A 57,192-nucleotide genomic window follows, 5' to 3' on the forward strand; every position below is an offset into this window, starting at 1 on the left:
CGCGAAGTGCGATCTCGCTTCGGTCAGGTGGTTCGCGTCGAAATCGCCGGCGCCGATGTACAGCATGTCCGGATCGTTCCAGCTGCCCGGATGGCCGTACAGTTCGCGCCGTGCGGCGCTGTCGTAGTTACTGAGCAGGCGCGGCCAGTTCGGGCGGATGTCGTCGCTCGTGCGCGAGAGGTTGCCGAAGTTCTTGCCCCAGGCGCGTACGTCGGCCGAGCCCCACACGCACAGCGACAGCAGGTAGTCGCCGTCCGGATTGCTGCGCTTCAGTGCCTCGTTGATCTGCGTGAATTCCGCCTGCACGGCCGGGATGTCCGAGCGGGCGACCGATTCCAGGTCCAGCACGGGTTTCAGCGCGCGGTAGTTGCCCGTCTTGACTTTCGGGCTGTCCGCGCCGTACGCGCGCAGGCCGCAGCCGTCGACCTTGATGAAGTCGAAGCCCCAGTCGCGGAAGAACAGGCCGATGTCCTGGTCGATGTGGCCGTACAGGCCCACTTCGCGTTCGAGCACGCTGCCCTTCGGCAGGTTCGGGTCGTCGCCGCCATACGCCTGCGAGCACGTATTGCGGCCCAGGTCCGAGTAAATACCGGCCTTCAGGCCCATCGCGTGGATCTTGTCGGTGAACGGACGGAACCCGCCGTTGACGGTGGACGGGAACCGGTCCGGGCGTACGATCAGGCGGCCGTCCGGCTGGTTGCGGCGCAGCGCCCAGCCGTCGTCGATGTTGACGTAGCGGTAGCCCTTGGCGGCCAGGCCGCTGTCCACGAGGCGCTGGGCCGCGCCCAGGACCTTCGCCTCGTCGATGTCGGTGCCGAACGCATTCCAGCTGCTCCAGCCCATCGGCGGCGTGGCCGCGTGGCCCGCGGTGTAGGCGCTCCAGCGCGCGGTCGGTGCGAGGGGATCGGTGGCAGCGTGAGACAGGGTCGCCGCGAACAACAGAGGAATCAGGGCCAGGCGAGGCTTTTGCATCGGGATTTCCAGTATGAGGTGTGGACGTGATAGCAGATTATGCGAAGCACGGGGGCTTTCGACAATTACTAAATGTGTCATCCGGTATATCAAATTGAGCTGACTGGCGCCTATGTTAAAGTGACATCATTATTCCGGGTGCTCCATGAATCTGTTCGAACATCTGGCCTTGCTGGCCGTCCTCGTGCTGGCCGCCGGCTTCCTGTCCCTGAGCGAAATCGCGCTGGCGGGCGCACGCAAGATCAAGCTGAAACTGCTGGCCCAGGCGGGCGACGCGCGCGCGCACAAGGTGATCGCGCTGCAGGCGCAGTCGGCCGACTTCTTCGCCGCGTCGCAGATCGGCCTGAACGCGATCGCCATCCTGGGCGGTATCCTCGGGGAGGGCGCGCTGCGGCCGTTTTTCCTGGAATGGCTGACGCTCTTCTACGATGGACCGGGCCGCGACAATATCGCGTTCGCGCTGTCGTTCGTGTTCGTCACGACGCTGTTCGTGCTCTTCGCCGACCTGATGCCCAAGCGCCTCGCGATGATCGCGCCGGAGAGCACGGCGATGGCCGTCGTGCGGCCGGTCATGGTCGTCATCCGCGTGTTCAGGCCCCTGTCCTGGGCACTGAACAAGGTGGCGAACATGCTGTTTCGCGTGTTCGGCGTCGACACGACGCGCGAGGACCGCATCACCTTCGACGAGATCTCGGCCGTCGTGGAAGCGGGCGCGCAGGCCGGCGTGCTGCAGAAGCAGGAGCAGCACTTCATCGAGAACGTGTTCGAGCTGGAGTCGCGCGCCGTCACGTCGACGATGACGACGCGGGAGAACGTCGTGTTCTTCACGCTGACCGAATCCGAGGACAGCATCCGCCAGAAGATCGCCACGCACGCGCTGTCGAAATTCCCCGTGTGCGACGGCGTGATCGACCGCGTGATCGGCTATGTGGACACGCGCGACATCCTCGTGCAGCTGCTGAACCGCCAGTCCCGGTTCCAGCTGAACGAATCGAGCATCCGCACGGTCCTGATCATTCCCGATTCGCTGACGCTGTCCGAACTGCTCGACCGCTTCCGCGCCACCAAGGAGACGTTCGCCGTCGTGATCAACGAGTACGCGTTCATCGTCGGCGTCGTCACGCTGAGCGACATCATGGTGACCGTGATGGGCAAATGGGGCACGCCGCTGGAGGCGGACCAGCAGGCCTTGCAACGCGAGGACGGTTCCTGGCTGATCGACGGCAGCACGCCGGTGGCGGACATGAAGCGCGTGCTCGAACTGGACGGGCTGCCCGAGGAGGAGCACTACGAGACGGCGGCCGGCTTCATGATGTACATGCTGCGCAAGGTGCCCAAGCCGACCGACAGCGTCGAATACGAAGGGATGCGGTTCGAAGTGCTCGACGTGGACCACTACCGCATCGACCAGCTGCTCGTGAAGCGGATCGGCGCGCGCGGCGCATCGTCCGCCACGCCGGCCGAACCGCTGGAAGATTAGTCGAGCGCCAGGATGCCCTGCAGCGACGAGATCCGCTCGGGGGCCGACCACGTGCCGGCCAGCCGGCGCTGCGCGTCGAACTCCAGCAACTGCCTTCCCTTGTGCCCGTTGTCCGGACCGTGTCCCTGCCAGTTCGCGACGAGCAGGTGGCCGTCGTCCAGCTGCTGGAAGCTCGCATAGAAGAACGGCGCCACCTCGGCGGGCAGGTCGGCCGCGGCGCCGAAGCGCTGCCGCACGTTCCCGGCCGCGTCGAACAACACCATCACCGCGCCATAGCCGCCCGACACGAGAGTGGTGCCGTCCGCGTTCCGTTCGGCCTTCCACGCATGCTCGAATTCGGACACGCCAAAGCGGCGGCGTTCCGTCAGGTCCGGCGCCGTTTCGAGGATGTGGTCGTTGGTGCAGAGCAGGTACGTGCCGTCCCGCGTCGGGCGCATCAGGCGCACGTAGTCGCCGTCGCGGCGCGCGCTGGCGACGACGTTCCATTCGCGGTCCAGCGTCAGCACGTTGACGCCACCCGTGCCGTCCAGGTTCCAGCCCGTCACGAGCGTGTGGCCGTCGGGCCGGCGGTGCACGGCCGTGACGTCGGTCCAGCGCGCGCAGGCGTCCAGGACGCGGCCCGATTCGATGTCCAGCTCGAAGAAACCGCGGTCGAAGCCGACCAGCGCGCGGGCCGCGTCGAGCCGCTGCAGGTCGCGCGCGAGCGGGTAGGGGGACAGGTCCAGCGTCCAGTGGAAGGTGTCGGTGGCGGTGTCGACGAGCGACAGTTGTTGGCGGCCTTCGTCGATGGCGAGCAGGCGGCGGGAGATTGTCTCGGTCATGTGGGTGAATTAGTTATCGATAACTTTTCGGAGTGTATGCGATTTCCGCGTTATCGGCAATGGCGCCGGCGTTCGACGTTCTCCCGCTCCGCGCGGCACACGACCGGGTTGTCCGGATCCCGGCTCCATTCGCACCAGCCGCCGTCGTACACGCCGATGCGCTCCCAGCCCATCAGCCAGGCGTAGAAGAACGCCAGCGACGCGCGCCAGCCGGTGCCGCAATAAAATACCGTCGGCCGGCCCGCGTGGATGCCGTTCGATCCCCACATGCGCAGGATGTCCGCCGCGGGTTTCATGCGCCCGTCGGCGTGATGGAACGCGGCCATGCTGTTCACGTCGCCCTCGTCGCCGGCGCGGCCCCATACGGCGCCCGGAATGTCGCCCCGTGCCTCGATGTAGTTGTAGCCCGACGTCCGGCCGACGTATTCGTTCCACGTGCGGATGCTGGCGAGCGTGCCCTGGCCATGCCGCAGCAGGCCGCGCACCTGGTCCATGTCGAACAGGTAGTCGGGCCGCGCGGGGAAGGGCGCGCCGAAATCGTCCGCCGCGGGACCGGGACGCGGCGGCCCGGATTCGAGCGGCAGGCCCGCCCGCTGCCACGCCGCGATCCCGCCGTCGAGCAGGCGGACGTCGGCGACGCCCGCGTACAGCAGCAGGTGCGCGACGCGCGCCGCCGCGAGGATGTTGCGGCCATACAGGACGACGGTGGTGTCGTGGCGTATGCCGTGGGCGAGCAGCACCCGCCGGAGTTCGGCGTCGGGGACCTTGTTCCACAACGGTCCGTGTTCGAACCACGTCGTGTCGAGGTAGCCGGCCCCGGGGAGATGGCCGGCCGTGTAGGTATCCTGCGCGTCGCATCCCGCTTCGAACACCCGCGAGCCACTGCCGGCGAGCGACATCACCCACGCGGGCGTGACGAGATGACGCCAGCGGGGCAGGTCGCGGCGCAAGCCGAAAAGAGGGATGCTGTTCAAGGGCGGAGGCAGAGGGAAGTGGCCGGAGGCCGTATGGTACAGGACCCGACGTCAAGTTTGATTGGTGATGAGGAACCGCGCGGCGAAGCTGGCCGCGCTGACGGGCGGCGACACGACGAAGCCCTGGATCTCGTGGCAGCCCTCGACGCGCAGGAACTCGAGCTGCTCTTCCGACTCGACGCCTTCGGCGATGACTTGCAGGTTCAGGTTCGCGGCCATCGCCAGGATCGCGCGCACGATCGCGCGGTCGCCCGCGTTGCGCGGCAGGTCGCGCACGAAGCTCTGGTCGACCTTGAGGCGGTCGACGGGCAGCTGCTTCAGGTAGGACAGCGACGAGTAGCCCGTGCCGAAATCGTCGACCGCCAGTTCCACGCCCATGCTCTTGATCAGGTGCAGCTTGCCGATCGCGTCGAGGGTGTCGGCGACGAACGCGCCTTCCGTGATCTCCAGTTCGAGCCGGTGCGGCGGCAGGCCGGACAGGACCAGCGCAGACCGCACCTGGTCGACGAAATCGGCCTGGCGCAGCTGGACGACGGACACGTTGACGGCGATGCGCAGCGGCACGGCGGTCCGGCCCCAGTCGGCCGCCTGGCAGCAGGCGGCGCGCAGCACCCAGTTGCCGAGCGCGACGATGAAGCCGCTTTCCTCGGCGACGTGGATGAACTCCTGCGTGGGCACCATGCCCCGGCCGGGGCGGTCCCAGCGCACGAGGGCCTCGGCACCGACGATACGGCCGTCCGCCAGCGAGCGCTGCGGCTGGTAGAACAGCTGGAACTCGCCGCCGTCGATCGCGTGGCGCAGGCCCGTTTCCAGGTCCATCCGGTGCTCGACCTGGCGCGCCATCGAGCTGTCGAAGAATTGCCAGCCGTTGCGGCCGGAGGCCTTGGCCCGGTACAGCGCGGTGTCGGCGCTGCGCACGAGGGCCTGGTAGTCCAGGCCGTCCTGCGGATACAGCGCGATGCCCATGCTGAGGGTGACGTACAGCTCGTGGCCGTCGAGCGCGATCTTGTCGGCGCAGGCCGCGTGGATGCGTTCGGCCAGGTGTTCGGCCTTGAGGGCGAGCCGGTGGCCGCCCTCGACGGCGATCGCGAATTCATCGCCGCCCATCCGCGCCAGCATGTCGGTTGGGCCGATGCAGTCGCGCAGGCGCTCGCCGATCCGCACGAGCACCTGGTCGCCGTGTTCGTGGCCGAGCGTGTCGTTGAGCGTGTTGAAGTTGTCGAGGTCGATCAGGACGAGCGCGACCATCGTCTTGTTGCGTTCCGCGAGCGCCAGTGCATGGTTGACGTGGTCGACGAAGGCGCGCCGGTTCGGCAGCCGGGTCAGCGGATCGACGTGGACCGCCTGGAATAGTTGCAGCTCCGACTGTTTCTGGCGCGTGACGTCGACCGTGACGCCGCGCACCTGCAGGTGTCCCGTCCCCGACCCGGCCAGCATGACGTTGCTGAGCAGCCAGATCTCCCTGCCGTCCGGCGTCATGAGGTGATGCTCGACCGGCTTGAGCAGGCCCGGTCCGTCCATGTCCAGCACGGGCTCGACGGTCTTGCCGTCCGGCGTCGTGCAGAGGCGGTCGCGCCAGAACGCGGGGTCCCGGATCCACTCGCCGGCCTTGTAGCCCGAGATGGCTTCGGCGTTGCCGCTGACGTAGGTGAAGTGGAACGCCGGCAGTTCCGCCTCCCAGACGACGCCGTCGATGCCGTCGACCAGCTCCTGGAACCGGCGGTGCGCCGTGTCCAGCTGGGCGTTGCGGCGGGTGAGGTTGTGTTGTGTTTCCTCGAGGTCGGCCAGGCGCAGCCACAGGAAGCGCAGCAATCCCAGCAGCAGCAAGGTGGACACGGCGCCGATGGCGGCCACTTCCCAGCTGCGCACGGCCCATGGGCGCAGCACCTCGGCGCGGGCGACGCTCGCCACCGCGACGACGTCCGATTCGGGCAGGCTCGCATAGCCGATCAGGCGCGGCCGGCCGTCGACCATGCTGCGTTCCGTTTCGTACACGCCGGACGGTGCCTCGGCCAGTTTGCGGAACAGGCCCGTCGTCGCCACGTTGCGGTCCATGACGTCGGCCCCGAGCGGTGTTTCCATGATCACCCAGCCGTCGCGCCGCAGCAGCATGAGGCGGCTGCTGTCGCCCAGCCGCAGGGTGCGGTAAAAGCGGTCGAAATAGGCCATGTCGACGCCGAAGCCGCCGATCATCTTCAGCGAGCCGTCCGGATGGTCGACCCGGCGCGCGACGGGGATCGTCCATTTGCCGCTGGTGCGGGAGCGGATCGAGCGGGCGACATGCATGCCGCGGCCGGGGTGGGAGGAGAGGTAGATGTAGTATTCGCGGTCGCGGCTGTCGATGGGCTGCAGCGGATACGTGGTGCTGCTGGCGCGCAGCCAGCCGTCGGGACCGATCAGGTTCAGGCTGGCGGCCTGCGGCGCCCCGTCCATCGCGGCGGCCAGGATGTCGTGGAGGTCGCGCTCGTCGGCGGGGGAGAGCAAGAGGCCGCGCCGGTCGATCTCGTCGAGCGCCCAGCGCAGGCGGGTGTCCGCTTCGCCGAAGGTGCGCAGGGCATGTTCGTCGAGCGTGGCGGCGATGTTGCGCATGTCCGATCCGGCCTGCGCGAGCGTGGAGCGGCGGTCCATGACGATCGCGGTCCCGGCCGACAGGATGTAGAGCAATGGCAGGATCAGCGCGAACAGCACCAGGCCGCGCCGCAGCTTGCGGATCGAGTTCAAGGCCATCGTCGTCCCTCCCCGTGGGATAGCACAGCCTGTAAATATCATACACGCCGCCCATGAAAAAAGGCTCCCGTCGGGAGCCTTTCTTTTGTGTCAACCCGCGCCTCAGACGGCGACGGTATCCGCCACGTCGCGGAACTCGCTGATCTGGTCGAAGTTCATGTAGCGGTAGATCTGGTCGGCGTTCTCGTTGATCACGCCGATATGCGCCATGTACTCTTCGCGGGTCGGGATCTTGCCCAGCGTGGAGCAGACCGCGGCCAGTTCGGCCGAACCCAGGTACACGCGGGTGTCGATGCCGAGGCGGTTCGGGAAGTTGCGCGTCGACGTCGACATCACGGTCGCACCCTTGCGGATCTGCGCCTGGTTACCCATGCACAGCGAGCAGCCCGGCATTTCCATGCGCGCGCCGGTGCGGCCCAAGGTGCCGTAGTGGCCTTCGGCCGTCAGCACCTGCTGGTCCATCTTGGTCGGCGGGGCGACCCACAGGCGGACCGGGATGTCGGTCTTGCCTTCCAGGAGTTTCGAGGCGGCGCGGAAGTGGCCGATGTTGGTCATGCACGAGCCGACGAACACGTCGTCGATCTTGTCGCCGGCGACGTCGGACAGCGTCTTGACGTCGTCCGGATCGTTCGGGCAGGCGACGATCGGTTCATGGATGTCGGCCAGGTCGATCTCGATGACGGCGGCGTACTCGGCATCCGCGTCCGGTGCCAGCAGGTCCGGCTTGGCCAGCCAGGCTTCCATGGCCTTGATGCGGCGCTCCAGCGTGCGGCGGTCCAGGTAGCCGTTCGCGATCATCCACTTCATCAGCGTGATGTTCGAGGTCATGTACTCGATGATCGGTGCCTTGTCCAGGTGGACCGTGCAGCCGGCGGCCGAGCGCTCTGCCGACGCGTCGGACAGTTCGAACGCCTGTTCGACCTTCAGGTTCGGCAGGCCTTCGATTTCCAGGATGCGGCCGGAGAAGATGTTCTTCTTGCCCTTCTTGTCGACGGTCAGCAGGCCTTGCTGGATCGCGTACAGCGGGATCGCGTTGACCAGGTCACGCAGCGTGACGCCCGGCTTCATCTCGCCCTTGAAGCGGACCAGCACCGATTCCGGCATGTCCAGCGGCATGACGCCGGTGGCGGCCGCGAAGGCGACCAGGCCCGAGCCGGCCGGGAACGAGATACCGATCGGGAAGCGGGTGTGCGAGTCGCCGCCGGTGCCGACGGTGTCCGGCAGCAGCAGGCGGTTCAGCCACGAGTGGATCACACCGTCGCCCGGACGCAGCGCCACGCCGCCGCGGTTCTCGATGAACGTCGGCAGTTCCTTGTGCATCTTGACGTCGACCAGCTTCGGATACGCGGCCGTGTGGCAGAACGATTGCATCACGAGGTCGGCCGAGAAGCCCAGGCAGGCCAGGTCCTTCAGCTCGTCGCGGGTCATCGGACCGGTGGTGTCCTGGGAGCCGACGGTGGTCATCTTCGGTTCGCAGTACGTGCCCGGGCGGATGCCCTGGCCTTCCGGCAGGCCGCACGCGCGGCCGACCATCTTCTGCGCCAGCGAGAAGCCGCGACCGGAATCGATCGGGTTCTGCGGCAGGCGGAACAGCGTCGACGGCGCGAGGCCCAGCGCTTCGCGCGCCTTGGCGGTCAGGCCGCGGCCGATGATCAGCGGGATGCGGCCGCCGGCGCGCACTTCGTCGAACAGCACGTCGGACTTGACCTTGAACTCGGCGATCGTTGCGCCGTTCTTCAGGGCCTTGCCGTCGTACGGACGCAGTTCGATGACGTCGCCCATTTCCATGTTCGACACGTCGACTTCGATCGGCAGGGCGCCGGCGTCTTCCATCGTGTTGTAGAAGATCGGGGCGATCTTGGTGCCGAGGCACACGCCGCCGAAGCGCTTGTTCGGGATGAACGGGATGTCTTCGCCCGTGAACCACAGCACCGAGTTGGTGGCGGACTTACGCGAGGAGCCCGTGCCGACCACGTCGCCGACGTAGGCGACCAGGTGGCCCTTGGCCTTCAGTGCCTCGATCTGCTTGATCGGGCCGATCTTGCCCGGCTCTTCCGGGTTGATGCCCGGACGCGGGTTCTTCAGCATCGCCAGCGCGTGCAGCGGGATGTCCGGGCGGGTGGTCGCGTCCGGAGCGGGCGACAGGTCGTCGGTGTTGGTCTCGCCGGACACCTTGAAGACGGTGAGGGTCATGCTTTCCGGGACGGCCGGACGCGACGTGAACCATTCGGCGTCGGCCCACGACTGGATCACTTCCTTGGCGTTGGCGCTGCCCTTGTCGGCCAGTTCCTTGACGTCGTGGAAGTAGTCGAACATCAGCAGGGTCTTTTTCAGGCCCTCGGCGGCGACCTTGCCGACGACGGCGTCGTCCAGCAGGTCGATCATCGGCTTGATGTTGAAGCCGCCGAGCATCGTGCCCAGCAGGCGCGTCGCCAGTTCGCGCGAGATCAGCGGGCTGGTTTCCTCGCCGCGGGCGATCTTGTTCAGGAACGCGGCCTTGACCTTGGCCGCGTCGTCCACGCCCGCCGGGACGCGGTTCGTGATCAGGTCGACCAGGAAGTCTTCTTCGCCCGCCGGCGGATTCTTCAGGAGTTCGACCAGGTCCGTGGTCTGGGCTGCGGACAGGGGCAGCGGGGGCACGCCGAGGGCGGCGCGTTCGGCGACATGGGTGCGGTATGCGGCTAACATGGGAAGCTCTTTCAGTCGTTTTGAAAATCAGGACAGCGGTTGCTGGCCCGGTACTGCCGATATTGTATCTCAAGTCTTCTATAAGACATAAGACGCAACTCGGTTAGCCGTGAAAGCTGCCCGGAAGTGTGGCGCCGGACCGTCAGGTGAGGGGCGTATCGACCTTCTTCAGCGTGCGCAGCACGAAGCTGGACTTGCTATGGCGGATGCCCGGGATGTTGTAAATGCGCTCGCGCAGCAGCCGTTCGTAGTCGCGCGTGTCCTTCACGGCGATGCGGATGAAGTAATCGTAGTCGCCCGAGATCAGCGCGGCTTCCAGCACTTCCGGGATCGATTCGAGCGCCTGGCCGAATTTGTACAGCGTCTCCTCGCTGTGACTGTCCAGCGTCACCTGGACGATCACCGTGTCGTTGTAGCCGAGGCTCGCCAGGTCGACTTTCACCGTGTACGCCTCCAGCAGGCCGCTGTCCGTCATGCGCTTGATGCGGTTCCAGCACGACGTCGTCGACAGGTTCACGGCGCTGCTGATCTCCTGCAGCGGCGTGCGCGAGTCCTTCAGCAGGATGGCCAGGATCCGCAGATCGACTGAATCGTAGATTTTTCTCTGATCTTCCATGATGGGTGAAAATTTTTCAGGATACGGTGAGATTATAGCGAAAATCATGAAGCACTTTCGGCGATAAGGTCGATAAAATTCAGGGATGAAAACACTTCCTCCCCTGACCGCCGCCCGCGTGCTGGTCGACACGCTGGTGGACTGCGGCGTCGACACCGTGTTCGGCTATCCCGGCGGCGCCGTGCTGCCGCTGTACGACGCACTCGCCCTCGACCGGCGCATCCGCCACATCCTCGTCCGCCATGAACAGGCGGCCGTCCATGCTGCCCAGGGGTATGCGCGTTCGACCGGGCGGCTCGGCGTCGTCTTCGTGACGTCCGGCCCCGGTGTCGCGAATACGACGTCCGGCCTGCTCGATGCGCTCAGCGATTCGGTTCCCGTGCTGTGCGTCAGCGGCCAGGTCGCGACCGGTGCGATCGGCACCAACGCGTTCCAGGAATGCGACGCGCTCGGCATCACGCGCACGGTCACGAAGTGGAATACGCAGGTGCGCGACGCCGGTGCCGTCGCGGCCACGATCCGGACCGCGGTCGCGACGGCGCTGGGCGGCCGGCCGGGGCCCGTGCTGGTCGACGTGCCGAAGGATATCCAGGCGGCCGAGGTGGCGGCCGCGCCCTCCGGTTCGTCCGCCGACGCTGTCCGGTCAAGCGTGCCGCGCGCCGCGCTCGAACAGGCCGCGCACCTGATCCGGCACGCGCGCCGGCCCGTGTTCTACGGCGGCGGAGGTCTCATCAACGCGGGCGACGCCGCCTGCGCCGCATTCGCCCGTCTCGTGCGCTGGAAGGATGCGCCGTGCACCCTGACGCTGATGGGGCTGGGCGCGTTTCCCGCGTCGGACCCGCGCTGGCTCGGCATGCTGGGCATGCACGGCACGCTGGAAGCGAACCTCGCGATGCACGAGGCGGATCTCGTCGTGTGCGTGGGCGCGCGCTTCGACGACCGCGTCACGGGCCACCTCGCGCATTTCTGTCCGGAGGCGCGCATCGTCCACGTCGACGTCGATCCCGCGTCGATCGGCAAGGTCGTGCGCACGGACGTGGGCCTGGTGGGCGAATGCGCCGCCATTCTCGACGGCCTGCTCCGGATGCTGGACGGTGCCGACCCCGCGCCCACCGCGGCGTGGTGGGACAGGATCGCGTCATGGCGCGCGGCGCGCTGCCTCGACGTGCCGGCAGCCGCCGCGGGCATCCTGCCGCAACGGCTGATGCGCGCGCTGGCGGATCACGTGGCGCGGCGCGGCGCGATCGTGTCGACCGACGTGGGCCAGCACCAGATGTGGGCCGCGCAGTATCTCGGTTTCGAGCGTCCGCGGCGCTGGCTCACGTCGGGCGGTGCGGGCACGATGGGTTATGGCCTGCCGGCGGCGATCGGCGCCCAGGTCGCGCATCCGGACGATCTCGTCGTGTGCATCTCGGGCGACGCGTCCGTGCTGATGAACATCCAGGAACTGGCGACGGCGGTGCAGCACCGGTGTCCCGTGAAACTGGTCCTGTCGAACAACGGCTGCATGGGCATGGTGCGGCAGTGGCAGGAGCTGCATTACGAAGGGCGCTACAGCCACAGTTATTCGGAAGCGCTGCCGGACTTCGTGGCGCTGGCGCGCGCCTTCGGCTGGCAGGCGCGCCGCGTCGAGGACCCGGCCGAACTCGATGCCGCCGTGGCGGAGTGCATGGATTCGGAGGGCCCGTACCTGCTCGACGTGCGGGTCGAGCAGGCCGAGAACTGCTTTCCGATGATCCCCGCGGGGCGGGGGCATCACGAGATCCTGCTGGCGAAGGACCGCTGGTACGAGGCTTAGAGAGGGCGCAGCCACAGCGCCTGGCCGCCGGAAGCGGGCAGGTCCAGCTGCAGCACGGTGGCCGCGTCCACCGTGCGCGTGCGGATGCCGACTTTCGTGCGCGTCGGCGCGGCCGGGTCGTCCGCATAGATCGTCGCTTCGTAGCGCTTGCCCTTCGGGAGGAAGTCGAAGCGCAGCGGGATGCGGCGCGCGTCGTTGTTCGTGATGCTGCCGACGAACCACTCGTCGCCCTTGCGCCGCGCGATCGTCACGTCGCGGCCCGGCGCGCCGTCCAGCACGCGCGTCTCGTCCCACGTGGTCGGGATGCGGTCCCAGAACGCCAGTTCCGGCTCGTCGTGCGAGCGGTCCGGCGTGTCGTACCAGTACAGCGTCTGCAGCGGGCTGTAATAGACGACGGCCAGCGCCAGCTGGTGCGCATGCGTCGTCCGGATGCGCGGGTCGTAGTAGCAGATCGTGTAGTCGGCCGCGCCGGCGAGGTAGCGCACGAACGGCAGCACCGTGTTGTGCGTGGCGTCCGGCATTTCCTCGTTGCCGCGGATGCCTTCCGCCGTCAGGAGGTTGGGCCAGGTGCGCTGCTCGCCGGTGGGGCGCCAGTCGTCGTGGATGTTGACCATGATGTTGGCGGCGGCCGCCTGCTGGATCGTCTTCTCGAGCCACGTCGTCCAGCGGTGCGAACCGACCTGCACGAAGCCGAATTTCACACCTGCGACGCCCCAGTCGCGGTAGGTCTGGAACAGCGTGTCGCCCTGCGCCATCAGGCCCTGCTGGTTCACGTACAGCCACACGCCGATGCCCTTGCTTTTCGCGTAGGCGATGATGCCCGGGAGGTCGAAGTCGGGAATCGCCACCTTCGTCGCGTCCGCGTCGAACGAGAACGCATTGCCGTACCACTTGAAGTCGAACAGGACGTATTGCAGCTTGTGGCGCGCGGCGAAGTCGATGTTGGCCTTCGCGTCCTTCGTCGTCAGCGACATCACGCGCATGATCTTGCCCGGCTTGATCCACGAGGTGTCGGCGATGCGCGACGGCGCGTTCAGGTTCAGGATAAAGTCGTTGTTTTCGATCAGCTGGCCGGGACGGCGCGCGATCATGATGCCGCGCCAGGGCGTGGCGAACGGCGAGACCAGGTCGGCCGGGTCGTGCATGGCTGTCACGATGGTGTCCGGCTTGTCGGGGCTCAGCTTGAACTTGGTGCGCGCGTAATCGACCATCTGGCCTTCGAGCAGGGCGACGGACAGGCCGTTCGGCAGTTGCAGCGTGAGCGGGCGCTCGGCCTGGTCCGGCCAGTCGCGCAGCGGCATCAGCTGGTACGGACCCTGGGCCCAGCCGTGGAACCAAGCGCGCGTGCCGGCGGGCAGCGCGAATTCCGTGTCCTCGCCGATGATGCGGTAGTACGTGCCTTTTTCGTTCTCGGGGAACGCGAAGCGCAGCGCCACGCCCGCGTCGTAAGCACGCACTTCGACGGACAGTTTATAGGTCGGATTGTCGTCCTTGACCAGGTCGACGGTGAGGGCTTCGTAATGGTCGCGGATGTGCGTGCGCTCGCCCGTGACGGGCGTCCACGTGCTGTCGTGGCGCGCGCGGTGCACGCCCGTCACGCGCAGGTTCTCGAACCAGCGCGCGTGATGGTCGACGGGCAGGGCCATCGCGTTCTCGGACAGGTGGTTGTCGAGGCGCAGTTCCAGCAACGAGTCGCGGATGACGGTCTCGCCGTCGTAGCGCACGTTGTAGGACAGGGCGCGCTTGCCGGCCGCGTCCAGCTTCTGTGCCAGTTCGAGCACGATGTGGCCGTCCGGCGAGGCGACGCGTTCGATCATGTCCGCGGCGCTGGCGTGCACGGCGGCGGCGCACAGCCACACGGCGGCGAAAAATTGACGCATGAGGTCTCCCATATTTGTTATCGATCACATGGTAGCAGATATCCGCTGCCGGATGCAATCGGTGCCTAATCGCTCTGCAGGCTGGGGAAGGCGTCGCTGACATCGCCGCGGGCGCGCGCGGCACGTTCGTCGGCCAGGTCGCGTTCGAGGGTAGCGACGCAGGACGCCAGGTCCGCCTCCTTGCCGGCGACGGCGACTGTCCGCGCGGCGGCGCCGTCGATGCGCATCCACAGCGTGCGCTGGCGCAGGAACGTCCGCAACACGTCCATCATGGCCGGGGCGGGGATCTGCGCGGACGCACGGTCAGCCTTGTCCGGGTGTAGCGCGACGCTGAGTGCCGTCTGCGCGCCCGCGCCGATTTCCAGCAGGTGGGGGCGGGCCGGCGGGGCGTCCTCGCGCAGCCTGACCTTGCCGACCAGTTCGAGCTTTTTTGGGTCGACGCCCACGCCGAGGGTCAGGCGCAGGAATTGGCGGATGTCGCCCCCGACCGGCATCGTCGCGAACGTGCACTGTACGATACCGTGGTCGCCGGCGTCCATCCAGAAACCGAGCTGCTCTTGCGCCGGTGCCGGCTGGGCGTAGCAGGACGTCGCACTGAATACGGCAAGCAGGGCCGGCACCGGTCTCATTGTCTTCCTTTTATCGATCGCGACGGCCAGTGTAATGAAAAGTTCGCGACAAAAGGCGGAGATATCGATAACATTGCACGTCCACTCACGGAGACGAACGTATGAAGCACAAGATGAAGTTTTTCCTGGCGGCGGCAGCGCTGCTGGGCGCGGCGACGGCGGCACAGGCGGACGGCGTGTTCCGGCCCGGCGCGCTGTGGCCGGATGACAAGGGCGTGCACATCAACGCGCACGGCGGCGGGATCCTGGAACACGACGGCGTGTATTACTGGTTCGGCGAGCACAAGGTGTCGGGCACGGCGGGCAACGTCGCCCAGGTCGGCGTGCACGTGTACAGCTCGCGCAACCTGACCGACTGGAAGGACGAGGGCATCGCGCTCGCGGTCAGCGACGACCCGGCCAGCGACATCGTCAAGGGCGCGATCATCGAGCGGCCCAAGGTGATCCTCAATTCGAAGACGGGCAAGTTCGTGATGTGGTTCCACCTGGAGCTGAAGGGCAAGCGCTACGACGCGGCGCGTTCGGGCGTGGCCGTCGCGGACAAGGTGACGGGGCCGTACGTTTACCAGGGCTCGTTCCGGCCGGACGCGGGTGCATGGCCGGTCGACGTCAAGCCCGACGACAAGGACCCCGCCACATCCTTCCTCGCGCGCGACCACGCGGGCGGGCAGATGGCGCGCGACATGACCCTGTTCGTGGACGACGACGGCAAGGCCTGGCAGTTCTACGCGTCGGAGGAAAACCACACGATGCACGTGTCGCGCCTGACGGACGACTACCTGCGTTCGGCGGGGCAGTATGCGCGCGTGAAGCAGAACGGCGACGACGAGGCGCCGGCCGTCTTCAAGCACGGCGGCAAGTATTACCTCGTGACGTCGGGCCTGACGGGCTGGGCGCCGAACGCGGCCAAGTCTTACGTGGCGGACGCGATATCGGGCCCGTGGCGGGCGCTGGGCAACCCGGTGCGCGGCACGCCGGAGCAGCAGAAGATCACGTTCGGCGGCCAGTCGACCTATGCGCTGACACTGCAGCGCAACGGCTGCACGCGGCATATCCTGATGCTGGACGTCTGGCGCAAGGAGGATGCGATCGACGGGCGCTACGTGTGGCTGCCCATCGAATGGGAGGGCGGCAAGCCGATCGTGCGGTGGCGCGACCAGTGGACGCTGGCGGACATGGACAAGCTGCCCTGCGACGGGCCGGGGGACTAACTACGTCTACCACAAACCTGACTTGCCGGGAGAGCAATACTGGCCGTACACTGAGCCTTACGAACGGCCGGGTTCGGCCAGAAGCTGCCGTTAGCTCGTTAGTTAAGGAGGAAAGATGCTCAAGGTTGCAATTTTCAACGTGTTGAAGAAGAACTGGTTGCTCGTGGTGGCTATTCTCACAGTAAGCGCGGTCTTCCAGTACTGGCGTGAGCATTCGGTTTCTCCGCTAATGCTTTTCCTCGTCCTGCTTTCATCAATCGCAGCCGGACTTCTCGTCACGCTCCCGGTCGAACTTCACAAACTACGTAATGCCCGCTAGCGAACTGAGGACACGATGGGACTTTTGACCTTCAGTATCAACCTGACCCTGGACGGCTGCATCGACCACCGGGAAGGCATCGCCGACGACGAGACGCATGCCTTCTTCACCGACCTCATGGACGAGGCCGGGGCGATGCTGTGGGGCCGGGTCACTTACGAGATGATGGAGGCCTACTGGCCGGCGGTCGCGCGCGGCGCCGTCGACGCGCCGCCGGCGCTGCGCGCGTGGGCGGACAAACTGGAGGCCAAGCCGAAGTACGTGGTGTCCTCGACACGGTCGGATTTTCCATGGACGAACAGCCACCACGTCGCGGGCGACCTGCGCGCGGGCGTACAGCGGCTCAAGGACGCAACGCCGAACGGCGTGCTCCTCGGCAGCGGCAAGCTCGCGGCCGCACTGGAACGGCTGGACCTGATCGATGCGTACCGCTTCCTCGTCCATCCCAGGATCGCCGGGCACGGTCCGACGCTGTACGACAGCGGACTGCCGGCCACGCGCCGGCTCGAACTGCTTTCCGCGACCCCGCTGCGCAACGGCGCGATCGCCATGCACTACCGGCGCGCGGACTGACCCGGCGTCATTCGATGCTCCACTTGTACTGCACGACAGACACCTTTTCCACCGGCGCGCCGGCCGACGTACCCGGCGTGAAGCTGCAGCGGGAGAGGGCCGCCAGCGCGGCCTGGTCCAGTGCGGGGTAACCCGACGACGTTCCGATCTCCGCCTTCCGGATGGCCCCGTCGGCGCCGATCAGGAAGTTCAGCTTGACCAGGCCCGTGTGCTTCGCCCGCACCTCGTCCGGCGGATAGGCTGGCCTCGGGCAGGTCTTGAAATCGATCATGGCGGGCAGCTCGGCCGGATTCAGCGATGCCGACGGCAGCGCGCTGCCTGCCTGGCCGGGATCGTAGCCAACCGGACGCAAGCGCAAGGTCACGTCCCGCTCGCGGTCGTCGTGCGCCCTGGTGACCGCAAACTGCCGTGACTGCTTGACCTGCGCCACGAAGTCGCGCTCGGTCATCGGCTTGCCATGCTCATCCACGTAGTTGAAGTTGTCCACGGGGCCGACGCCCTTGTGGGCAAGCGCGTCAGCCAGGGCAGGGGGAACGGCCGCCGGTTGCGTTGCGCAGCCGGCAAGCGCGGCAAATCCGAGAACGGCAAGTCGCTTCTTGAAGTCGGTTTTCATGATCGGGCGGAAAGTTGTCGGACAACTAGTGTATTTGCAAAGTTGCTGAGATTGCAAGCAGCGATCCTTACCGCATGACGCAACAATCCGCCCGAAAAAAGTCAGCTGAAATTTACGATTCAATGGGATTGTCGTCCGACTCGCTGGACCAGCGCGAGTCGGCAGTAATGTCGCCCCAGGCTGGCCAAGCCGTTCCTACCGCTCGTTCCGCCCCTCCGCCTTCGCCGCATCCTCCGCCGCCTTCAGCGACGCATGCGCGACGGGCAGGTGCCAGTCCAGCTTGATGGCGGCGAGGCGCAGGCCGAAGCACAGCGCGGCGCCGGCGCAGGCGCTCGCGGTGCCCGGCACGCCCAGCGCGTCGCCCGTCACCATCACGGCCGCGCCGGCCAGGGCGGCGACGGCGTAGATGTCGGAGCGCAGCACGGCCGGAATCTCCGACAGCAGCACGTCGCGCGCGACGCCGCCGCCGACGCCCGTCAGCATGCCGAGCAGCGCGGCCATCACGGGGTCCAGGCCGAACACGAGGGCTTTCTGGGCGCCGGCCACGCAGAACAGGGCGAGGCCGGCCGCGTCGAAGATCAGCACGGGGCTCTGCAGGCGCTTGATGCGCGGATACCAGAAAAAGATCAGCACGCCCGCGAGCAGCGACACGGCCAGGTAGCGCCAGTCGCGGATCGCGGACGGGGGCGTCGCGCCGATGAGGACGTCGCGCACGATGCCGCCCGAGTTGGCGGCGACGAACGACAGCACCAGCACGCCGAACAGGTCGAGCCGGCGGCGCACGCCGGCCACGGCGCCGCTCAGGGCGAACACGAACGTGCCCAGCAGGTCGAGCGTGAGCACGAGGGTCTTGATGGCGGCGCTGACGTCGAGCGATACGGGAGGAAACACGAAAACCTCGTCAAGGACGGCGAAAACCCGCCATTATGCCGCTGAAAGGTAATTGAAGGGTTGCGTCGATATAGTGGGCTCCATTCACCAGGCTGATCGGCCGTATCAACGGTTCCGATATCTGGCCTGGACAAGAAAGAGGAGCACACATGAACACGACAACCTACACTCCGGCGAACGCAGAACAGCAGGCGGCCGGCACCTCCATTCCCCGGATCGTCCGCACCATCGCGCGCACCCGCATCGGCATCGTGCCGCTGCCGGTCTACGTGCTGCTGCTGGCGCTGATCGGCGGCTTCGTCGCGACCGGCAAGGTGCCGAACGACATCTGCGTGTCGATCGCCATCCTTACCGTCGGCGGCTTTTCCTGCGCCGAGCTGGGCAAGCGCCTGCCGTATTTCCGCAACATCGGCGCCGCCGCCATCTTCGCGACGTTCATCCCGTCGTATCTCGCCTTCAGCAAGCTGCTGCCGGCGCCCGTGCTGAAGAACGTCGTCGACTTCACCAAGTCCACCAACTTCCTGTACCTGTTCATCTCGTCGATCATCGTCGGCAGCATCCTGAGCATGGACCGCAACGTCCTGATCAAGGGCTTCCTGAAGATCTTCGTGCCGCTGGCCATCGGGTCCGTCGTGGCGGGCGCGGTCGGCACCGCGGTCGGCACGCTGCTGGGCCTGGGCCCGTACCACACGTTCTTCTACCTCGTCGCGCCGATCATGGCGGGCGGCGTGGGCGAGGGCGCGATCCCGCTGTCGATCGGCTATGCGGGCATCCTGGGCCAGGAGCAGGGCCATATCTTCGCCGAAGTCCTGCCGCCCGTGATGCTGGGCAGCCTGACGGCGATCCTGCTGTCCGGCATGCTGAATTCGCTGGGCAAGAAGCGTCCGCACCTGTCCGGCCAGGGCCGCCTGCAGCCGGGCGAGGAAGCCATCGCGCCGCAGGCGGCGAGCCTGCCGGGCCAGTTCGACATCGCCAACATCGCCGCCGCGGGCATCACCTCGATCTCGCTGTACATGGTCGGCATGATGTGCTTCCGCCTGTTCGATTTCCCGGCCCCGGTCGCGATGCTGTTCGTGGCCGTGATGTTCAAGCTGTCGCGCCTCGTGTCGCCGCAGCTGCAGCAGAGTTCCTACATCGTCTACAAATTCTTTTCGACGGCCGTGACGTACCCGCTGCTGTTCGCGATCGGCGCGTCGATGACGCCGTGGGACAAGCTCGTCTCCGCGTTCAACGTGGTCAACCTGACGGTCATCGTCTCGACCGTCGCCAGCCTGATCGCCACCGGCTTCTTCGTCGGCCGCCGCATGAACATGTACCCGATCGAGACCGCGATCATCAACGCCTGCCACAGCGGCCAGGGCGGCACGGGCGACGTCGCGATCCTGACGGCGGCCGAGCGCATGCAGCTGATGCCGTTCGCCCAGATCGCCACCCGCATCGGCGGCGCGATCACGGTCACGCTGACCTTGTTGGCAATGTCGCAACTCCACTGAAGCGGACGCCAACGCGAGTATCATGAGCGCCATGAAGTCCCTGCGCACGATCCTGTTGTCCTTGCCGCTGCTGGCCGCGTTGCCGGCTGTCGGTCGACCCGCGGCCGCCGAATGCCTCGTCCCGTCCAAGCCGGGCGGGGCGATGGACCTGACCTGCAAGCTCGCCCAGAAGGCGCTGCAAGCCAAGCCCGGCGCGCCGCGCCTGAAGCTGAGCTACCTGCCGGGCGGAATCGGCGCCGTGGCGTGGCACACGATGGTGTCGCAGCGGCGCGCCGAGCCGGACACGCTCGTCGCGTTTTCCGGCGGGTCGCTGCTGAACCTCGCGCAGGGCAAGTTCGGCAAGGCCAGTCCGGACGACGTGCGCTGGGTGGCGGCGCTCGGCGTCGACTATGGCGTCATCGCCGTGCCGGCCGATACGCCGTACCGTTCGCTGCGCGACCTGGTGGACGCCCTGCGGCGCGACCCCGAGAAGATCGTGATCGGCATGTCGGGCACGATCGGCAGCCAGGACTGGATGAAGATGGCGCTGCTGGCCCGCCAGGCCGGCCTCGACCCGCGCCAGCTGCGCTTCGTCGCGCTGGAAGGGGGCGGCGAGGAGTTCGTCGCGATGCAGGCGGGCTATGTGCAGGTCGTGTCGAGCGACGTGTCGGAGACGGCGTTGTACACGGCGTCCGGCAAGGTGCGCGTGCTGGCCGTGCTGTCCGATAAACGCCTCACGGGCGCGATGGCGGGCGTGCCCACGGCGCGCGAGCAGGGCTACGATATCGTGTGGCCGCTGATCCGCGGCATCCTGATGGGGCCGGACGTGTCCGATGCGGATTACCGCCGTTGGGTGCAGGCGTTCGACCGCATCGAGTCGGCGCCCGAGTTCGCGCAGATGCGCGCGCAAATCGGCCTGTATCCGCTCGCGCTGACGGGTGATGCACTGACCCGCTACATCCACCAGGCCGTGGCCGACTACAAGCGCCAGGCCCGGCAGTTCAATCTCGTGCGCGAGCACTAGCGTCTTCCGCGGGCGCGTCCGCGGAGGCGGTCTTTTGCCGTGCGCGCTGCGCGGCCACGACGCCCACGCCCAGCAGCGCCAGGCTGAGCATCGTCCCGAACGACGGCGCCGCGAGCCAGCGGAGCGACTGGTTCGGCTGTTCCAGCGGCTTGTCCTGCGCCGGGTCCGATCGCGCCTCGGCCGCGTTGGCCTGCGTCGCCGGTTCGCCCGCGAAGAAGGGCGTCAACGCCTGTACGAACGCGGCCAGGTCTTGCGTGCCGCGGCACGACAGCACGTGCGCGTCGCGCACCACGTCCTGGTTGAGCCAGGTCGCGCCCGCGTTGACGACGTCGTCGCGGATGCCCGGCCACGACGTCAGCGTGCGCCGCGGCGCGAGCCCGGCCGACACGAGGATCAAGGGCGCCTGGGACAGCAGGGCGATGGGCTTTCCTGCCGCGTCGAACTGCCGCACGAACGCTCGCACCTGGGCGGACTGGCGCAGGCTGTCGGGGCTGATGTAGCCGCCGGGGACGAGCAGGCCGTCGTAGTCGGCGGCCTGCGCGTCGTCGATGGCCTTGCCGACGCGCACGAGATCGCCGGGCTGGTGCATGTGCACGCCGCGGATCCGCCCGCGCCGCAGCGAGATCAATGTCACATCGGCGCCGCCGTCGGCGAGGGCTGCCAGCGGCGTCTTGAGTTCCGCCTGTTCGAATCCGTCGGCGGCCAGGACTGCGATGCGTTTTCCGGTAAGTGGCTTGGAGGTGTTCATGATGGCGTTTCCGCGCCAGGATCATGAATTACAGAGCGGATCGCGACGTGTTTAGTTCCATCCGGCGTCCACGGTTTTTGAAGTGGATCGATGCATCGTCCGCCCGAGCGCGCTATCGATCACGCCATGGCACAGCGCCACCTGCGCCGCATCCTGTTGCAGCAGCCGCAGCCGGCGCCGCAGCGGCGCCCAGCCGGTCCAGGCCGCCATCCGGTCGGTGCTGCCGGGCAGCGGCGCCGGTTCCGCCTGCGCGGCCCCGAGCGTGCCGCGCAGGCGGGCGAACGCGTGCCCGAGCGTGGCCTCGACTTCCGCGCGCGGCAGGTTGTCCGCGTAGCGCTGCAGCAGCAGGCGCAGCGCGGCCATGTGCGCCATCAGCAGGTAGTTCTGCACCGTGAAGCGGTTCAGCTCGGCGGGCGCGCGCTGCTGGGAGGCCGGTTCGTCGAGCATGCGGCCCAGCGCCGCGCTGAGGTTCGCGAGGGCGTCCATGAAGCGCTTGCGCTGGATCCGGTAGCGGGCATCGTCGACCGCGCGTTCCAGCAGCAGGTCTTCGGCGGCGTCGATGTAGCCGCGGTTCGCGTCGGTCACGGCGTCCACCAGCTCCGGCAGGTGCTGGTGTTCCCAGTTCGGCAGCACGTAGCTGAAGAACGAGGCGATCAGCGCGCCGAGCAGCGTGTCGAGCAGGCGTTGTTCGATGGCGCCGGCGAAATGCGGCACGGTCAGGCCGATCAGCAGCAGGGCCTGCACGCTGGCGGCGATCGCCGTGTAGCGGTACTTGATCGACAGGAAGGTCGGCCCGGCCGCGGTCGCGACGAACAGGAAGCCGATCAGCACGGCCGGCGAATGGACGAAGCGGAGGATCAGCGCCGTGAGCACGCAGCCGATCAGCGTGCCGACCAGGCGGTCGGTGCGGCGCTGGCGCGTCATGCTGAACGTCGGCTTCAGGATCACGGCGATCGTCAGCGCCGTCCAGTAGCCGTGCGACGTGTACGGCAGCCATTCGGACGACAGCAGGCCCACCGAGATCGCCATCGCCACGCGCAGCGCGAACCGGAACGTGGGCGACGTCCAGCGCAGGTTGGCGACGAGCGTGCCCAGGTTGTAGCGCTGCTGGGTGAGGAAGGGCGTCAGGTCGCTGCCCGGCGCCATCGGGAGTGTCCCGCCCTCCGTCCCGCTGGCGGCGTGCAGGCGCGCGATCATCGCGATCATGTCGCGGATCTTGTTGGACGTGGCGCGCAGCACGGCCTGCGGATTCACCTCGTCGCTGTCGGCCGGGGGCAGGGCGCGCAGGGCCGTTTCCAGCGCGGCCAGCTCGGGGCGGTAATCGGTATCGGCATGCGACGGCCGGTCGCGCGTCATGGCGTATGCCGCCGATTCGATGTCGCGCGCCGCCTTGCCGATCAGGTCGCCCAGCAGCGGCAGCACGGGGCCGCCCGCGAAATGCTGGCGCAGCAGGGCGTAATCGGTGTGCGTCGAGAGCACCAGTTCGTACAGGTCGAACATGGCGTAGTGCACGCGCACGAGGACGGCCTCGTCGTCCCTGGGCTTGCCGCGCAGGACCAGGTCGCGCGACGCCTGCTGGCGCTCGGCCAGCACGCTTTGCTGGCGCACGAGCTTTTCCATCTGCGCCGGCAGCGGTTTGGCCATGTCGTAGCAGCCGGCCTTGATGCCCGTGTAGGCCGCCAGTTCGTACAGCGCTTCGGCCAGCACCTGCTGCTTCAGCCGGCGCCGCAGCCGCCAGACGACGACCATCGCATACGTCATGTAGCCGGCACCGCCCGCGAAGAACAGGGCGCCCTGGCGCAGCGCCTGCAGCGGCGTGGCGGCGGCGTCGCTCGACAGCATCATCACGAACAGCGCGACGAACTGCAGCGGCATCGCCTTGCGGCCGTACACGGTCATCATGCTGGCGAGGAAGGAGACGAGCACGATGACGGTGCGCAGCAGCCATTGCACGGGCGAACACAGGCTGACGAGCAGCGCCACCAGCGAACACGTCAGCACGCCGGCCAGCATCTCGTTGAACTTGTGCCGCAGCGGGCTGGGCAGGTCCATCAGGCTCGTGCACAGCGCGCCCATCGCCACCGCCATCGCGGTCGGCAGGTCGGCGACGGCATACGTCAGGAACGTCAGGCCGACGACGCCCGTGGCGATGCGCAGGCCGGTATAAAAGTAATGACTGAAGAAGAGCGTGCGCGGCGCGAGGGCGTAATGCATGTGGGGACGCGTCAGCAATGGACGAGTCATTATAGCGTCGCCGGCGTCCCTATGCCGCCATCAGGAAATCGTACGCGGCATCGTTGGCGCACGCCTGGGCGCGCACGGCCATCGGCTGCGTCTCGGTGAGCAGGGTGATCATCGCCGGCACGTCGAGCCCGTCGAGCGCGGCATGGAAGCGGCGGATGAGCTCGCGGCACAGCTTTTCGTCCGGCGGCGTGTCGCCCTCGGTTGCGCGCAGGCGGCGCCGCGCGCGCGACAGGTGCTGGCGCGCGTTCGCCGGTGTCGTACCGAGCGCGGCCGCGATGTCGGCATGGCCGCATTCGAACACGTCGAACAGGACCAGTGCCAGCCGCTCGGACGGCGACAGCCGGGCGAGGAGCCGGGCCAGCGCGTCGCCCACGTCCGCACGCCGCAGCAGCGCCTCGTCCGGCGGGACGGGCGGCGCGGCGGGCACGAGTTCCATGGCGGCGTGCGCGGCCTGCGTCTCGCGCGCGCGCCGGCGCAGGCGGTCGATCGACTGGTGCCGCACGACGGTCGTCAGCCACGCCGCGGGCGTCGCCAGCGCGGCCCGGTCCGCGGCCTGCCATTTCAGGAAGCAGTCCTGCACGACGTCCTCGGCGTCCGCCGCGCTGCCGACGATGCGCAGGCTGAGCGCGATCAGGCGCGGACGCAATTGTTCGAACTCGTCGGTGGCGCTGGTGCATGGCATCGTGCATCTCCTCGCTGGTGGTGGTCCCGCTTGACGCCCGGCGCGGCCCGGATGTGACACGCCGCCGGCATATTTTTTACGCCGTCACACGGCGCCCGGCGGCAAGCGTCATGAGGCACCTTCCACCACCGAAAGGACCATCATGAATTTCGTCCCCACCGTCATCGAGCAGACCGGCCGCGGCGAACGCGCCTTCGACATCTATTCCTGCCTGCTGAAGGAGCGCGTCGTCTTCCTCGTCGGCGAAGTGACGGAACAGTCGGCCAACCTGATCGTCGCGCAACTGCTGTTCCTCGAATCGGACAATCCGGACAAGGACATCTCACTGTACATCAACTCGCCCGGCGGGTCCGTATATGCGGGAATGGCCGTGTACGACACGATGCAGTTCATCCGCCCCGCCGTGTCCACGCTGTGCACGGGCTTCGCCGCCAGCATGGGCTCGTTCCTGCTGGCGGCCGGCGCGCCCGGCAAGCGGTACGCATTGCCGAACGCCCGCATCATGATCCACCAGCCGCACGGCGGATCGCAGGGCGTCGCGGCCGACATCGACATCCAGGCGCGCGAGATGCTGTACCAGCGCCACCGCCTGAACACGATCCTCGCGGAACGCACGGGGCAGACGCTGGCGCGGATCGAGAAGGACACGGACCGCGACCGCTACATGTCCGCCGCCGAGGGCGTCGAGTATGGCCTCATCGACCGGGTGCTGGAGGCCCGCGGCGGCGCCACGCCGTTATAAAAATCACCAAGTGCCTGAACAATTTATCGCAGGCACGGTTACATCACGGTGTGCACGCAAATCCCTGAGATATGTTTCGAGGATTCTTGCGGTTCGGCCTGGAGGAGACAGGCCGACGCGGGAATCGACGCCTGCCCAGAAACAGGCGTTGTTTTACTTCAGATGCATAACAAATCTTAGGAGGCATTACATGAAGTTGATCAATGCAACACTGCTCGCGGCGGCTGCGTTGGCCGTCCAGCAGCCGGCGATGGCGTATTCGTGGGGGAATGTCGGCATCGGCGGCGGCGGATTCGTGTCCGCCGTCATTCCCAGCAAGACGGAAGCGAATGTCGTGTACGCACGCACGGACGTCGGCGGCGCGTACCGGTGGGACAATGCCAGCGGCCGCTGGGTGTCGCTGCTGGACTGGGTGGCGGAAGACCAGGTCGGCTTCCTCGGCGTCGAAGCGCTCGCGGTCGACCCGAAGAACGCCGCCAACGTCTACATGACCGTCGGGATCAATTATTTCAACAACGGCAAGACCGCGGTGCTGCGCTCGTCCGATTACGGCAGGACGTTTGCCGTCGCCGACGTGACGAGCCAGTTCAAGGCGCATGGCAACGGCATGGGCCGCCAGAACGGCGAGCGGCTCGTCGTCGACCCGGGCTCGAGCAATGTGCTGTATGCCGGCACGCGCCAGAGCGGGCTGTTCAAGAGCACGAACTATGGCGCGAGCTGGGCCAGGGTGACGGCGCTGAACGTGACGACGACGCCCAACGACAACGGCATCAGCCTCGTCCTGGCCGATCCGTCCAGCGTGTCGGGCGGCGTGGCGCAGCGGCTGCTGGTCGGCGTTTCGCGCTACGGCTCGGCGGGGGCGAACCTGTACCGCAGCGATAACGCGGGCGCGTCGTTCAGCGCCATCTCCGGCAGCCCGTCCGGCCTGATGCCGCAGCGCGCCGCGTTCGATGGCGCCGGCAACGTGTACATCACGTATGCCAACGGTGCCGGCCCGAACGGCAACAGCTCAGGCTCGGAACCCATGAACAGCGGCCAGATCTGGCGCTACACGATCTCGAACGGCGCGTGGACCAACGTGACCCCGTCCGGCGTCAACGCGGCGTTCAGCGGCATCAGCGTGGACCCGTCCAATTCGCAGCGCCTGGTCGCGTCGACGATCAACCAGTACATGCAGCAGGGCGACAGCTGGGGCGACCATGTCTACATCTCGACCAACGGCGGCGCCAGCTGGACCGACGTGATCAACCGCGGCTTCGTCCGCGACAATGGCGGCGTGCCCTGGATCAACGGCAAGGCGATCCACTGGGCCGGCGTGGCCGTGTTCGATCCGTTCAACAACAAGGCCGTGTGGGTGACCTCGGGCAACGGCATCTTCAAGACGGCGAATATCGACGCGGTGCCGACCACCTGGACGTTCACGGTCAAGGGTCTGGAAGAAACGGTGCCGCTGAATATCAACAGCATCCCGGGCGGCCCGGTGCTGTCCGCCATCGGCGACTACGACGGCTTCCTGCACTACAACATCGACGCGTACACGAACCCGCAGTTCTCGCCGACGATGGGCACGACCACGGGCCTGGCCGTCGCCGACGCCAACAAGAACCTCGCGGTGCGGGTCGGGAACAAGATGTACACGTCGGCCAATGGCGGCGTGAACTGGAACCAGACCAATATGAACGGCAGCTACGGCCAGGTGGCCTTGTCGGCCAGCGGCACGGTCCTGCTGCACAACCCGTCCAATTCGTCGACCATGTACCGTTCCACCAACATGGGCGGGACCTGGTCGACGGTGGGCGGCCTCAGCGTCAACAATGCGCGTCCGGTCGCGGATCCGGCCAATGCCAGCAAGTTCTACGTGTACAACCCGGCCGACGGCAGCTTCATGATCAGCACGGACAGCGGCGCGTCGTTCTGGAAGTTCAACACGCTGGCCACGTGGGGCAGCGACGTGATCCGCGCCGCGCCGGGCCGCGAAGGCGATATCTGGGTGCCGCTGAACTGGGGCGGCCTCGCCCGGACCACGAGCTCGGGCTGGCAATTCAGCAATATCGCCAACGTCACGTATTGCGGCGCGGTCGGCTTCGGCAAGGCCGCGGCGGGCGCGTCGTACCCGACCGTGTTCATCTGGGGCACCATCGGCGGCGTGACCGGCGTGTACCGGTCCACCGACGCGGGGCAGAGCTGGACCCGCATCAACGACAACGCGCACCAGTACGGCGGTCCGGGCAACGGCCATTTCGTCGTCGGTGACATGAACACGTTCGGCGTGGTCTACATGAGCACGGCGGGACGGGGGATCGTGGTCGGCAAGCCGTAAGCCGTTGCGTTGTGAACACGCCTCTTGTCAGAACAGATTGTTTCCGCACGGAACTGTGCTAATCTGGCCGGAAGCGTGTTCCCACCGATTCCTTCGAGCCGTGCAACCTTCTCATGCCCCCCATCGACCGGTTGCCGGCCTCGACCTGACAGACGCGCTGCTCGTCGGCGCGGTCGTCTTCATCTGTTCCATCTTCGGCATCTACACGGCGCCCCCGGGCGTGCTGGCCGCGTTCTGGCCCACGAACGCCGTCCTCGTCGGGCTGCTGCTGCGGCGCGCCCATCCGCCGACAGCGGCGCACTGGCTGGCCGCCATCGCCGGCTACATCGTCGCCGACCTGATCATGCAGCACGGCTGGCCCAAGACCCTCATGCTCACGACGACCAACCTGATGGGCGTGTCGGTGTGTTATGCGCTGCTGAAACGGATGAGCGACGACATGCGCGGCCTGCGCCATCCGCGCTCGATGCTGCGTTTCGTGCTGGTGGCGCTGTGCGGCGCCGCGGCGGCCGGCGTGGGCGGCACCGTGATCCACCCGGCGCTGTTCGGCGGCACGCGCGCGTACGGCTTCCTGTTCTGGTTTTCGACGGAGCTCGTGAACACCATCGCGATCCTGCCCGTGCTGCTGACGATGCCGGACCTGGCGCGCCGGCTGGCGCGACGCGGGCGCCGCGGCGACGCACCCGCCTGGCGCATCGGCCATCTCGCGCCGCTGGCCGCGTTCGCGGGCAGCCTGTGGCTGGAGACGCAGCTGGGCGGGCCCGGCGTGATCTCCTTTCCGATTCCCGCCATGCTGTGGTGCGCGCTGACGTACAGCCTGTTCGCCACGGCGGGCATCACCTTGCTGTTCTCGATGTGGACCCTGCTCGCGATCGCCAGCGGCATGCTCGCGATCGGCGCCGCCGTCGATACCCCGCAGGCCGTCATGTCGCTGCGCGTTGGCGTGACGCTGACGGCGCTGGCCCCGCTGGCCGTCGCGAGCGTGATGGTGGCGCGCAACGAACTACTGGCGCGGCTGCGGCACGCGGCGTCGCACGATCCGCTCACGCAGGTGCTCAACCGCGGCGGCTTCATGGCGCGTGCGGACACTGTGCAGGCGGCCGCCGTGCTGATGATGGATATCGATTTTTTCAAGAAGGTCAACGACACCCACGGCCACGCGGCCGGTGACGAAGTGCTGACCCATTTCGCGCGCGTGGCGGCGGGGTGCCTGCGCGCGGGCGACGTGCTGGGACGCCTGGGCGGCGAGGAATTCGCCGTGCTGCTGCCCGGCTGCGCGCCCGAGGACGCGCGCGCGATCGCGCAGCGCATCTGCGACGCGTTCGCGGCGCAGCCGGCCGTGCTGGAGGGCGGCGTGCGCCTGCACGCCACCGTCAGCATCGGCCTGGGCTGCCGGGATGCCCCGGACACGCCCGTCGGCACGTTGCTGTCGCAGGCCGACGCGGCGCTCTACAGCGCCAAGCACGCCGGCCGCAACCGCGTCGTCGTCGCCTAGACGCCCACCATCGAGATGGCCTTCGTGTTGAGGTAGGCTTCCAGCGCTTCCGGACCGCCTTCGGAACCGTAGCCCGAATCCTTGACGCCGCCGAACGGCAGCTCGGCGCTCGGCGTGGCCGGCTGGTTAATCCACAGCATGCCCACTTCCACGCGGTTCATCAGCAGGTGCGCGTTCTTGATCGAGCGCGTGAACGCGTAGCCGGCCAGGCCGTACGGCAGGCGGTTCGCTTCCGCGATCGCATCTTCGAGGCTGTCGAAGCCGCGGATGCCGGCGACGGGGCCGAACGGCTCGTCGTTGAAGATCGATGCTTCCAGTGGCACGTCGGCGAGGATCGTCGGCGCGAAGAAGTTGCCCGCATCGCCCACGCGCTTGCCGCCCGTCGCGACGATCGCGCCCTTGGCCTGCGCATCCTCGACCATCTTCGCCATCGCCGTCACACGGCGCGAATTGGCGAGGGGACCGAGGGTCGTGCCCTCAAGCAGGCCGTCGCCCAGTTTCAGGCCTTCCGCATGCGCGACGAAGGCGCGCGTAAACTCGTCCTTGATCGCGTTGTGCACGAGGAAGCGGGTCGGCGAGATGCAGACCTGGCCCGCGTTGCGGAACTTGGCGGCGCCGGCGGCCTTGACGGCCAGGGTCACGTCCGCGTCTTCGGCGACGATCACCGGCGCATGGCCGCCCAGTTCCATCGTCACGCGCTTCATGTGCGCGCCCGCGAGTGCGGCGAGCTGCTTGCCGACCGGCGTGGAACCCGTGAACGTGACCTTGCGGATGACCGGGTGCGGGATCAAATAGCCCGAGATCTCGGCCGGATCGCCGAACACGAGGCCCACGACGCCGGCCGGTACGCCCGCGTCGACGAAGCACTGGAACAGCGCGGCGGGGGAGGCCGGGGTCTCTTCCGGCGCCTTGCACAGGAACGAGCAGCCGGTGGCCAGCGCGGCGGCCAGCTTGCGGACGACCTGGTTGATCGGGAAGTTCCACGGCGTGAAGGCGGCGACGGGGCCGACCGGTTCCTTCAGCACGAGTTGCTGCGCCTGCGGGTTACGGGCCGGCACGATACGCCCGTACACGCGCATGCCCTCGGCCGCGAACCAGTCGATGATCTCGGCGCCGGCCAGCGCTTCCATTTTTGCTTCCGCAAGCGGCTTGCCCTGTTCCTGGGTCAGCAGGCGGGCGATGTCGCCGGCGCGTTCGCGCAGCAGGCTGGCGGCGCGGCGCATGATGGCGGCGCGCTCGGCGGCGGGCACGAAGCGCCATTTCTCGAAGCCCTGCTGGGCGGCGGCGAGGGCGCGGTCCAGGTCGGCGATGGCCGCGTGCGCGACGGTGCCGATCGCCTGGCCCGTGGCCGGGTTCACGACCGGGATCGTCTTGCCGCCGGTGGCGTCGACCCATTCGTTGGCGATCAGGAGGCGGGTATCGGGATAGCTGGAGGTGGTCATGGGTCCTCTATGAGTTGTCGGATGCAGAGAACGCAATGATCGCACCGCTGCGGATTGTTTGCTTAACACCGTGTGAAATCGGTGTGAGTGTTTGCGCTTTTAACAAAAGTGATTTGCCTGGCGAAACTTCGCGTACAACTGGCGCGGGCAGTTCCTGTCGACCGTGGCGGAGAACAACCGCGCCAATCCGGGCTACGTGGAGCCGTACGGGCAGGTCGACCTGTCGATCGGGTACAACGTCAACCAGAACCTGAGTCTGTCGCTGGAAGCGATCAACCTGTCCGACGAGCACCAGCGCCAGCACGGCCGTACCGACATGCAGATCCTGTCGGTCACGACGGGCGGTCCGCGCTACATGCTGGGTGCCCGCGACAGGTTCTGACGGCGTCAGCCCGCCAGCACGGCCGTGGCCGGGGAGGGCGCAGCATCGCCCTCCATGATCAGGATCTTCCCGGCGGCCTGGCCGGCGGGCGCCGCGTCCGGCCGGGTGAAGGATCGCACCGGCCCGATCATCGTACCGTTCGCATTGCCCTTCGCATCCGTGCGCAGCGTGCCGACCGGCTGGCCGCCCAGAACCACACCGTACTGCGTCGCCGGCTTGAGCTTGAACACGTTGACCTCGAGCGCATCGACGACGCCCAGCTGGCGCGCGACGACGAAGCCGCGTGCCGTCGTCGCGCCGTCGCGCGCCGCGAGCGGGATGTTGACGGCATCCTGGTTGACACGCGGGCCCAGGTTGTCCGCGCTGCCCGGCGCCGCGACGTGCGACAGGTAGACGAGGGCCTGCGGCGCCTGCCCGCCGGGCATGTGCGCGACGACCTTGTTGGCGGCCGGGTCGATGACGTCGACGCCGTCGCCGTTTTCCAGGCCCACGTAGACGCGGCTGCTGTCGTCCGCCGTCCAGATCCCGTGCGGCAGCGCGCCCGTCGGGATCGTGGCGACGAGCGTGGCGTCCTTGTCCGTCGTGTAGACCTTCACGACGTTCTCGCCGCCGACCGTCACGTACGCGTACGTCTTGCCGCCGACGCGGGCGAACGCGAGGTGGTTCGTGATGAAGCCGGTGTCGATCACGCCCGTCACCTGGAACGTGTGCGTGTCGATGCGCGTGACCTTGCCGACGTCCTTGTGCGTCATCCACATCTCGCGATAGTCCGGCGTGAACTGCAGGAACGGCGAGAACGGGCTGACGACGGCAATCCGCTTGATGACCTTGTGGGCCTTCACGTCGATGACGTCGACCTCGGGCGTGAAGCTGGAGACGACGAACGCGAGCTTCCCGTCCGGCAGGAATTGCACCATGCCGGGACCGACGGCCGTGGGGATGCGGCGCGTTTCCCTGAACGTGTGCGGGTCGATCACCGAGATGTAATCCTCGCCGCGCACGACCACCCACACTTCCTTGCCGTCGGCCGTGAAGAAGCCTTCGTGGGGCGAGCGGCCGACATAGGTCTTGCCCTTGACCTTGTTCGTCGCGGTGTCGATGAACGTCACGGAGTTCGAACCGTTCGAGACCGCGATCAGGGTCTTGTGGTCGGGCGAGAAGCCGAGGCCGTGCACGTTGATCTCGCCGCGGTACAGCGGCGACAGCACGTCGGGACGCTGGTTGCCCAGCACGATCTGGCCCAGCAGGCGGTTGCCGGCCGGGTCGAAGACCGAGATGGTGTTCGTGTTCTGGTCGGCCGTGTACACGCGGTCCGAAGCTGCCGGGAGGGCCATGGCCGCCTGCGCGACGGCGAGGGCGCCCGCGGCGATGGCGAGCCGTTCAATGGTGTTCATGCTGACTCCTTGTCTGCGAGGGGTGACGTGCCAGCCACGCCCGCATCACGTTGATTTCGTTTTGCTGCTCGGCGATGATGCCGAGCGCCAGGTTGCGCAGTTCCGGGTCCCGCGTATTCAGCAGGACGGCCTTCGCCATGTCGATGGCGCCCTGGTGGTGCGGCATCATCATCGTGACGAAGTCGTGGCCCGGTTCGCCGGTCATCGGCGCGGCGGCCATGTCGCGGTCCATGATCGCCATCGCGTCGTTCATGAGCGCCGCGAACGGCTTGTCGCTGGACGCGACGAACGATGCGGGTGCCGGCGATCCGTGCATGTGCTGGGCGCTGGCGGCCGTGGCGGCGCACAGCGCCAATGTGGCTGCGAGGGCTTTCATGGCATCAGTCCTGGTACAGCGGGTTGGGGGCGATGTAGACCCGCACGTCCGGCACGGCCACGCCCTTCGGCGCGATGGCCGACAGCGGCACGGAATCCGTGCTGGGCCACGCGTCGAACACGAACGTGAAGCGCTGGCCACCGACATCGAAGCGCACCGTCTGGCCATTGGTGACGTTGACCCAGCGGGTCGAGGCGTCGATGGCGACGTCGCGGTCGGCCGTATCGCTCATGATGACGCGGCCGGCGTTCATCGGGCGCGGCATGGCGCCGGCCGTGCCGGCGGCGAGGGCGAATAGGGACAGGGCGAGGGTGCGGGTCAGCTTGGTCATGCGGTTCTCCTTCGTGGTTGGGATGGACGCATTCTGCAAAAGGGCCGCTGACGCGAGGGTGACTTCAACATGACAATTGGATGACAGCCCGATGGCGCACCTGTCATCCAGCGGCGCCGGGAAATGCGGCACAATGTCCGCAGGAGGACGCATGCGCATATTGATCGTCGAAGACGAGCCCAAGACGGGCGACTACCTGCACAAGGGCTTGCGCGAGTCCGGCTTCAACGCCGACCTCGCGCGCACCGGACCGGACGGCTTGCACCTGGCGCTGGAGCACGACTACGACCTCGTCGTGCTCGACGTGATGCTGCCGGCGATGGACGGCTGGACGGTGCTCTCCAAGCTGCGCGAGCACAAGGAGACGCCCGTGCTGTACCTGACGGCGCGCGACGACGTGGCCGACCGCGTGCGCGGCCTGGAGCTCGGCGCGGACGACTACCTCGTGAAACCGTTCGCGTTCGCCGAACTGCTCGCGCGCGTGCGCACGCTGCTGCGGCGCGCGCCCACGCGCGAGCCGGACATCCTCGCCGTGGCCGACCTCGAGATCGACCTGCGCCGCCACCGCGTCACGCGCGCCGGCAAGCGCATCGACCTCACGCCGAAGGAACACGCGCTGCTCGTGCTGCTGGCGCGGCGCCAGGGCGAGGTGCTGTCACGCTCGCTCATCTCGTCGCAGGTGTGGGACATGAACTTCGATTCGGACACGAACGTCGTCGACGTCGCCATCCGCCGCCTGCGCACGAAGGTCGACGATCCGTATACCGTCAAGCTGATCCACACGGTGCGCGGCATGGGGTACCTGATGGAAGAACGCGAGTGACGGCGCGTCCGATGTCCATCGCGCTGCGTCTCGGCCTGCTGTTCGCCGCGATCGCCGCCGCCGTGTTCGTCGCGGTCGGCGCCTACCTGTACCAGACGCTGGCGCGCCAGATGGGCCGGCGCGACGATGCGGACCTGCTCAACAAGGCCGTGCTGGCGCGCCAGCTGCTGGGCGCATTGCCGACGCGCGATCCCACGGTGCTGGCGCGGGCCATCGGCCAGGACGGCGTCACCGTGCAGGTGAGCGCGGCGGACGGCAGCGTGCCCGCCGTGCCGCTCGGGCGCGATCCGGGCCCGGCGGACATCGCCGCGCGCGACGATGCGCGGGGCTCCCGGCGCATCGTCACCGTGCTGGCCGGCGCTGCCGCGCGCCCGCTGCAGGTGACGCTCGTGCGCACGCGCTCCGACCGGCTCGCGATCCTGCGCCGCTATGCGTTCGACCTGCTGGGCGCCCTCGTGGCGGGCACGCTCGTCGCGGCGGCCCTCGGGTTCGCGGCCGTGAAGCGGGGCCTGCGTCCGCTGTACGGCGTGATCGCCCGCGCCGACGCGATCCACGCCCAGCGCCTCGCAGTGCGCATGCCCGCCGCCGAGCTGCCGGCCGAACTGCGCGCGCTGGCCGTCGCCTTCAACGCGATGCTCGACCGACTGGAAGAGGGCGTGCAGCGGTTGTCGGGCTTCGCGGCCGACCTCGCGCACGACCTGCGCACGCCCGTCAACGCGCTGATGATGCAGACCCAGGTCGCGCTCGCGCGCGAGCGCACGGCGGACGAGCACGAGGCCCTGCTGGCGTCGAACCTCGAGGAGTACGAGCGGCTCGCGCGCATGATCGAGAACACGCTGTTCCTGGCGCGCGCCGACAACGCCCAGCTGGCGCTGGCGAGCACCGCGCTCGACGTGCGCGCGGAACTGGAGCACATCCGGGAGTATTTCGAGATGCTGGCCGAGGACAAGGGCATCCGGTTCGGCCTCGACGACGTCGGGGGCCTGCGGGTGCACGCGGACCCGGTGCTGCTGCGGCGCGCCGTCAACAACCTCGTGTCGAACGCGATCGCGCACACGCCGCGGGGCGGCGTCGTCAGCCTGGGTGCGGCGAGCGACGGCCAGTGGGTCACGCTGTCGGTGGAAAACAGCGGCGACGGCATCGCGCCCGAGCACCTCGAACGCGTGTTCGAACGCTATTACCGGGCCGACGCGGCGCGTGGCGCGGGGAGCTCGGTCGGCCTGGGGCTGTCGATCGTGCGCGCCATCATGCGCCTGCACGGCGGCACAGCGGAAGTCGACAGCGTGCCGGGCGGGCGCACCGTGTTCAGCCTGCGATTTCCGCCCTGACGCCGACTGGCGTCAGGGCGTCCACACGACCCGCACGGCGAGCGCGCGTTCGTATTCGCTGCGCGTGGCGGGCGACCCGAATTCCGCATGGCGCGGATCGAACAGATTCTGGCCGATGATCGACAGTTCGACGCCGCGGCGGATGCGCCAGCCCCAGCGCGCATCGACGGCCGTGTACGCGGGCACGCTCGGGCGCGGCAGCGCGCCCACGTGGCGCAAGGTCACGTCGAATTCCTGGCCGGCGCCGATGTCGTACGAGGAGCGCACCTGCCAGTAATGCGTCGGGTCGCTCGTGAACAGGCCCGTCGCTCCCGACAGGTCGCGGCTACCGGGCTCCAGGGTGGTGCCGACGCGCTGCACGACCCCGCCGCCGGACAGGCGCCACGCATCCGCCGCCTGCCACGTGGCCCACGCTTCGATGCCGCGCGTGAGGCCGTCCGCCCGGTTCTCGAACACGGAACCCGGGCCGGACGGATTCGGCTCCAGCGTGCGCAGCCGGTCGTAGCGGCTGAAGAACAAGGTGGTCGAATACGACAGGGACGCCGAGGGCCGGCCGCGGTAGCCCAGTTCGAATACCTTGGCCGTCTCCGATTCGAACCCGGGACCACCCGCGACGCCATACTGCGGCACGCCGTTCACGACGGGCGGCCGGATGGGACTGTACAAATCGCGGTCGATGCGCGACGGCGCCCGCACGGCGCGCGACAGCGACGTCCACACGAGGGCAGCCGGCCGCGGATTCCACGCGAGGCGCAAGGTGGGCAGCATTTCGACGCCCGTGTAATTGTTGTCCTCGATTTTCAGGCCGGCCGTGAGGCGCAGGTTGTCGCGCAGCGCGATCTCGTCCTGCGCGAACAGGTTCGCCCAGCGCAGGTTCAGCGTTCCGGGCAGGAAGCCGAACGCGGGGCCGTTCTCGACGCGGTCGTGGCCCAGGCGGTAGCCGCCGCCCCACACGACATGGTGGCTGCCGCCGACGTGCACGGCGTGCTGCAACTGCAGGTCGAACGTGTCGAGGCGTTCGTGGAAGGCGTTCGGCTGGTCGCGCTCCGTGTGGTCCCAGTACAGCTGGACGGTGGCCGACGAGCCGTCCGCGAACGTGCGCGCCGCGCGCCCCAGCAGGTTCGCGCCGGCGACCCTGATGTCGCGCGTATTCGCCTGGCGCAGCCGTGCGTCGTAAACGTCGCCCTGGACCGTGAGCCCATCGCCCCAGTCCGTGCGGAACCCGGCCTGGTCGCGGTGCCAGCCCGTCTGCGAGGTGGCGCCCGCCGCCGTGTTCGTGTCGTCGTTTTCGGCGTGCTTGGCGTAGGCGCGATAGTGGCCGTCGCCTTTCATCCGGCCGCCGTAGCGCACGGCGCCGTCGCGCGCATCCTTGCCGAGGGTCGTCGCCAGCAGTGCGCCCTGCGTGGCGGCGGACGACTTCGTGATGATGTTGATGACGCCGTTGACGGCATTCGCACCCCACAAGGTCGCGCCCGGGCCGCTGATCACTTCGATGCGCTCGACGTCGTCCAGCACCACGTCCTGCACGTCCCAGAACACGCCGGAAAACAGGGGGGAGTACACGGTGCGGCCGTCGATCAGCACGAGCAGCTTGTTTTCGAACGGGCTGGAAAAGCCGCGCGCCGTGACCGCGTAATTCCGCGCATCGACGCGCGCCACCTGCAGGTTGGGCGCGAGCCGCAGCGCTTCCGGCAGCGACGCGGCGCCCGCGCGGCGGATGTCGTTGCCCGTGATGACGAAGATGGAGGCCGCCGCGTCGGACAGCGATTCCGACCGTTTCGATACGGACGTGACCTGGATGTTGGCCAGTTCTTCCAGGCTCAGTTCCGCGATATCGTCGTTCTGTGCGGGGACGATGGCCCTGGCGGCCGGCGCGGCCAGGAGGGCCGCGAGGAGGGTAGAGACCCGGATGGCTGCGGTGGGGAACAATGTGGAACTGGGCATGGTAACAGGACACATTTAGTCGAATTCGCAAGATTGTATTGCAGAAATCGATTTGTTACCGATACCATTGTGCCGTGCGCGGCTTCCACATTTTTTATGACGGCGATAAGCGATTTCATAATTGCGGAGACGGGACACAATTCGGACAATCCGACAAAATCCAACGGAGACACTGTGAACACATTCATTCCAGCGCACGGCCGCCGCCGGCGCGCCCTGGCCGGCCTGTTGCTGGCCGCCGCCGCATGCGCGCTGCCGGGTGCGGCGTCCGCACAGGCGACCCCCGCCGGGGCGCCGGCCGCCGGAGCGCCGGCCGCCGACGGCGACGCGGCCGCCCGCATCGCCTGGTGGCGCCAGGCCCGCTTCGGCATGTTCATCCACTGGGGGCTGTACGCCATCCCCGGCCGCGGCGAGTGGGCGCAATTCATGGAACAAACCCCGGTGAACGAGTACGCGAAGCTGGCCGGCCAGTTCAAGCCGCGCCACTTCGACCCGGACGGGTGGGCGCAGCTGGCGAAGTCCGCGGGCATGAAATACATGGTGTTCACGTCGCGCCACCACGACGGCTTTGCGATGTTCGACGACGGCGACAATCCGTTCTCGAGCACGAAGACGGCCGCGCAGCGCGATTTCGTCGCGGATTACGTGAAGGCCGCGCGCAAGGCCGGCATGGGCGTGGGGCTGTATTACTCGCCGCTGGACTGGCGCTATCCGGGCTACTTCTTCCCCGACCTGTACCGGGACAGCGCGGAAGCGATGCGCGCCCAGTACCACCGCCAGATGGAAAAACTGCTGTCCAACTACGGCAAGCTCGACGTGCTGTGGTTCGATGGCGGCGAGACCGACTGGCTGAGTTTCGGCGGCGACTGGTCTGCCGCGCAGTGGCAGAAGCGCGCGCCCGGCAAGCACTACGGCGGCGGCTTCGACTGGCAGCACGACAAGGTGCACACGATGCTGCGCCGCCTGCAGCCGAACGTCGTCATCAACGGCCGCGCGGACATGAAGGAAGACTTCCACTCGCGCGAAGGCGACGGCGCGCTGGGCGACTTCGACGACCAGCATCCGTGGGAGCTGTGCACGACGATCGCCGGCGCCTGGGGCTACCAGCCGAACATGCAGCCGAAGCCCCTGAAGCACTACATCCAGCTGCTGGCGAACGTGGCGGGACGCGACGGCAACCTGCTGCTCAACGTGGGGCCCGACCCCGACGGCCGCATCGATCCGGCGCAGGCCCAGCGCCTGCGCGAGATCGGCGCGTGGCTGGGCAAGCATGGCGACAGCATCTACGGCACCCGCGGCGGGCCGTTCCTGCCGGGCAGCTGGGGCGCGTCGACGCGCCGCGGCAACACGGTCTATGTCCACGTGCTGAACTGGCCGGGCGACAAGCTCGCCCTGCCGGCGATCCCGGCCCGCGTCGTGCGCGCGTCCGTGCTGGGCGGCGGCGCGGCGAAGGTCGAGCAATCCGCGCGCGGCATCGAGATTTCGGTACCGGCCGCCGCGCGCGACGGCATGGACACTGTGGTGGCCCTGCAACTGGATGCGTCCGCCGAAGGGCTCGCGCCCGTGCGCTGAAAAAACGTTCGCCGCTCCGGTGGATTTCATCATTGCCCGCGCAGGTCGCACGTCGCCACAATGACGCTCCTGTATGATGATGACACCCTACCTGGAGCAACGATGCGTTCGCAGACGGCGACCCTGATCCGCCTGGCGGCTTCCGCCATGGCGCTTGCCATATTGACCGGCGTGGGGCATGCCGCAACCCCGGCCGCAACCCCGGCCGCAACCCCGGCTTCGGCCGCGGCCGCAGCACCCACCGCGCGCCAGCGGCAGAATTTCAACGCCGGCTGGCGCTTCCACCTGGGCGACATCGGCGGTGCCGAGAAGGTCGACTTCGACGACGGCGACTGGCAGGCCGTGGGTCTCCCGCACAGTTTCAGCACGCCTTACTTCCAGGCGCCTGAGGTGTACGTCGGCTACGGCTGGTACCGCAAGGATCTCGTGCTGCCGCAAGGGACCGCCGGGCGCCGCTGGACGCTCGAGTTCGAAGCCGCGTTCCAGACGGCCGAGGTGTACGCCAACGGCCGCAGGATCGCGCGCCACCGCGGCGGCTATACCGGCTTTCCCGTCGACCTGACCGGCGCCCTGCATCCGGGGCGCAACGTGATCGCCGTCCGCGTCGACAACACCTGGGACCCGACGCTCGCGCCGCGCGCCGGCGAACATATCTTCAGCGGCGGCATCTACCGCGACGTCTGGCTCGTGACGACGGACGACGTGCACGTCCCGTGGACCGGCACGGCCGTGACCACGCCGGGCCTGACGGGCCGCAGCGGCGCCGTGCGCGTGGCGACGGAGGTGCGCAACGACGGCCGCAAACCCGTCAAGGTGACGGTGCGCACCCGCATCGCCGACGGCCGCGGCGCCACTGTCGCCGTGCTGCCCGACGCGGCCGTCCGCGTGCCGCCGGGGCAGACGCTGGACGTCGCGCAGGAGTCCGCGCGGCTGTCGGGCCTCGAGCTGTGGAGTCCCGAGACGCCCACGCTGTACCGCGCCGTCACGACGCTCGACGTGGCGGGGCGCCAGCGCGACCGCTTCGAGACGCCGTTCGGCTTCCGCACCATCAAGTGGACGGCCGACCAGGGCTTTTTTCTCAACGGCGAGCACCGCTACTTCCGCGGCGCCAACGTGCACCAGGACCAGGCCGGATGGGGCGACGCCGTGACGAATGCCGCCATCGACCGCGACGTGCAGCTGATGAAGGACGCCGGTTTCGATTTCATCCGCGGCTCGCACTATCCGCACGACCCGCATTTCGCCGAAGCGACCGATCGGATCGGCATGCTGTTCCTGCCGGAGGCGCCGTTCTGGGGCACGGCCGGCATGAGGAGTCCGTGGAGCCGGTCCGCCTATCCGCCCGAAGCCGAACACCAGGCCGCGTTCGAGGACAGCGTCAAGCAGCAGCTGGCGGAACTCATCCGCATCAACCGCAACCATCCGTCCGTCGTCGCGTGGGGCATGGACAACGAGGTCTTCTTCACCGACAAGGAGACCCTGCCGGCCGTGCGCAAGCTGCTGGCGGACGAGGTGGCGCTGTCGCACAGGCTCGATCCCACGCGGCCCGCGGCCGTCGACGGCGCGCAGCGGGGAGACATGGACCGCATCGGCGACATCGCCGGCTACAACGGCGACGGCGCCGTGCTGTTCCCGAATCCCGGCATCGCCAACTTCGTCGCGGAGTACGGCTCGACCATCTCGGACCGGCCGGGCGAATACGCCCCGGGCTGGGGCGACATCGAACGCACGCCGGGCGCGAAGGCGGGCGAGCCGGCGTCGTGGCGCTTCCCGTGGCGCGCGGGCGAAGCCGTATGGGCCGGGTTCGACCACGGCTCGATCGCGGGCAAGTTCGGCTCGATGGGCCTCGTCGATTATGCGCGGCTGCCGAAGCGCAGCTGGTACTGGTACCGTAATGCCTACCGCGGCATCTCGCCGCCGGCGTGGCCGCAGCCGGGCCAGCCGGCCGCCCTACGGGTGACGGCCAGCAGTCCCGTCATCCGCCACGCGGACGGCACGGACGACGTGCAACTGGTCGTGACGGTGTTGGATGCGGCCGGCAGGGCGCTGTCCAACAGCCCGCCCGTGAAGTTGGCGCTGGAAGCGGGGCCGGGCGAGCTGCCGACGGGACGCAGCATCGCGTTCACGCCGGACGGCGACATCCCGATCCGCGACGGCCAGGCCGCCATCGCCATGCGCAGCTGGCAGCGCGGCACGACACGGATCCGCGCGACGTCGCCCGGCCTCGCCGACGGCGTGCTGACGGTGGAGACGGTGGACGGTCCGGCCTTCGTGGACGGCGTGACGCCGCTGGCGGCCGACCGGCCGTACGTGCAACGCAAGATGGCGGTGGGGGGAGAGCAGGCGTTCGGCCTGAAGAATCCGACGCAGGCCAGTTCGAGCGCGGCCGAGCACGCATCGTCGCTGGTCAACGACGGCGACGCCGCCACATGGTGGGCACCGGCGGCGGACGACGCGGCGCCGTGGTTCGCCATCGACCCCGAGCGCATCGTGAATTACCGCCGGCTGGCGGTGCGGTTCGCGCCGGGCGGGCGCTGCGGCGTGACGGCGGAAGCGCAGGATACGGGCGGCGTGTGGCAGGTGCTGGCCGACGTGCCGGCGGCGGCCGACACGTTCGACGTGCCGGTGCGCGCCGTCACGGGACGGCGCTTGCGGCTGCGCCTGGCGGGCGCCAACTGCCGCATCGCCGACGTCGTCATCACGGGGACGCCGGCGACCTTCTGGTGATCAGCGCACGTTCTGCTTCTTGATCAGTTGATCGAGCATGGCGTGTTCTTCTTCCGTCAAATCGGTCAGCGGCGCGCGCACCGGACCGCCGTCGTGGCCGACGAGGCGGGCGCCCGCCTTCACGATCGACACGGCGTAGCCGGCCTTGCGGTTGCGGATCGCCAGGTAGGGCAGGAAGAATTCGTCCAGCAGGCGGTTCGTCGTCGCGTGGTCGTCCTGCGCGATCGCGTGATAGAAATCCATCGCCAGTTGCGGCATGAAGTTGAAGACGGCCGACGAGTACACGGGCACGCCTAGCGCCTTGTAAGCTGCCGCATACACTTCCGCGGTCGGCAGGCCGCCCAGGTAGCTGAAACGGTCGCCCATGCGGCGCCAGATCGAGACCATCAGTTCGATGTCGCCGATGCCGTCCTTGAAGCCGATCAGGTTCGGGCAGCGGTCGGCCAGCTGTTCCAGCGAGTCCGCGGTCAGGCGGCATTGCGCGCGGTTGTACACGACGACGCCGATGTTCACCGATTTGCAGACTTCTTCCACGTGCGCGACGAGGCCGTCCTGGCTCGCTTCCGTCAGGTAGTGCGGCAGCAGCAGCACGCCTTTCGCGCCCAGGCGCTCAGCTTCCTGCGCGAACGCGATCGCGGCGCGGGTCGGGCCGCCGACGCCGGCGAGGATCGGCACCTTGCCGGCGCACGTGTCGACCGCGGTCTTGATCACCTGCGAGTATTCGTCGTGCGTCAGCGAGAAGAATTCGCCGGTGCCGCCGGCCGCGAACAGGGCGGTGGCGCCGTACGGGGCGAGCCATTCCAGGCGTTCGATATAGGTGTTCTTGCGGAAGTTGCCTTCGGCATCGAAGTCGGTGATGGGGAAGGACAGCAGGCCGGACGACATCACTTGCTTGAGTTCTTGCGGATTCATTTGCGCTCCAGGGCGGTGGGTTTAACTTGTCAGACATCGTATAACTAAGCCCGCGACGTCGCAAGAATAATTTGCGATATCGTTGTTTCGGCGCCGGTCAGCCGGCGGTGCGCGTCGTCGCCCGTTCGACGAGCTGGAAGCCCACGTCGACCACGTTGTCCGCCAGCGCGTCGCCTTCGATCTTGGCGATGAGCGCCCGCGCCGCCCGCACGCCGATCGCGCGCTTGTCGACGTGGACGGACGAGATGGGAGGATGGGTGTACGCGGCGAAGTCGAAGTCGCCGAAGCCCATGATGCCGAGCGATCCGGGCACGGCGATGCCTTGCGCCTGCGCCTCGATGAGGGCGCCATGGGCCAGCACGTCGGAGCTGCACACGACGACGTCGGGCTGGTGGCCCTCGGCCAGGATCGCGCGCAGGCCTTCGCGGCCGAGATTCATCACGGTCGGCGGGGTGGCCATGTGCGTGGCGATGGGCACCACGCCGTGCTGTTTCAGTTCCGCCTCCAGCGCCAGGCGCCGCCGGTTGGCGCGCTCGTCGCGCGCGCAGATCGATGCGAAACGCCTGTAGCCTTTACTTAAAAGGTATTGCGCGACCTTTTCGCCAACCCGTTCCTGCGAAAAGCCGATGGCGATGTCGATGGGGGAGGGCGTCAGGTCCCACGCTTCCACGACGGGCACGCCGGTCGCCAGCAGTTTCTTGCGCACGCCGGGGTGATGATGGATGCCGGTGAGGACGATGCCGTCGGGCTGGCGCGACAGGATCGCCGTCAGCAGGTCTTCTTCCTTTTGGCGCGAATAGTTCGACACCGACAGCAGCAACTGGTAGCCGTGCGCCGACAACTCGTCGTTGAGACCCTGCACCGTCTCCGCGAACATCGAGTTCGACAACTGCGGCACGATGGCGGCGATGAGCTGGCTGCGCTTCGTCGTCAGGCTGCCGGCCAGCATGTTCGGGATATAGCCCATCGCGGCCGCGGCTTCTTTCACGCGCGCGATCGTGTCCGGCTTGACGAGCTTGGGGTTGTGCAGCGCGCGCGATACCGTGATGGGAGAGAGGCCCGCCAGTCGCGCGACGTCCTTCAGCGTGATGCTTTTCGGGCGGTCTCCGTTGGTGGGGAGCGTGTCGTCTGCGGGATCCATCATGTTGTTGTGTTCTTTATCACTTGTACGACATCCGATCACAAAACGCTTGCGTTCGAAGATGATTGCGGTATCATACCAAACACCTCGGCCGAACTACCGGCCCTATTTTTAAGACAAGAATGATTGCGGTGTCATTTTTGCGCAAAGTGCGTGCTTGTTGTGCTTTGCTGTTAAATGATTGCGCAATCATGGAGACGCTGATGACTATCCCCCGCACCATCCGCATGCACGAGAACGACAACGTCGCCATCGTCGTCAACGCCGGCGGCCTGCCGGAAGGCACTATCTTCCCGGACGGGCTGACCCTGGCCACCCGCGTGCCGGAAGGGCACAAGGTGGCGCTCGTCGACATCGCCCAGGGCGCACCCATCGTCCGCTACGACGTGACGATCGGCCATGCGCTGCAACCGATCGCCCGCGGCACGTGGATCGAGGAATCGCTGGTCGGCATGCCGGCCGCGCGCGGCCTGGACGACCTGCCGAAGCCCGTCCGCGACCGCGTACCGTTGCCGCCGCTGGAAGGCTATACGTTCGAAGGCTTCCGCAATCCGGACGGCTCGGTCGGCACGCGCAACATCCTCGCCATCAGCGAGACGGTGCAGTGCGTGTCGGGTGTCGTCGCGTTCGCGGTCGACCGCATCAGGAAGGAGCTGCTGCCCCAGTACCCGCACGTGGACGACGTCGTCGCCATCGAGCACACGTACGGCTGCGGCGTCGCCATCGACGCGCCCGGCGCCGAGATCCCGATCCGGACGCTGCGCAACATCGCGAAGAACCCGAACTTCGGCGGCCGCGTGATGCTCGTGAGCCTGGGCTGCGAGAAGCTGCAGCCGGCGCGTATGTTCCCGCAGGGTTCGATCCCGATCCAGACGCCGAAACAAGAGCTGGATACCGTGTGCCTGCAGGATGCCGCGCACGTGGGCTTCGGCGACATGATCGACTCCATCATGCGCACGGCCGAGAAGCATCTGGCGGTACTGAACGAGCGCCGGCGCGAGACGGTGCCGGCGTCAGAACTCGTCGTCGGCGTGCAGTGCGGCGGCAGCGACGCGTTCTCCGGCGTGACCGCGAATCCGGCCGTCGGCTTCGCGAGCGACCTGCTCGTGCGGGCGGGCGCCGCCGTCATGTTTTCCGAAACGACGGAAGTTCGCGACGGCATCGACCAGCTGACGGCGCGCGCCGCCGACGACGACGTCGCGCACGCGATGATCCGCGAGATGGCGTGGTACGACGAGTACCTGAAGCGGGGCGGCGTGGACCGCAGCGCGAACACGACGCCGGGCAACAAGAAGGGCGGCCTCGCCAACATCACGGAAAAGGCGATGGGGTCCATCATCAAGTCCGGCACGGCGCCGATCGCGGGCGTGCTGGCGCCGGGCGACAAGCTCCAGCAGAAAGGCCTGATCTACGCGGCCACGCCGGCCAGCGATTTCATCTGCGGCACCCTGCAGCTGGCCGCCGGCATGAACATGCACGTGTTCACGACCGGCCGCGGCACGCCTTATGGCCTGGCCGCCGTGCCGGTCGTGAAAGTCGCCACGCGCGACGACCTGGCACGCCGCTGGCACGACCTCATGGACATCAACGCCGGCCGCATCGCGACGGGAGACTCCACGATCGCGGACGTCGGCTGGGAGTTGTTCCACTTCCTGCTCGACGTGGCGAGCGGCCGCAAGAAGACGTGGGCCGAGCACTGGAAGCTCCATAACGCGCTCACGCTCTTCAATCCGGCGCCCGTGACCTGACCGCACGCGCGACCGCACAAGCTAGAGAACAGCAAGGAGACATCTTGAAGACAGCAGTATGCATCGCCCTCGGCCTGGCCGCGGGCGCGGGCGCGCACGCCCAGACGAATGTCACGATCTACGGCATCGCCGACGCGGCGTTCGTCGGCGAGAACGGCAGCGCCGCCGGTCACCGGACGAAGATCACGAGCGGCGCCGCGTCCGCATCGCGCATCGGCTTCCGCGGCACGGAGGACCTGGGCAACGGCATGTCCGCGTTCTTCACTCTGGAGACGGGTGCGAAGATCGATACGGGCGAGCTCGATGCCGCGAACACGATCTTCAACCGCCAGGCGTTCGTGGGCATGAAAACGAAGGCGGGCGCGATCGCCTTCGGCCGCCAGTACACGCCTTACCACCTCACGCTGACGTCCGTCGCCGATCCGTTCGGCACGGGCTACGCGGGCACGGCGAAGAACCTCTTCCCCGACAACGGCACCAATGTCCGCACCAGCAACACGATCACGTACACGTCGCCCAAGGTGAACGGCGTGCACGCGGAACTCGCGTACAGCGCCGGCGAGCAGACCGAATTGTCGGCCGGTCGCCAGTTCGGCGGTGCGCTCGACCTGGCCCGTGGCGCCCTGCGCGTGCGCCTCGCCTACAACAGCAAGAACACGGACGTGGCGGCGGCGGGCGTGAACCACGACCTGGGCCGCAACGTGCTCCTCGGTGCCAACTACGACCTCAAATGGATCAAGCTGTATGGCGCATTCGAAGTCGACAAGGGTTATGACAGCGCCACCCTGGGCAACGCGAACAACCCGTACGGCGGGGTGAAACCGACGCCGTCGACGGACGGCCGCGAGATCCTGCTCGGGTTCTCCGCTCCCGTCGGGCCGGGCACGCTGATGTTCTCCACGCAGCACAAGGACGACCGCACGCACTTCGACCAGGACGCCCGCGAGTGGGGCATCGGTTACCTGTACGCGCTGTCCAGGCGCACGGGCCTGTACGCCGCGTACGCACATATCCATAACAAGAACGGCGCCGGCTACACGGTCGCCAACAACACGGAGCCGGGTACGGGCAACACCGGCTTCAACCTGGGCATCCGCCAGACGTTCTGAGTCCGGCGGCCACACCAATCTCTGGAGGGACCATGGAGCACACAACGACCGCCGCCATACCGGCCGCAACCACCAAACTCGCGTCGCGCACGCGCTGGGGCATACTCGCCATCCTGTTCATCGTCACGACGGTCAACTACGCCGACCGCGCGTCGATCTCGATCGCGGGTCCGGAAATCCGCAAGGCCCTGGGCCTGTCGCCCGTCGAGATGGGCTTCGTCTTTTCCGCGTTCGCATGGTCGTACGTGGCGGCGCAGCTGCCCGGCGGCTGGCTGCTCGACCGCTTCGGCTCGAAGATCACCTATTTCTTCAGCATTTTTCTCTGGTCGCTGTTCACGCTGCTGACGGGCGGCGTCGGCTTCCTCACCGGCGCCGCCGCCGTTGGCACGCTGTTCGTGCTGCGTTTCCTCGTCGGCGCGGCCGAGGCGCCTTCGTTCCCCGGCAACAGCCGCATCACGTCGGCGTGGTTCCCCACGCACGAGCGAGGGCTCGCGTCCGCGCTGTTCAACTCCGCGCAGTATTTCGCGACCGTGCTGTTCGCGCCGATCATGGGCTGGCTCGTCCACGCGTTCGGCTGGGAGAGCGTGTTCATCGTGATGGGCGGCCTCGGGATCGCGCTGGCCTTCGTCTGGCTGAAGGTCATCCACGGCCCGAAGGACCACCCGTCCGTCAGCGCCGGCGAACTGAAATACATCGAGGAGGGCGGGGCGCTCGTCGACCTGGATGGCGGCAAACGCGCATCGCAGGCGCCCGCGGTCGACACGCTCGCCTGCGTCAAGGAGCTGCTGTCCAATCGCATGCTGCTGGGCGTGTACATCGGCCAGTACTGCATCAACACGCTGACGTACTTCTTCCTCACGTGGTTCCCCGTCTACCTCGTGCAGGAGCGCCACATGACGATCCTGAAGGCGGGCTTCGTCGCATCGCTACCCGCCATCGCCGGCTTCCTCGGCGGCGTCGTGGGCGGGACGATCTCGGACCGCCTCGCGAAGGCCGGCTTCTCGCTGTCGATGTCGCGCAAGGTGCCGATCGTGTGCGGCATGCTGCTGTCGATGAGCATGATCGCCTGTAACTACATCGACACCGACGCCGTCGTCGTCGCCGTGATGGCGCTGGCCTTCTTCGGCAAGGGCGTCGGCGCGCTGGGCTGGGCCGTCGTCGCGGACACGTCGCCGAAGGAAGCGGGCGGCCTGTCCGGCGCGCTGTTCAACACCTTCGGCAACATCGCCGGCATCACGACGCCCATCGTCATCGGCTACATCCTGCAGGGCACCGGCTCGTTCGCGGGGGCGCTCGTGTATGTCGGCGCCAACGCCGCCGTCGCGATCTTCAGCTATGTGTTCATCGTGGGCGAGATCAAGCGCGTGAAGCTGGTGAAGTCGCTGACAACGGCTTCGTAGGTAGTTTGAATCCGATCGCCGGATTGCTGCGTACAGGAGGGAGCGGGGGAGGCTTTTCTGTCCGCGTGCGGCGGTGGTGAAGGTCGTCGACGACGCGGCCGTCATGAAGCAGGTCACCGTGACGGCCGCGCGCTTGCCGCAGACCGGATTGTCCGTGCGCGAGCAATACCTTTCCGCACGAATGTAATCGTTTCCAGTCCTGTCATTGTACGGTTACAATGTTTTCATTAAATCAATGACAGGGGCGACGTGAGCCACGAGACCGACCAGGACGACCAGCTGTACCATGTGCTCGCGGCCGTGGCCCTGCAGGACCGCGCCGCGTTCCGCAGGCTGTACGACGCCACGTCGGCGCAGCTGTTCGGCTTCGCGCTGCGCGTGCTGCACAAGGAAGAACTGGCGGAGGAGGCCGTGCAGGACGCGTTCGTCGCGATCTGGCACGCGGCCGCCGGCTACCAGGTGCACCTGGCGTCGCCGCTCACGTGGATGGTGACGATCGTGCGCAACAAGGCGCTGGACGTCCGCCGCCGCGCGCTGGCGGACGGCGGCGACGTCCGGGCCGAGCTCGAAGATGCCGACGGCCTGGCCGACATGACGGCGGGTCCGCACGGACAGGCGCAGCTCTCGCGCGACGCGCAGGCGCTGGCGCGTTGCATGGACACGCTCGCGGACCGCCAGCGCCAGGCGATCGGCATGGCGTACCTGCACGACCTGTCGTATTCGGAGGTGGCGGCGCGTCTCGCCCTGCCGCTCGGCACGGTCAAGACGTGGATCCGGCGCGGCCTCGACCGGCTGCGCGATTGCCTGTCCAGACGGGAGGCCGCATGAACATCCGCGACAACGCGCCGCTGCGCGACCGGCTCGCGGCCGAATACGCGCTCGGCACCTTGCGCGGCGGGGCGCGGCGCCGCTTCGAGACGTGGCTGCGCGACGACCGTCAATTGCGCGCCGCCGTCGCCGACTGGCAGGGCCGGCTCGCGGCGCTGGCCGAACTGCAGCAGCCGGTGACGCCGCCGGCGCGCGTATGGGAAGGCATCGAGGGCCGCCTCGGACCTGCGGTACAGCCGCAGTGGTGGCAGTTCTGGCACACGTCCGCCGCGCGGCCGTGGGGCGTGCTGGCGCTGGCCGCGGGCGCGGCCGCGCTCGTGCTGGCCGTGCGCCTCGCCGCGCCGCCGGCGGCTGCGCCGCGGACGCAGCAGATCGCCGCGCTGTCCGACGCCCAGTCGCAGACCGCCATGGTCGTCACGGCCGACACGCGTCACCGCCGCCTGCAGGTGCGCGTGGCGGAAGACGTCCACGTGCCCGCCGACCGCACCCTGCAACTGTGGGCGATCACGCGCACGGGCAAACCCCGCTCGCTCGGCATCCTGCCCGGCAACCGCAGCACGGACCTGGCGCTGGACGCGCGCGCGACCGCGCCGGACGTGGCCCTGCTCGCGATCAGCCTGGAGCCGAAGGTCGGCTCGCCCGATCCGAACGGACCAACGGGACCCGTGCTGTACAAGGGCAGCTGGGCAAGGCTGTAATCCACTCTTTCATCATCGAGGTGTCGTCATGCGCATGTTCGCCGTCCTGTCGTTGTGTTGCCTGACCGGCGTGGTCCACGCACAGGACATCGTGCCGCGTCCGGCCCGGCTGGAGCGCGGGACGGGCGAGTACGTCCTCACGCCGGCCACCCGCATCGTCGCCAGCGGCGCCGCGCTGCCCGAGGCGTCGACCCTGCGCGACTACCTCCGCCCGGCCACCGGCTTCGACCTGCCGGTGACCGCGCACGACGGCGCCAACGCGATCCGCCTGCGCCTCGACCCGAAGGCGGACCTGGGCAAGGAGGGCTACCGCCTCGTGAGCGACACGCGCGGCGTGACCATCGCGGCGGCGCAGCCGGCAGGCCTGTTCTACGGCATCCAGACCCTGCGCCAAATGCTCCCGGCCGACATCTACCGCCAGGCGCGGGTGAAACGCACGTGGACGCTGCCGGCCGTGGCGATCGAGGACGCGCCGCGGTTCTCGTGGCGTGGCAGCCACCTGGACGCCGCGCGCCACTTCATGCCGAAGGAATTCGTGCTGAAGCACATCGAGCTGCTTGCCCAGCACAAGATGAACGTCTTCCACTGGCATCTGACGGACGACCAGGGCTGGCGCATCGAGATCAAGCGCTATCCGCGCCTGACGCAGGTGGGCGCGTGGCGCCGCGACAGCATGCTCGCGTACGATCCGCCGCGCTACGACGGCAAGCCGCACGGCGGCTTTTATACGCAGGACGACATCCGCGAAGTGGTCGCCTGGGCGGCCGCGCGCCACGTGACGATCGTGCCGGAGATCGAGATGCCGGGGCATGCGCAGGCCGCCGTCGCGGCGTATCCCGAGCTGGGCAACCGGCCGGATCGGATACTCCAGGTCGGCACCGACTGGGGCGTGATCCCGCACGTGTTCAACGTGGAGGACGGCACGATCGCCTTCCTGCAGAATGTGCTGGACGAGGTGATGGACCTGTTCCCGGGCCAGACCATCCACGTGGGCGGCGACGAGTGCCCGAAGACGGAATGGGCGCAGTCGCCGGCCGCGCTGGCGCGCATGAAGCAGCTGGGTCTCGTGCCCGCCACCGCCACGCTGCAGGACATCCAAAACTACCGCGATGCGCAGGGCAAGCCCGCCGAACATCCCGCGCTGCACGGCCTGCAGAGCTGGTTCATCGGCCGCATGGATGCCTACCTGACGCGGCACGGCCGCCGCCTGATCGGCTGGGACGAGATCCTGGAAGGCGGCCTCGCGCCGGGCGCCGCCGTGATGAGCTGGCGCGGCGAGGCGGGCGGCATCAAGGCCGCGGGCGCCGGACACGACGTCGTCATGACGCCCGAGCGCGCGACCTATTTCGATTTTTACCAGGCCGACCCGAAGAGCCCGGGCTTCCGCGAACCGATGGGCGTGCGCGACGTGACGACGCTCGCGCGCGTGTACGCGTACGACCCGTTGCCGGCCGCGCTGCCGGCGTCGCAGGCGCGCCATGTGCTGGGCAGCCAGGCGCAGTTGTGGACGGAATACATGGCGACCCCGCGCGACGTCGAATACATGGCCTGGCCGCGCCTGGCGGCGCTGGCCGAGGGCCTGTGGACGCCGAAGGCGCTGAAGGAGTACGCCGGGTTCGAGGAGCGGATGCCGGCGGCGCTGGGCCGCCTGCAGGTGCAGGACGTGAACTACCGTCCCCTGGAGGGTCCGAAGTAACGATCGCCCGCGGATGCCCCGCGGGCTGCAAGACCTACTGCATGAACCAGCCGTGGCTGACGACGATCGACTGGCCCGTCAGCGCGTTCGACGGGAACGTCGCGAGGAACAGCGCCGTGTGCGCGACGTCTTCCACGGTCGTGAATTCGCCGTCGACCGTCTCCTTCAGCATCACCTTCCTGACGACGTCCTCTTCGCTGATCCCCAGTTCCTTCGCCTGCTCCGGGATCTGCTTGTCGACGAGCGGCGTGCGCACGAAGCCGGGGCAGATCACGTTCGCCCGCACGCCGTGCTTCGCGCCTTCCTTGGCGACGACCTTGGCCAGGCCGACGAGGCCATGCTTCGCGGCGACGTACGGCGCCTTCAGCACGGAGGCTTCCTTCGAGTGCACGGACCCCATGTAGATCACGCTGCCGCCGCGGCCCTGCGCATACATCCGCTTCAGGCACGCGCGCGTCGTGAGGAAGGCGCCATCGAGGTGAATCGCGAGCATCTTCTTCCAGTCGGAGAACTTGAATTCGTCGACCGGCGCGACGATCTGGATGCCCGCGTTCGACACGAGCACGTCGATGCCGCCGAATTGATCGGTCACTTGCGCGATGCCCGCGTCGACCTGTTCCTCGTTCGTCACGTCCATCGCGACGGCCAGCGCGCGTTCGCCGGTCGGATCGAATTCACGCGCGACGGCCTGCGCGGCCTCCAGGTTGAGGTCCGCGATGACGACCTTCGCGCCATGGTCGAAATAGGTCTTCGCGATCTCTTTGCCGATGCCGCTGGCGGCGCCCGTGACGACGGCGACTTTGTCCTGCATGTTCATGTCGGTTCCTTTTCTGCGGAGGTGGGGAGGGGAAGGGGATGCGCGGGCGGCGTCAGGAAATCGTAGGTGGCCGGGTTGCACTCGAAGCGCGGCAGCTGGAAGATCTCTTCATGCGCGAGCGTCTTCGTCGCATCCGCGTAGCCGGCCTGCCAGTGTTCCTTCATCGTGCGGCGCGAGAATTCGAAATCCTTGTACTGGCCTTCGTAGTTCGGCGAGCGGTAGACCAGTTCGACGATGTTGTACAGCGCGGGGTCCGACGCTTCCGCCAGCATTTGCGCCTGCCGCGTCGCGGCCAGTTCGGGCGGCATCATCGCCAGCAGTTCGTTGAAGGCCGTGCGCAGCTTCTCCGTGCGGCGGAATGCGTCGGTCGCGGTGCGCGTGCGGCTCGAATACTGGATCTCCTTCATGCGCGTCGCGACGGCGGCAAGGTCTTTCGGCACTTCGCCGCGCGCGCTCCACAGGTCGACCTGGAACACGAGCGTGTGCAGGCGCGAACGCGCGGACAGTACCCAGTCGAGCGGCGTGTTCGACACCATGCCGCCGTCCCAGTACCGCTCGCCGTCGATCTCCACCGCGTCGAAGCCGGGCGGCAGCGCGCCGCTGGCCATGACGTGTTCCGGCCCGATGCGGTCCTTCGCATTGTCGAAGTAGGCGAAGTTGCCGGTCCTGACGTTGACGGCGCCGATCGACAGCCGCATCTCGCGCGCGTTGATGCGGTCGAAGTCGACGAGGCGCTCCAGCGTCGCCCGAAGGGGCGCCGTGTCGTAGAAACTCGTCGCACCCAGACCGGGCCACGACAGGTACGGCGGCGGCACGCGCGGTTCGAAGAAGCCGGGCACGCCCTGCACGAGCACTCTTCCGGCCGCGATCTGGTTGACCCACGCGTGCAGCGTGTCGACCAGCGGCACGCCGGTCCACCGGTCGCCCACGAAGCCGTCGCTGGCCGTGCTGACCAGTTCCCAGAATTCGCGCAGGCGTTCGACCCGCCGCTCGCGCGGATTGCCGGCGATGATCGCGCTGTTGATGGCGCCGATCGAAATGCCGGACACCCACGTGGGCTCGACGCCCGCTTCCAGCAGTTTTTCGTACACGCCGGCCTGGTACGCACCGAGCGCGCCGCCGCCCTGCAGCACGAGCGCGATGCTGTCGAATTCGGTGGCGCAGGCCTTCGGTACTTCGGCGGGCGCCTGCGTGCCTTCGTGCAGTACGCTTTGATCCCGTGTGTTCACGTGCCGGCTCCGTCGCGGAGCGCTGGGGTTGGGTTCATCCATTCCTCGCTGTGTCAATACGAATCGAGAGCGACCTTGCGTTTGGTCAACGTGTCGCTCGGCCGATATTCTCACAAATTTGCGGATGAGGCTGTCGTACGATTGGATGATGAGCACCATGTTTACGCGGCGCTGGTATAGTCGCCGGCATGGACGACACCTGGCATCCGCAACTGGACGAACACGGCCGCAAGGTGCGGCTGCACGCGCCGTCGTGCGAAGCGAACCTCGCTGCGCTGGCCGACCCGCGGGCCGCGGTGACGTTCGTGCCGGGCAGCGTCTGCGCCGGCATGCTGGATGGCGTGCCGCTCGCGGCGTGCACGCGCGCCATGGTCGATGCCGCTTGCGCCGGTGGCGCCACGCTTGTCGAACCGCCGTTCGTCCTCCCGCCGGGGAAGCACGCGGCGGCCGGCGCCGTCGTGCGCGAAGCCGACGGCCGCATCTGGCTCGTGGCGCCGTCGAACGGCTTTGGCGGCTATGCGGTGACCTTTCCGAAAGGGCGCGTCGAACCGGGCCTGCCGCTGCAGGCCACGGCCATCCGCGAGGTATGGGAAGAATCGGGGCTGCTCGTGGAACCGGTGGCCTGGCTGGGCGACTTCCCTCGCACCCAGACCTTTACACGCTTTTACATCGCGCGCCGGATCGGTGGCCATCCCGCGCACATGGGGTGGGAATCGCAAGCCGTCCACCTCGTGACGCCCACGCAGGCGCGTGGCCTGTTACACCGGGATACCGATCACGCGGTACTCGACGCCCTGAACGCATTTGAGGCGCATCAAGCCTGACGCCAGCCACGCGAGACACGGCAGCCTTTCCAATCTGTAATGTTCGACGACCCTGTTTTTAATTTTCACTTCAGGTTCGCGGCGTACCGTTTTCATTGCATATCGGAAGCATTTCTTGCCCTGTCCGTCGTCCCTTTTAAGGCTGTCGCCCCCGTGAAACTCGCCGCATACCAAGAACTCGCCCCGCAGGAACTCGCTCCGCCGCAATCCGGCGGCCTGGACATCCACGGCGACGATCCCGCACAGCACCGCCAGGTCCTCGACAAGCTCGACGAGCTCGGCTTGCGGCCCTATCTCGCGCCGTTTGAACACGGCCGCGGTTTCGCGCTGTCGGCGGACGCCGCGCACGCGCTCGTGGACGATGGCGACACGCTGAACCTGTGCCGCGATCTCGGCCTCGATACCGCCGCGAACATGGTCCACCTCGAACGCGAGATCGTGCTGGCGCTGCTGGCCGCGCCGCGCACGCTCCGCTTTGCGAGTGCCGCCGAATTCCTGGCGGCGGTCGCGATCCGGCGCAACATCGTCGTGGCCGCGCGCGCCACCCAGCTCGCGTTCGGCACGGCCGAAGCGGACCGCCCGGCCAGCCACTGGACGTACGACGAAGACCGCGGCTTCACGGTCTTGCCTGGACAGCCGCTGATCGAGGCCCTCACGCTCGCGACGCAGCCCGGTGCGGGCGACGGGCGCATGTACGCGTTCTCCTGCTACCGCGCGACCGAATACGTGATGCTGCTCGGGATCGCGCGCGAACTCGAACGGACCAACCCGCCGCTGCTCGCAGCCTTGCAGCGGCAGTGGGAGACGTCAGCGATCCAGTCGGGCGCCTTCCACGACGTCTTTCTCGTCGAATACGGTTCGTTCGACGCGCCGCTGCCGCCGCGCTGGTACGTGCCGGGCGATCGCGTGTGGTTCCGCAATCCGGACGCGCTTTCGTCGGACGCCTCCGGCTACGAAGGCTCGTGGGTGATCTATCTCGGCAACGGCCTGTTCAGCAATTTCTGGCAGCGCGACCGCCCGTACAGCCTGGTCGCGAAATGCCTGGAGATCTACCACTGGCGCCACGGCACGTATGTCGACGCCGCCGGCGACTTGCGGATGAACGAGGCGATCGTCGCCGCGCACGTGGCGGAGACGGCCGCCAACCCGGCCGCGCTGGCATCCGTCGTCGCGTGCATGTCGCGCCTGCGTGACACGCGCGGCGTGTATGCCGATGGCGGCTGCATCGACGTCTCGCGCGAATACTCGCGTCCTGTCTGCCCCGGCACCACGGGCATCGTGCTGCCGGGCTGACGGCGCACGGCTGACGGCTTACGGCTTACGGCTTACGGCTCCAGGACGTAGTGGCCGGGCGCGTCACGCACGCTGCGTCCTTGTGGAGGCGGCGCCACCCATGGACCGGCCAGGCGGGCCAGCCAATGTTCCCACGCCGGCCACCAGCTGCCTTCCCGCACGCGCGTCTCGGCCTGCCAGGTATCGGGATCGACGTACGGCGCGTCGTGCTCGTGCGTGCTCATCTGGTAGCTGCGGTTCGGCGTACCCGGCGGCGACACGACGCCCGCATTGTGGCCGCCCGACGTCAGCAGGAACGTCACCGACGTATCGCTCAGCGGAATGATTTTATAGACGGAGCGCCACGGCGCCACGTGGTCCGTCATCGTGCCGACCGCGAGGATGGGGATGTGGATGTCGGTCAGCGCCACCGGCCGCCCGTTCACGAGGTAGCGTGAGCTGGCCAGGCTGTTCTGCAGGAACAGGTTGCGCAGGTATTGCGAGTGCATGCGGTAGGGCATGCGCGTGGCGTCCGCATTCCACGAGGCGAGGTCATTGTCCTTGTCGGGGATGTCGAGCAGGTAGTGGCGCAGGCGGCGCGACCAGATCAGGTCGTTCGAGCGCAGCAGCTGGAAGGCGCCCGCCATCTGGCGCGTATCCAGGTAGCCCTGCTGCCACATCACGGCTTCCAGGAAGCTGACCTGGCTCTCGTCGATGAACAGCGACAGCTCGCCCGGCTCCGTGAAGTCGACCTGCGCCGCCAGCAGCGTCATGCTGGCAAGGCGCTCGTCGCCGTCGCGCGCCATTGCCGCCGCCGCGATCGCGAGCAGGGTGCCGCCAAGGCAATAGCCGCACGCATTGATCTGCGGGGCGCCGCTCTCGCGCACGACCGTGTCCAGCGACTCCATGATGCCGTGCCGCCGGTAATCGTCCAGCGACAGGTCGCGGTCGTCGGCCTGCGGATTCTTCCACGAGATCATGTACACGGTGTGGCCATGCTCGACGAGGTAGCGCACGAGCGAGTTGTGCGGGGAGAGGTCGAGGATGTAGTACTTCATGATCCACGCGGGCACGATCAGCAGCGGCACGGCATGCACCTGCGGCGTGACGGGATCGTAGCGCAGCAGTTCGACGAGGTGGTTTTCCATCACGACCTTGCCGGGCGTGATGGCGACGTCGCGCCCGGGCCGGAGGCTGACGGGCGCCGACGTGCCGGCCAGCGCGCGGCGCATGTCCGTGCCCGCGCGGGCCATGCCGTGCACGAGGTTCTGCCCGCCGCTGGCGAGCGTGACCTGCTGCGCGACGGGATTGGTGGCGATGAAGTTCGACGGCGCGATACCGTCGAGCAGTTGGCGCGCGACGAACGTGACCACGTCGCCGTGGTGCGACGACACGCCCCGCACGCCGGCCGTGGCCCGGTGCCACCATTGCTGCGTGAGCAGGAAGCCCTGGCTCAGCTGGTTCCACGGCCACGCATGCCAGAGCGGATCGCTGAAGCGCTTGTCCTGGGCCAGCGGCTGTACGGGCTCGGCCGGCGTGCCGAACATGGCGCTGGCACTGTACTGCAGCCAGCGCTGCATGTTGCTCGCGGCCTGCACGCCCAGCTCCAGCTGCTTGGCGGGCGAGAGCAGCAGGTGGGTGGCCCAGTCGTGCCACGCGCCGGCCAGCGCCGCCGGCGACACGTAGCCGGTCAGGCGCCCCAGCGCGGCGTTCAGCGCGAGGTCGACGTGCGCGTGTTCGACGCTGGCCTCGGGATAGCGCGGCCGCGCGCCGCCCTGCCACGTGCTGGCCTCGCGCCGCTGTTCGCTTGGCGGGATGGCGGACAGGATGTTCATGATGCGATGCCTCCGAAGCAGGGCTGGAAGCACGTTTGACCGGAATCCGGCGAGTAAGTGCCGCACCATGGCGGTGCGTTTGCTTGATATGGCACAGATACCCGTCATGGATGCCCGCCTATGATTGTTTACGGCGAGGTAGCAAAGCGGTTATGCGACGGCTTGCAAAGCCGTTCAGACGTGTTCGACTCACGTCCTCGCCTTTCACTCTTCTTCCACACCGCTCCCCCACCTGAAGTTGTTGACCCCGGCCCGAAAAGCCGATAGCATTCGGTCAAATGACAACGTTGGACAATTTGCGGTGAAAGACCACCGCGACGCCGACGTTGACCAGTTCGAAGACCCGAAGGGGCGGAGGAGACGAGGTGTCGACCATTCACGATGTCGCCGAAAAAGCCGGCGTATCGATCAAGACCGTGTCGCGCGTGCTGAACGATGCGAGCAG

General features: G+C 67.8%; 47 protein-coding genes and 1 tRNA gene (2 of these 48 only partly in view). 25 read left to right on the top strand and 23 right to left on the bottom strand.

Annotated features, from left to right (window positions below; translation table 11 throughout):
- A protein-coding gene (locus ACEN9G_RS23585) for an NPCBM/NEW2 domain-containing protein (RefSeq protein WP_413341682.1) crosses the window boundary here: on the bottom strand, nt 1-972 show its 5' portion. The gene continues 915 nt to the left of window position 1, outside the view; the window shows 972 of its 1,887 coding nt (coding positions 1-972); the start codon lies at nt 970-972; its stop codon lies beyond the left edge, outside the window.
- A 145-nt stretch (nt 973-1,117) separates the two neighbouring features.
- On the opposite strand from ACEN9G_RS23585, the gene paeA reads away from it, so the two are divergent.
- Nucleotides 1,118-2,452, top strand: a complete 1,335-nt coding sequence (paeA, locus tag ACEN9G_RS23590; RefSeq protein ID WP_413341684.1) for a polyamine export protein PaeA — start codon at nt 1,118-1,120, stop codon at nt 2,450-2,452.
- Here the strand turns inward: paeA and ACEN9G_RS23595 are convergent.
- From ACEN9G_RS23595 to ACEN9G_RS23615, 5 genes are all read right to left on the bottom strand, one after another.
- Nucleotides 2,449-3,273 (bottom strand): hypothetical protein, encoded by an 825-nt coding sequence (locus tag ACEN9G_RS23595; protein WP_413341686.1) that lies wholly within the window; start codon nt 3,271-3,273, stop codon nt 2,449-2,451. The two genes, paeA and ACEN9G_RS23595, sit on opposite strands and share 4 nt — an antisense overlap.
- Before the next feature lie 50 nt (nt 3,274-3,323).
- A complete protein-coding gene (locus ACEN9G_RS23600; protein WP_483127033.1) occupies nt 3,324-4,247 on the bottom strand; it encodes a sulfurtransferase in 924 nt (307 codons plus the stop codon).
- Between the two features lie 51 nt (nt 4,248-4,298).
- A complete protein-coding gene (locus tag ACEN9G_RS23605; RefSeq protein ID WP_413342394.1) occupies nt 4,299-6,974 on the bottom strand; it encodes a bifunctional diguanylate cyclase/phosphodiesterase in 2,676 nt (891 codons plus the stop codon).
- Between the two features lie 102 nt (nt 6,975-7,076).
- The gene (locus ACEN9G_RS23610; protein WP_413342396.1) at nt 7,077-9,662 is read right to left on the bottom strand and encodes a bifunctional aconitate hydratase 2/2-methylisocitrate dehydratase; all 2,586 of its coding nucleotides are present in this window, start codon (nt 9,660-9,662) and stop codon (nt 7,077-7,079) included.
- A 142-nt stretch (nt 9,663-9,804) separates the two neighbouring features.
- Entirely contained in the window at nt 9,805-10,278 is a 474-nt protein-coding gene (locus tag ACEN9G_RS23615) for an Lrp/AsnC family transcriptional regulator (protein WP_413342398.1), read from the bottom strand.
- An 85-nt stretch (nt 10,279-10,363) separates the two neighbouring features.
- On the opposite strand from ACEN9G_RS23615, the gene ilvB reads away from it, so the two are divergent.
- A complete protein-coding gene (ilvB, locus tag ACEN9G_RS23620) occupies nt 10,364-12,076 on the top strand; it encodes a biosynthetic-type acetolactate synthase large subunit (RefSeq protein ID WP_483127034.1) in 1,713 nt (570 codons plus the stop codon).
- Here ilvB and ACEN9G_RS23625 read toward each other — a convergent pair.
- Nucleotides 12,073-13,956: a glycoside hydrolase family 97 protein gene (locus tag ACEN9G_RS23625; protein WP_413343147.1), complete on the bottom strand. Its 1,884-nt coding sequence runs from the start codon at nt 13,954-13,956 to the stop codon at nt 12,073-12,075. The genes ilvB and ACEN9G_RS23625 overlap by 4 nt on opposite strands.
- A gap of 65 nt (nt 13,957-14,021) precedes the next feature.
- Complete coding sequence (locus ACEN9G_RS23630) at nt 14,022-14,585, bottom strand: DUF2147 domain-containing protein (RefSeq protein WP_413343145.1); 564 nt, start codon at nt 14,583-14,585, stop codon at nt 14,022-14,024.
- 101 nt (nt 14,586-14,686) lie between these two features.
- Here ACEN9G_RS23630 and ACEN9G_RS23635 point away from each other — a divergent pair, with 101 nt between their 5' ends.
- The 3 genes from ACEN9G_RS23635 to ACEN9G_RS23645 all read left to right on the top strand — a co-directional run bounded on the left by ACEN9G_RS23635 (nt 14,687) and on the right by ACEN9G_RS23645 (nt 16,688).
- On the top strand, nt 14,687-15,796 hold the full coding sequence (locus ACEN9G_RS23635; protein WP_413343143.1) for a glycoside hydrolase family 43 protein: 1,110 nt from the start codon (nt 14,687-14,689) through the stop codon (nt 15,794-15,796).
- A gap of 115 nt (nt 15,797-15,911) precedes the next feature.
- On the top strand, nt 15,912-16,115 hold the full coding sequence (locus ACEN9G_RS23640; RefSeq protein ID WP_413343141.1) for a hypothetical protein: 204 nt from the start codon (nt 15,912-15,914) through the stop codon (nt 16,113-16,115).
- A 15-nt stretch (nt 16,116-16,130) separates the two neighbouring features.
- Nucleotides 16,131-16,688 (top strand): dihydrofolate reductase family protein, encoded by a 558-nt coding sequence (locus tag ACEN9G_RS23645; protein WP_413343139.1) that lies wholly within the window; start codon nt 16,131-16,133, stop codon nt 16,686-16,688.
- 7 nt (nt 16,689-16,695) lie between these two features.
- Here ACEN9G_RS23645 and ACEN9G_RS23650 read toward each other — a convergent pair whose 3' ends face one another.
- On the bottom strand, nt 16,696-17,301 hold the full coding sequence (locus ACEN9G_RS23650) for a TonB family protein (RefSeq protein ID WP_483127036.1): 606 nt from the start codon (nt 17,299-17,301) through the stop codon (nt 16,696-16,698).
- 195 nt (nt 17,302-17,496) lie between these two features.
- On the bottom strand, nt 17,497-18,192 hold the full coding sequence (locus tag ACEN9G_RS23655; RefSeq protein ID WP_483127037.1) for a trimeric intracellular cation channel family protein: 696 nt from the start codon (nt 18,190-18,192) through the stop codon (nt 17,497-17,499).
- Nucleotides 18,193-18,341: 149 nt separating this feature from the next.
- On the opposite strand from ACEN9G_RS23655, the gene ACEN9G_RS23660 reads away from it, so the two are divergent.
- Both ACEN9G_RS23660 and ACEN9G_RS23665 read left to right on the top strand, forming a co-directional pair.
- Nucleotides 18,342-19,685 carry a 2-hydroxycarboxylate transporter family protein gene (locus ACEN9G_RS23660; RefSeq protein WP_413344353.1) on the top strand — a complete coding sequence of 448 codons (1,344 nt, stop codon included), beginning with the start codon at nt 18,342-18,344 and terminating at the stop codon, nt 19,683-19,685.
- Between the two features lie 31 nt (nt 19,686-19,716).
- Nucleotides 19,717-20,688, top strand: a complete 972-nt coding sequence (locus ACEN9G_RS23665) for a tripartite tricarboxylate transporter substrate binding protein (RefSeq protein WP_413344357.1) — start codon at nt 19,717-19,719, stop codon at nt 20,686-20,688.
- Here ACEN9G_RS23665 and ACEN9G_RS23670 read toward each other — a convergent pair.
- From ACEN9G_RS23670 to ACEN9G_RS23680, 3 genes are read right to left on the bottom strand one after another with little or no spacing between them, the layout of a single operon-like run.
- Entirely contained in the window at nt 20,666-21,436 is a 771-nt protein-coding gene (locus tag ACEN9G_RS23670) for a type 1 glutamine amidotransferase domain-containing protein (RefSeq protein ID WP_413344352.1), read from the bottom strand. The genes ACEN9G_RS23665 and ACEN9G_RS23670 overlap by 23 nt on opposite strands.
- A gap of 51 nt (nt 21,437-21,487) precedes the next feature.
- Nucleotides 21,488-23,680, bottom strand: coding sequence for an FUSC family protein (locus tag ACEN9G_RS23675; RefSeq protein ID WP_483127038.1), 2,193 nt, complete (start codon nt 23,678-23,680; stop codon nt 21,488-21,490).
- Nucleotides 23,681-23,699: 19 nt separating this feature from the next.
- A complete protein-coding gene (locus ACEN9G_RS23680; RefSeq protein WP_483127039.1) occupies nt 23,700-24,362 on the bottom strand; it encodes a sigma-70 family RNA polymerase sigma factor in 663 nt (220 codons plus the stop codon).
- Nucleotides 24,363-24,504: 142 nt separating this feature from the next.
- Here ACEN9G_RS23680 and clpP point away from each other — a divergent pair, with 142 nt between their 5' ends.
- The 3 genes from clpP to ACEN9G_RS23695 all read left to right on the top strand — a co-directional run bounded on the left by clpP (nt 24,505) and on the right by ACEN9G_RS23695 (nt 28,919).
- The gene (clpP, locus tag ACEN9G_RS23685) at nt 24,505-25,104 is read left to right on the top strand and encodes an ATP-dependent Clp endopeptidase proteolytic subunit ClpP (RefSeq protein WP_413344456.1); all 600 of its coding nucleotides are present in this window, start codon (nt 24,505-24,507) and stop codon (nt 25,102-25,104) included.
- A gap of 190 nt (nt 25,105-25,294) precedes the next feature.
- Nucleotides 25,295-27,424, top strand: a complete 2,130-nt coding sequence (locus ACEN9G_RS23690) for a beta propeller repeat protein (protein ID WP_413344458.1) — start codon at nt 25,295-25,297, stop codon at nt 27,422-27,424.
- A gap of 100 nt (nt 27,425-27,524) precedes the next feature.
- Nucleotides 27,525-28,919: a GGDEF domain-containing protein gene (locus ACEN9G_RS23695; protein ID WP_483127040.1), complete on the top strand. Its 1,395-nt coding sequence runs from the start codon at nt 27,525-27,527 to the stop codon at nt 28,917-28,919.
- Here the strand turns inward: ACEN9G_RS23695 and ACEN9G_RS23700 are convergent.
- On the bottom strand, nt 28,916-30,361 hold the full coding sequence (locus ACEN9G_RS23700; RefSeq protein ID WP_483127041.1) for an NAD-dependent succinate-semialdehyde dehydrogenase: 1,446 nt from the start codon (nt 30,359-30,361) through the stop codon (nt 28,916-28,918). The two genes, ACEN9G_RS23695 and ACEN9G_RS23700, sit on opposite strands and share 4 nt — an antisense overlap.
- A gap of 163 nt (nt 30,362-30,524) precedes the next feature.
- Here ACEN9G_RS23700 and ACEN9G_RS23705 point away from each other — a divergent pair, with 163 nt between their 5' ends.
- Complete coding sequence (locus ACEN9G_RS23705; RefSeq protein ID WP_413344430.1) at nt 30,525-30,743, top strand: hypothetical protein; 219 nt, start codon at nt 30,525-30,527, stop codon at nt 30,741-30,743.
- A gap of 5 nt (nt 30,744-30,748) precedes the next feature.
- Here ACEN9G_RS23705 and ACEN9G_RS23710 read toward each other — a convergent pair whose 3' ends face one another.
- The 3 genes from ACEN9G_RS23710 to ACEN9G_RS23720 form a co-directional block, all read right to left on the bottom strand.
- Complete coding sequence (locus ACEN9G_RS23710) at nt 30,749-32,137, bottom strand: YncE family protein (RefSeq protein ID WP_413344431.1); 1,389 nt, start codon at nt 32,135-32,137, stop codon at nt 30,749-30,751.
- Nucleotides 32,124-32,453, bottom strand: a complete 330-nt coding sequence (locus ACEN9G_RS23715; RefSeq protein WP_371768434.1) for a DUF305 domain-containing protein — start codon at nt 32,451-32,453, stop codon at nt 32,124-32,126. The genes ACEN9G_RS23710 and ACEN9G_RS23715 overlap by 14 nt, the downstream gene beginning before the upstream one ends.
- 64 nt (nt 32,454-32,517) lie before the next feature.
- On the bottom strand, nt 32,518-32,844 hold the full coding sequence (locus ACEN9G_RS23720; protein ID WP_413344433.1) for a CzcE family metal-binding protein: 327 nt from the start codon (nt 32,842-32,844) through the stop codon (nt 32,518-32,520).
- Nucleotides 32,845-32,995: 151 nt separating this feature from the next.
- Between ACEN9G_RS23720 and ACEN9G_RS23725 the strand changes: the two genes are divergently transcribed.
- On the top strand, nt 32,996-33,667 hold the full coding sequence (locus tag ACEN9G_RS23725; protein WP_413344435.1) for a heavy metal response regulator transcription factor: 672 nt from the start codon (nt 32,996-32,998) through the stop codon (nt 33,665-33,667).
- 11 nt (nt 33,668-33,678) lie between these two features.
- Nucleotides 33,679-34,995, top strand: a complete 1,317-nt coding sequence (locus tag ACEN9G_RS23730) for a heavy metal sensor histidine kinase (protein ID WP_483127042.1) — start codon at nt 33,679-33,681, stop codon at nt 34,993-34,995.
- A gap of 12 nt (nt 34,996-35,007) precedes the next feature.
- Here ACEN9G_RS23730 and ACEN9G_RS23735 read toward each other — a convergent pair whose 3' ends face one another.
- A complete protein-coding gene (locus ACEN9G_RS23735) occupies nt 35,008-36,939 on the bottom strand; it encodes a TOL_0244 family TonB-dependent receptor (RefSeq protein WP_483127043.1) in 1,932 nt (643 codons plus the stop codon).
- Nucleotides 36,940-37,113: 174 nt separating this feature from the next.
- Here ACEN9G_RS23735 and ACEN9G_RS23740 point away from each other — a divergent pair, with 174 nt between their 5' ends.
- The gene (locus ACEN9G_RS23740) at nt 37,114-38,511 is read left to right on the top strand and encodes an alpha-L-fucosidase (protein ID WP_483127044.1); all 1,398 of its coding nucleotides are present in this window, start codon (nt 37,114-37,116) and stop codon (nt 38,509-38,511) included.
- Between the two features lie 102 nt (nt 38,512-38,613).
- Nucleotides 38,614-41,238: a glycoside hydrolase family 2 protein gene (locus tag ACEN9G_RS23745; RefSeq protein WP_495605455.1), complete on the top strand. Its 2,625-nt coding sequence runs from the start codon at nt 38,614-38,616 to the stop codon at nt 41,236-41,238.
- On the opposite strand, the gene kdgD is transcribed toward ACEN9G_RS23745, so the two are convergent.
- The gene (gene kdgD, locus ACEN9G_RS23750) at nt 41,239-42,150 is read right to left on the bottom strand and encodes a 5-dehydro-4-deoxyglucarate dehydratase (protein WP_413342027.1); all 912 of its coding nucleotides are present in this window, start codon (nt 42,148-42,150) and stop codon (nt 41,239-41,241) included.
- A 97-nt stretch (nt 42,151-42,247) separates the two neighbouring features.
- On the bottom strand, nt 42,248-43,294 hold the full coding sequence (locus tag ACEN9G_RS23755) for a LacI family DNA-binding transcriptional regulator (protein ID WP_413342029.1): 1,047 nt from the start codon (nt 43,292-43,294) through the stop codon (nt 42,248-42,250).
- 200 nt (nt 43,295-43,494) lie between these two features.
- Between ACEN9G_RS23755 and garD the strand changes: the two genes are divergently transcribed.
- The 6 genes from garD to ACEN9G_RS23785 all read left to right on the top strand — a co-directional run bounded on the left by garD (nt 43,495) and on the right by ACEN9G_RS23785 (nt 50,770).
- A complete protein-coding gene (garD, locus tag ACEN9G_RS23760) occupies nt 43,495-45,039 on the top strand; it encodes a galactarate dehydratase (protein WP_413342030.1) in 1,545 nt (514 codons plus the stop codon).
- Between the two features lie 44 nt (nt 45,040-45,083).
- The gene (locus ACEN9G_RS23765) at nt 45,084-46,148 is read left to right on the top strand and encodes a porin (RefSeq protein WP_413342032.1); all 1,065 of its coding nucleotides are present in this window, start codon (nt 45,084-45,086) and stop codon (nt 46,146-46,148) included.
- A 32-nt stretch (nt 46,149-46,180) separates the two neighbouring features.
- Nucleotides 46,181-47,548, top strand: a complete 1,368-nt coding sequence (locus tag ACEN9G_RS23770) for an MFS transporter (protein WP_413342033.1) — start codon at nt 46,181-46,183, stop codon at nt 47,546-47,548.
- A 249-nt stretch (nt 47,549-47,797) separates the two neighbouring features.
- Nucleotides 47,798-48,376, top strand: a complete 579-nt coding sequence (locus ACEN9G_RS23775) for a sigma-70 family RNA polymerase sigma factor (RefSeq protein ID WP_483127047.1) — start codon at nt 47,798-47,800, stop codon at nt 48,374-48,376.
- Nucleotides 48,373-49,074: an anti-sigma factor gene (locus ACEN9G_RS23780; RefSeq protein WP_483127048.1), complete on the top strand. Its 702-nt coding sequence runs from the start codon at nt 48,373-48,375 to the stop codon at nt 49,072-49,074. The genes ACEN9G_RS23775 and ACEN9G_RS23780 overlap by 4 nt, the downstream gene beginning before the upstream one ends.
- Before the next feature lie 28 nt (nt 49,075-49,102).
- Nucleotides 49,103-50,770 carry a beta-N-acetylhexosaminidase gene (locus tag ACEN9G_RS23785; protein WP_483127049.1) on the top strand — a complete coding sequence of 556 codons (1,668 nt, stop codon included), beginning with the start codon at nt 49,103-49,105 and terminating at the stop codon, nt 50,768-50,770.
- 34 nt (nt 50,771-50,804) lie between these two features.
- On the opposite strand, the gene ACEN9G_RS23790 is transcribed toward ACEN9G_RS23785, so the two are convergent.
- Both ACEN9G_RS23790 and ACEN9G_RS23795 read right to left on the bottom strand, forming a co-directional pair.
- Nucleotides 50,805-51,587, bottom strand: coding sequence for a 3-hydroxybutyrate dehydrogenase (locus tag ACEN9G_RS23790; protein WP_413342753.1), 783 nt, complete (start codon nt 51,585-51,587; stop codon nt 50,805-50,807).
- Entirely contained in the window at nt 51,584-52,816 is a 1,233-nt protein-coding gene (locus ACEN9G_RS23795) for a patatin-like phospholipase family protein (protein ID WP_413342755.1), read from the bottom strand. The genes ACEN9G_RS23790 and ACEN9G_RS23795 overlap by 4 nt, the downstream gene beginning before the upstream one ends.
- Nucleotides 52,817-53,004: 188 nt before the next feature.
- On the opposite strand from ACEN9G_RS23795, the gene ACEN9G_RS23800 reads away from it, so the two are divergent.
- Both ACEN9G_RS23800 and ACEN9G_RS23805 read left to right on the top strand, forming a co-directional pair.
- On the top strand, nt 53,005-53,640 hold the full coding sequence (locus tag ACEN9G_RS23800) for an NUDIX hydrolase (RefSeq protein WP_413342757.1): 636 nt from the start codon (nt 53,005-53,007) through the stop codon (nt 53,638-53,640).
- Between the two features lie 153 nt (nt 53,641-53,793).
- A complete protein-coding gene (locus ACEN9G_RS23805) occupies nt 53,794-54,933 on the top strand; it encodes a TGL-type protein-glutamine gamma-glutamyltransferase (protein WP_413342760.1) in 1,140 nt (379 codons plus the stop codon).
- A gap of 32 nt (nt 54,934-54,965) precedes the next feature.
- Here ACEN9G_RS23805 and ACEN9G_RS23810 read toward each other — a convergent pair whose 3' ends face one another.
- Entirely contained in the window at nt 54,966-56,747 is a 1,782-nt protein-coding gene (locus ACEN9G_RS23810) for a PHA/PHB synthase family protein (protein ID WP_483127050.1), read from the bottom strand.
- A 132-nt stretch (nt 56,748-56,879) separates the two neighbouring features.
- Between ACEN9G_RS23810 and ACEN9G_RS23815 the strand changes: the two genes are divergently transcribed.
- A tRNA-Cys gene (locus tag ACEN9G_RS23815) sits at nt 56,880-56,950 on the top strand.
- A 162-nt stretch (nt 56,951-57,112) separates the two neighbouring features.
- Nucleotides 57,113-57,192, top strand: the 5' portion of a protein-coding gene (locus ACEN9G_RS23820; RefSeq protein ID WP_413341800.1) for a LacI family DNA-binding transcriptional regulator. 946 nt of this gene lie beyond the right edge of the window; the window shows 80 of its 1,026 coding nt (coding positions 1-80); its start codon is at nt 57,113-57,115; the stop codon falls past the right edge of the window.

Source organism: Massilia sp. Masssp94 (assembly GCF_059491305.1).

What these genes read in the sequence shown, in the direction of transcription:
- ACEN9G_RS23645 (WP_413343139.1), top strand. Translation starts at nt 16,131, where the DNA reads ATGGGACTTTTGACCTTCAGTATCAACCTGACCCTGGACGGCTGCATC.
- ACEN9G_RS23595 (WP_413341686.1), bottom strand. Translation starts at nt 3,273, where the DNA reads ATGACCGAGACAATCTCCCGCCGCCTGCTCGCCATCGACGAAGGCCGC.
- ACEN9G_RS23630 (WP_413343145.1), bottom strand. Translation starts at nt 14,585, where the DNA reads ATGAGACCGGTGCCGGCCCTGCTTGCCGTATTCAGTGCGACGTCCTGC.
- ACEN9G_RS23660 (WP_413344353.1), top strand. Translation starts at nt 18,342, where the DNA reads ATGAACACGACAACCTACACTCCGGCGAACGCAGAACAGCAGGCGGCC.
- ACEN9G_RS23800 (WP_413342757.1), top strand. Translation starts at nt 53,005, where the DNA reads ATGGACGACACCTGGCATCCGCAACTGGACGAACACGGCCGCAAGGTG.
- ACEN9G_RS23690 (WP_413344458.1), top strand. Translation starts at nt 25,295, where the DNA reads ATGAAGTTGATCAATGCAACACTGCTCGCGGCGGCTGCGTTGGCCGTC.
- ACEN9G_RS23610 (WP_413342396.1), bottom strand. Translation starts at nt 9,662, where the DNA reads ATGTTAGCCGCATACCGCACCCATGTCGCCGAACGCGCCGCCCTCGGC.
- ACEN9G_RS23665 (WP_413344357.1), top strand. Translation starts at nt 19,717, where the DNA reads ATGAAGTCCCTGCGCACGATCCTGTTGTCCTTGCCGCTGCTGGCCGCG.
- kdgD (WP_413342027.1), bottom strand. Translation starts at nt 42,150, where the DNA reads ATGAATCCGCAAGAACTCAAGCAAGTGATGTCGTCCGGCCTGCTGTCC.
- ACEN9G_RS23780 (WP_483127048.1), top strand. Translation starts at nt 48,373, where the DNA reads ATGAACATCCGCGACAACGCGCCGCTGCGCGACCGGCTCGCGGCCGAA.
- ACEN9G_RS23605 (WP_413342394.1), bottom strand. Translation starts at nt 6,974, where the DNA reads ATGGCCTTGAACTCGATCCGCAAGCTGCGGCGCGGCCTGGTGCTGTTC.
- ACEN9G_RS23790 (WP_413342753.1), bottom strand. Translation starts at nt 51,587, where the DNA reads ATGAACATGCAGGACAAAGTCGCCGTCGTCACGGGCGCCGCCAGCGGC.
- garD (WP_413342030.1), top strand. Translation starts at nt 43,495, where the DNA reads ATGACTATCCCCCGCACCATCCGCATGCACGAGAACGACAACGTCGCC.
- ACEN9G_RS23625 (WP_413343147.1), bottom strand. Translation starts at nt 13,956, where the DNA reads ATGCGTCAATTTTTCGCCGCCGTGTGGCTGTGCGCCGCCGCCGTGCAC.
- ACEN9G_RS23650 (WP_483127036.1), bottom strand. Translation starts at nt 17,301, where the DNA reads ATGAAAACCGACTTCAAGAAGCGACTTGCCGTTCTCGGATTTGCCGCG.
- ACEN9G_RS23770 (WP_413342033.1), top strand. Translation starts at nt 46,181, where the DNA reads ATGGAGCACACAACGACCGCCGCCATACCGGCCGCAACCACCAAACTC.
- ACEN9G_RS23670 (WP_413344352.1), bottom strand. Translation starts at nt 21,436, where the DNA reads ATGAACACCTCCAAGCCACTTACCGGAAAACGCATCGCAGTCCTGGCC.
- ACEN9G_RS23730 (WP_483127042.1), top strand. Translation starts at nt 33,679, where the DNA reads ATGTCCATCGCGCTGCGTCTCGGCCTGCTGTTCGCCGCGATCGCCGCC.
- clpP (WP_413344456.1), top strand. Translation starts at nt 24,505, where the DNA reads ATGAATTTCGTCCCCACCGTCATCGAGCAGACCGGCCGCGGCGAACGC.
- ACEN9G_RS23785 (WP_483127049.1), top strand. Translation starts at nt 49,103, where the DNA reads ATGCGCATGTTCGCCGTCCTGTCGTTGTGTTGCCTGACCGGCGTGGTC.
- ACEN9G_RS23700 (WP_483127041.1), bottom strand. Translation starts at nt 30,361, where the DNA reads ATGACCACCTCCAGCTATCCCGATACCCGCCTCCTGATCGCCAACGAA.
- ACEN9G_RS23810 (WP_483127050.1), bottom strand. Translation starts at nt 56,747, where the DNA reads ATGAACATCCTGTCCGCCATCCCGCCAAGCGAACAGCGGCGCGAGGCC.
- ACEN9G_RS23725 (WP_413344435.1), top strand. Translation starts at nt 32,996, where the DNA reads ATGCGCATATTGATCGTCGAAGACGAGCCCAAGACGGGCGACTACCTG.
- ACEN9G_RS23615 (WP_413342398.1), bottom strand. Translation starts at nt 10,278, where the DNA reads ATGGAAGATCAGAGAAAAATCTACGATTCAGTCGATCTGCGGATCCTG.
- ACEN9G_RS23735 (WP_483127043.1), bottom strand. Translation starts at nt 36,939, where the DNA reads ATGCCCAGTTCCACATTGTTCCCCACCGCAGCCATCCGGGTCTCTACC.
- ACEN9G_RS23640 (WP_413343141.1), top strand. Translation starts at nt 15,912, where the DNA reads ATGCTCAAGGTTGCAATTTTCAACGTGTTGAAGAAGAACTGGTTGCTC.
- ACEN9G_RS23675 (WP_483127038.1), bottom strand. Translation starts at nt 23,680, where the DNA reads ATGACTCGTCCATTGCTGACGCGTCCCCACATGCATTACGCCCTCGCG.
- ilvB (WP_483127034.1), top strand. Translation starts at nt 10,364, where the DNA reads ATGAAAACACTTCCTCCCCTGACCGCCGCCCGCGTGCTGGTCGACACG.
- ACEN9G_RS23710 (WP_413344431.1), bottom strand. Translation starts at nt 32,137, where the DNA reads ATGAACACCATTGAACGGCTCGCCATCGCCGCGGGCGCCCTCGCCGTC.
- ACEN9G_RS23745 (WP_495605455.1), top strand. Translation starts at nt 38,614, where the DNA reads ATGCGTTCGCAGACGGCGACCCTGATCCGCCTGGCGGCTTCCGCCATG.
- ACEN9G_RS23755 (WP_413342029.1), bottom strand. Translation starts at nt 43,294, where the DNA reads ATGATGGATCCCGCAGACGACACGCTCCCCACCAACGGAGACCGCCCG.
- ACEN9G_RS23680 (WP_483127039.1), bottom strand. Translation starts at nt 24,362, where the DNA reads ATGCCATGCACCAGCGCCACCGACGAGTTCGAACAATTGCGTCCGCGC.
- ACEN9G_RS23635 (WP_413343143.1), top strand. Translation starts at nt 14,687, where the DNA reads ATGAAGCACAAGATGAAGTTTTTCCTGGCGGCGGCAGCGCTGCTGGGC.
- ACEN9G_RS23715 (WP_371768434.1), bottom strand. Translation starts at nt 32,453, where the DNA reads ATGCACGGATCGCCGGCACCCGCATCGTTCGTCGCGTCCAGCGACAAG.
- paeA (WP_413341684.1), top strand. Translation starts at nt 1,118, where the DNA reads ATGAATCTGTTCGAACATCTGGCCTTGCTGGCCGTCCTCGTGCTGGCC.
- ACEN9G_RS23720 (WP_413344433.1), bottom strand. Translation starts at nt 32,844, where the DNA reads ATGACCAAGCTGACCCGCACCCTCGCCCTGTCCCTATTCGCCCTCGCC.